This window comes from Bradyrhizobium sp. UFLA01-814 (assembly GCF_046718885.1).
GTDB lineage: Bacteria > Pseudomonadota > Alphaproteobacteria > Rhizobiales > Xanthobacteraceae > Bradyrhizobium > Bradyrhizobium elkanii.
This window is the reverse complement of the sequence record NZ_JAQOSR010000055.1, coordinates 1-47,362: the sequence shown is the minus strand read 5'-3', so window position 1 is coordinate 47,362 and position 47,362 is coordinate 1. Positions and strand designations below refer to the sequence as shown.

At 64.9% G+C, this 47,362-nt stretch carries 41 protein-coding genes; 28 read left to right on the top strand and 13 right to left on the bottom strand.

Translation table 11 applies throughout. From position 1 onward, the window contains the following. Nucleotides 1-660 precede the first annotated feature (660 nt). The 3 genes from PMN64_RS18605 (at nt 661) to PMN64_RS18595 (ending at nt 5,036) form a co-directional block, all read left to right on the top strand. A complete protein-coding gene (locus PMN64_RS18605) occupies nt 661-2,982 on the top strand; it encodes a molybdopterin guanine dinucleotide-containing S/N-oxide reductase (protein ID WP_411781685.1) in 2,322 nt (773 codons plus the stop codon). A gap of 107 nt (nt 2,983-3,089) precedes the next feature. Beyond that, nucleotides 3,090-4,133 (top strand): alpha/beta fold hydrolase, encoded by a 1,044-nt coding sequence (locus PMN64_RS18600; protein ID WP_411781684.1) that lies wholly within the window; start codon nt 3,090-3,092, stop codon nt 4,131-4,133. A 27-nt stretch (nt 4,134-4,160) separates the two neighbouring features. Then, nucleotides 4,161-5,036, top strand: coding sequence for a PhzF family phenazine biosynthesis protein (locus PMN64_RS18595; RefSeq protein WP_411781683.1), 876 nt, complete (start codon nt 4,161-4,163; stop codon nt 5,034-5,036). Between the two features lie 47 nt (nt 5,037-5,083). Here the strand turns inward: PMN64_RS18595 and PMN64_RS18590 are convergent, their stop codons facing one another. Further along, on the bottom strand, nt 5,084-5,590 hold the full coding sequence (locus PMN64_RS18590) for a winged helix-turn-helix transcriptional regulator (RefSeq protein WP_411781682.1): 507 nt from the start codon (nt 5,588-5,590) through the stop codon (nt 5,084-5,086). Between the two features lie 207 nt (nt 5,591-5,797). On the opposite strand from PMN64_RS18590, the gene PMN64_RS18585 reads away from it, so the two are divergent. The 12 genes from PMN64_RS18585 to PMN64_RS18530 are packed head-to-tail and all read left to right on the top strand — an operon-like array spanning nt 5,798 to nt 18,227. Then, nucleotides 5,798-6,436 carry a 2-hydroxychromene-2-carboxylate isomerase gene (locus PMN64_RS18585; RefSeq protein ID WP_411781681.1) on the top strand — a complete coding sequence of 213 codons (639 nt, stop codon included), beginning with the start codon at nt 5,798-5,800 and terminating at the stop codon, nt 6,434-6,436. Nucleotides 6,437-6,495: 59 nt separating this feature from the next. Beyond that, nucleotides 6,496-8,040, top strand: a complete 1,545-nt coding sequence (locus PMN64_RS18580; RefSeq protein ID WP_411781680.1) for a class I adenylate-forming enzyme family protein — start codon at nt 6,496-6,498, stop codon at nt 8,038-8,040. Nucleotides 8,041-8,091: 51 nt separating this feature from the next. Further along, nucleotides 8,092-8,829 carry an SDR family oxidoreductase gene (locus tag PMN64_RS18575; RefSeq protein ID WP_411781679.1) on the top strand — a complete coding sequence of 246 codons (738 nt, stop codon included), beginning with the start codon at nt 8,092-8,094 and terminating at the stop codon, nt 8,827-8,829. Nucleotides 8,830-8,841: 12 nt separating this feature from the next. Beyond that, nucleotides 8,842-10,023, top strand: a complete 1,182-nt coding sequence (locus PMN64_RS18570) for an acyl-CoA dehydrogenase family protein (RefSeq protein ID WP_411781678.1) — start codon at nt 8,842-8,844, stop codon at nt 10,021-10,023. A 20-nt stretch (nt 10,024-10,043) separates the two neighbouring features. Beyond that, nucleotides 10,044-11,174, top strand: a complete 1,131-nt coding sequence (locus PMN64_RS18565) for an acyl-CoA dehydrogenase family protein (RefSeq protein WP_411781677.1) — start codon at nt 10,044-10,046, stop codon at nt 11,172-11,174. 15 nt (nt 11,175-11,189) lie between these two features. Then, on the top strand, nt 11,190-12,377 hold the full coding sequence (locus PMN64_RS18560; RefSeq protein WP_411781676.1) for an acetyl-CoA C-acyltransferase: 1,188 nt from the start codon (nt 11,190-11,192) through the stop codon (nt 12,375-12,377). A gap of 21 nt (nt 12,378-12,398) precedes the next feature. Next, nucleotides 12,399-13,409 carry an NAD(P)H-dependent flavin oxidoreductase gene (locus tag PMN64_RS18555; protein ID WP_411781675.1) on the top strand — a complete coding sequence of 337 codons (1,011 nt, stop codon included), beginning with the start codon at nt 12,399-12,401 and terminating at the stop codon, nt 13,407-13,409. A gap of 12 nt (nt 13,410-13,421) precedes the next feature. Next, on the top strand, nt 13,422-14,195 hold the full coding sequence (locus PMN64_RS18550) for an enoyl-CoA hydratase-related protein (RefSeq protein WP_411781674.1): 774 nt from the start codon (nt 13,422-13,424) through the stop codon (nt 14,193-14,195). Nucleotides 14,196-14,235: 40 nt separating this feature from the next. Beyond that, nucleotides 14,236-15,396 (top strand): iron-containing alcohol dehydrogenase, encoded by a 1,161-nt coding sequence (locus tag PMN64_RS18545; RefSeq protein ID WP_411781673.1) that lies wholly within the window; start codon nt 14,236-14,238, stop codon nt 15,394-15,396. Nucleotides 15,397-15,421: 25 nt separating this feature from the next. Beyond that, a complete protein-coding gene (locus PMN64_RS18540) occupies nt 15,422-16,228 on the top strand; it encodes a glutathione S-transferase (protein ID WP_411781672.1) in 807 nt (268 codons plus the stop codon). A gap of 39 nt (nt 16,229-16,267) precedes the next feature. Continuing rightward, nucleotides 16,268-16,969, top strand: a complete 702-nt coding sequence (locus PMN64_RS18535; protein ID WP_028343312.1) for an SDR family NAD(P)-dependent oxidoreductase — start codon at nt 16,268-16,270, stop codon at nt 16,967-16,969. A gap of 55 nt (nt 16,970-17,024) precedes the next feature. Then, nucleotides 17,025-18,227, top strand: a complete 1,203-nt coding sequence (locus PMN64_RS18530; protein ID WP_411781671.1) for an ABC transporter substrate-binding protein — start codon at nt 17,025-17,027, stop codon at nt 18,225-18,227. An 18-nt stretch (nt 18,228-18,245) separates the two neighbouring features. Here the strand turns inward: PMN64_RS18530 and PMN64_RS18525 are convergent, their stop codons facing one another. Continuing rightward, the gene (locus PMN64_RS18525; RefSeq protein ID WP_411781670.1) at nt 18,246-19,802 is read right to left on the bottom strand and encodes a hypothetical protein; all 1,557 of its coding nucleotides are present in this window, start codon (nt 19,800-19,802) and stop codon (nt 18,246-18,248) included. 15 nt (nt 19,803-19,817) lie between these two features. Continuing rightward, nucleotides 19,818-21,008, bottom strand: a complete 1,191-nt coding sequence (locus tag PMN64_RS18520) for a glycosyltransferase family 4 protein (RefSeq protein ID WP_411781688.1) — start codon at nt 21,006-21,008, stop codon at nt 19,818-19,820. Between the two features lie 279 nt (nt 21,009-21,287). Here PMN64_RS18520 and PMN64_RS18515 point away from each other — a divergent pair, with 279 nt between their 5' ends. Next, nucleotides 21,288-23,396 carry a GumC family protein gene (locus tag PMN64_RS18515; protein WP_411781669.1) on the top strand — a complete coding sequence of 703 codons (2,109 nt, stop codon included), beginning with the start codon at nt 21,288-21,290 and terminating at the stop codon, nt 23,394-23,396. A gap of 107 nt (nt 23,397-23,503) precedes the next feature. On the opposite strand, the gene PMN64_RS18510 is transcribed toward PMN64_RS18515, so the two are convergent. Beyond that, nucleotides 23,504-24,829, bottom strand: a complete 1,326-nt coding sequence (locus PMN64_RS18510) for a lipopolysaccharide biosynthesis protein (RefSeq protein ID WP_411781687.1) — start codon at nt 24,827-24,829, stop codon at nt 23,504-23,506. 618 nt (nt 24,830-25,447) lie between these two features. Between PMN64_RS18510 and PMN64_RS18505 the strand changes: the two genes are divergently transcribed. After that, a complete protein-coding gene (locus tag PMN64_RS18505) occupies nt 25,448-26,668 on the top strand; it encodes an FAD-dependent oxidoreductase (RefSeq protein ID WP_411781668.1) in 1,221 nt (406 codons plus the stop codon). Between the two features lie 74 nt (nt 26,669-26,742). Here PMN64_RS18505 and PMN64_RS18500 read toward each other — a convergent pair whose 3' ends face one another. Beyond that, complete coding sequence (locus PMN64_RS18500; RefSeq protein WP_411781667.1) at nt 26,743-27,873, bottom strand: GNAT family N-acetyltransferase; 1,131 nt, start codon at nt 27,871-27,873, stop codon at nt 26,743-26,745. Between the two features lie 463 nt (nt 27,874-28,336). On the opposite strand from PMN64_RS18500, the gene PMN64_RS18495 reads away from it, so the two are divergent. The 3 genes from PMN64_RS18495 to PMN64_RS18485 all read left to right on the top strand — a co-directional run bounded on the left by PMN64_RS18495 (nt 28,337) and on the right by PMN64_RS18485 (nt 31,578). After that, on the top strand, nt 28,337-29,200 hold the full coding sequence (locus PMN64_RS18495; protein WP_411781686.1) for a WecB/TagA/CpsF family glycosyltransferase: 864 nt from the start codon (nt 28,337-28,339) through the stop codon (nt 29,198-29,200). 66 nt (nt 29,201-29,266) lie between these two features. After that, nucleotides 29,267-30,556: an O-antigen ligase family protein gene (locus PMN64_RS18490; RefSeq protein ID WP_411781666.1), complete on the top strand. Its 1,290-nt coding sequence runs from the start codon at nt 29,267-29,269 to the stop codon at nt 30,554-30,556. Then, nucleotides 30,553-31,578 (top strand): glycoside hydrolase family 5 protein, encoded by a 1,026-nt coding sequence (locus PMN64_RS18485; RefSeq protein WP_411781665.1) that lies wholly within the window; start codon nt 30,553-30,555, stop codon nt 31,576-31,578. The genes PMN64_RS18490 and PMN64_RS18485 overlap by 4 nt, the downstream gene beginning before the upstream one ends. Before the next feature lie 27 nt (nt 31,579-31,605). Here the strand turns inward: PMN64_RS18485 and PMN64_RS18480 are convergent, their stop codons facing one another. Next, nucleotides 31,606-32,817 carry an amidohydrolase family protein gene (locus PMN64_RS18480; protein ID WP_411781664.1) on the bottom strand — a complete coding sequence of 404 codons (1,212 nt, stop codon included), beginning with the start codon at nt 32,815-32,817 and terminating at the stop codon, nt 31,606-31,608. Nucleotides 32,818-32,935: 118 nt separating this feature from the next. Between PMN64_RS18480 and PMN64_RS18475 the strand changes: the two genes are divergently transcribed. After that, nucleotides 32,936-34,225, top strand: a complete 1,290-nt coding sequence (locus PMN64_RS18475) for an MFS transporter (RefSeq protein ID WP_411781663.1) — start codon at nt 32,936-32,938, stop codon at nt 34,223-34,225. Nucleotides 34,226-34,240: 15 nt separating this feature from the next. Here the strand turns inward: PMN64_RS18475 and PMN64_RS18470 are convergent, their stop codons facing one another. From PMN64_RS18470 to clpB, 5 genes are all read right to left on the bottom strand, one after another. Further along, nucleotides 34,241-34,432, bottom strand: a complete 192-nt coding sequence (locus tag PMN64_RS18470) for a hypothetical protein (RefSeq protein ID WP_028334885.1) — start codon at nt 34,430-34,432, stop codon at nt 34,241-34,243. An 85-nt stretch (nt 34,433-34,517) separates the two neighbouring features. Further along, entirely contained in the window at nt 34,518-35,333 is an 816-nt protein-coding gene (locus tag PMN64_RS18465; RefSeq protein WP_411781662.1) for a family 1 encapsulin nanocompartment shell protein, read from the bottom strand. Continuing rightward, nucleotides 35,326-36,387, bottom strand: coding sequence for a Dyp-type peroxidase (locus tag PMN64_RS18460; RefSeq protein ID WP_411781661.1), 1,062 nt, complete (start codon nt 36,385-36,387; stop codon nt 35,326-35,328). Before PMN64_RS18460 ends, PMN64_RS18465 begins: the two co-directional genes overlap by 8 nt. 148 nt (nt 36,388-36,535) lie before the next feature. Further along, on the bottom strand, nt 36,536-36,790 hold the full coding sequence (locus tag PMN64_RS18455; protein ID WP_028343298.1) for a DUF2171 domain-containing protein: 255 nt from the start codon (nt 36,788-36,790) through the stop codon (nt 36,536-36,538). A gap of 101 nt (nt 36,791-36,891) precedes the next feature. Beyond that, nucleotides 36,892-39,504 (bottom strand): ATP-dependent chaperone ClpB, encoded by a 2,613-nt coding sequence (clpB, locus tag PMN64_RS18450; RefSeq protein ID WP_411781660.1) that lies wholly within the window; start codon nt 39,502-39,504, stop codon nt 36,892-36,894. A gap of 669 nt (nt 39,505-40,173) precedes the next feature. On the opposite strand from clpB, the gene PMN64_RS18445 reads away from it, so the two are divergent. The 5 genes from PMN64_RS18445 to PMN64_RS18425 all read left to right on the top strand — a co-directional run bounded on the left by PMN64_RS18445 (nt 40,174) and on the right by PMN64_RS18425 (nt 43,424). After that, nucleotides 40,174-41,580, top strand: a complete 1,407-nt coding sequence (locus tag PMN64_RS18445) for a hypothetical protein (protein WP_411781659.1) — start codon at nt 40,174-40,176, stop codon at nt 41,578-41,580. 85 nt (nt 41,581-41,665) lie between these two features. Continuing rightward, entirely contained in the window at nt 41,666-41,848 is a 183-nt protein-coding gene (locus tag PMN64_RS18440; protein ID WP_028343296.1) for a hypothetical protein, read from the top strand. Nucleotides 41,849-41,973: 125 nt separating this feature from the next. After that, nucleotides 41,974-42,876, top strand: a complete 903-nt coding sequence (locus PMN64_RS18435; RefSeq protein WP_411781658.1) for a DnaJ C-terminal domain-containing protein — start codon at nt 41,974-41,976, stop codon at nt 42,874-42,876. After that, nucleotides 42,873-43,148, top strand: a complete 276-nt coding sequence (locus PMN64_RS18430) for a chaperone modulator CbpM (RefSeq protein WP_411781657.1) — start codon at nt 42,873-42,875, stop codon at nt 43,146-43,148. The genes PMN64_RS18435 and PMN64_RS18430 overlap by 4 nt, the downstream gene beginning before the upstream one ends. Before the next feature lie 51 nt (nt 43,149-43,199). Continuing rightward, the gene (locus tag PMN64_RS18425; RefSeq protein ID WP_016843345.1) at nt 43,200-43,424 is read left to right on the top strand and encodes a hypothetical protein; all 225 of its coding nucleotides are present in this window, start codon (nt 43,200-43,202) and stop codon (nt 43,422-43,424) included. 88 nt (nt 43,425-43,512) lie between these two features. On the opposite strand, the gene PMN64_RS18420 is transcribed toward PMN64_RS18425, so the two are convergent. Continuing rightward, nucleotides 43,513-43,746: a hypothetical protein gene (locus tag PMN64_RS18420; RefSeq protein ID WP_304496818.1), complete on the bottom strand. Its 234-nt coding sequence runs from the start codon at nt 43,744-43,746 to the stop codon at nt 43,513-43,515. 61 nt (nt 43,747-43,807) lie between these two features. Next, nucleotides 43,808-45,529 (bottom strand): YbaL family putative K(+) efflux transporter, encoded by a 1,722-nt coding sequence (gene ybaL / locus PMN64_RS18415; protein ID WP_411781656.1) that lies wholly within the window; start codon nt 45,527-45,529, stop codon nt 43,808-43,810. Between the two features lie 113 nt (nt 45,530-45,642). Between ybaL and PMN64_RS18410 the strand changes: the two genes are divergently transcribed. Together PMN64_RS18410 and PMN64_RS18405 are read left to right on the top strand one after the other, a co-directional pair. Next, nucleotides 45,643-46,308 carry an HAD family hydrolase gene (locus PMN64_RS18410; protein WP_411781655.1) on the top strand — a complete coding sequence of 222 codons (666 nt, stop codon included), beginning with the start codon at nt 45,643-45,645 and terminating at the stop codon, nt 46,306-46,308. Nucleotides 46,309-46,317: 9 nt separating this feature from the next. Continuing rightward, nucleotides 46,318-47,271, top strand: coding sequence for a sugar-binding transcriptional regulator (locus PMN64_RS18405; protein ID WP_411781654.1), 954 nt, complete (start codon nt 46,318-46,320; stop codon nt 47,269-47,271). The last annotated feature ends 91 nt before the right edge of the window (nt 47,272-47,362 follow it).

The following is a 47,362-nucleotide window of genomic DNA, read 5'->3' as shown; positions in this document are numbered from 1 at the left end:
GCGGGCATCGTCGGCACGGTGATGTCGGGTGCAGTATCCATGTCGGGTATTCCCTGGAACGCGCGCGGCACGTGCGCAGGCGATCGCTCGCTGCGGCAGCCGGGGCGATGTCAATTGTGGGGAGGGGTTTCGGTCGCAAGTGCATCCGTCGCGCCCGCTGTTGCGGGCGAGGGAGCTTGCACGATTTCGGAATATTGGAAGTGTGCCGCTGATTTGCCCGACGTGTCAAGTGGCCTTGTCGGGCGCCGGGCAGCCGCCGGCTCCTTTGCATGGGGTTGTTTTCGATATTTTGGCGGCGCGGGCCTGCGGCGAGTAGGGCGATCGCATATGGCAGGGCAAAGCTTGGCGCTGCTATTTCCACATCGTCATGGCCGGGCTCGTCCCGGCCATCCACGTCTTTTCCACGCGGAAACCAAGACGTGGATGCCCGGCACAAGGCCGGGCATGACGAGTTTGTGGAGGGATCGAGCGCATATGCGACAGCCCTGCCTGCGGCGGGGAGTTCCGCCGCCATCAGGCGCAGTCATGCCGGCAAGGCACGGTGCGATCCGTGTTAGCGGGTACCGTGCGCCGATTGGATCATTATACTGGCCGGAACGTTGCGACAGGCGTGGCGCGGCGCCGGCCTGGGATGAACCGGCCTGGGATGAAGGAGCATCGATGAGCGAGACCATTGGCCACCCCGATCCCGGCCTTGATCTATCCGACGGATTCAAGCCGCACACCTCGCATTGGGGCGTGTTCTCGGCCCGGCTCGGCAAGGCGGGTCTCGAAGTCAGGCCTTACGCCGCTGATCCCGATCCGAACGGCATCATCAACAACTTCCCCGGCGCGCTGCGCCACCAGGCGCGCATCGCGCAGCCCGCGATCCGCCGCGGCTGGCTCGAGCGCGGGCCCGGCCCGGACGATCGCCGCGGCCGCGACGACTTCGTCTCGGTCAGCTGGGAGCAGGCGCTCGACCTGCTCGGCGGCGAGCTGACGCGGATCCGCGACACGATCGGCCCCGGCGCGGTGTTCGGCGGCTCCTACGGCTGGTCCAGCGCGGGCCGCTTCCATCACGCGCAGAGCCAGGTGCACCGCTTCCTCAACATCGCGATGGGCGGCTATGTCCGCTCGGTGAACACCTATTCCTCGGGCGCGTCCTCAGTGCTGCTGCCGCAGATTCTGACCGGCTACGAGGACATCACCAAGCGCAACGTCACCTGGGAGCAGATCGCAGCCGAAACCGACATCGTGCTGGCGTTCGGCGGCATGGCGCTGAAGAATTCGATGGTGGCCGGCGGCTCGATCAGCAAGCATGTCGAGCGCGGCGCGATGGAAGCCGCGCACCGGCGCGGCTGCCAGTTCATCCTGGTCAGTCCGCTGCGCGACGATCTCCCGGTCGAGGCCGGCGCCGAATGGATGACGGCCACACCCGGCACCGACACCGCGCTGATGCTCGGCATCGTCCACACTTTGGTCAGCGAAGGCCTGCACGATCAGGCCTTCCTCGATCGCTACACCGAGGGCTGGCCGGTGTTTTTGCGCTATCTCACCGGTGAGAGCGACGGTGTGCCCAAGAGCGCCGAATGGGCCACAGCGATCTGCGGCATCGACGCCGGCACGATCAAGGCGCTCGCGCGGCGGCTCGCCGGGCGTCGTGCGCTGATCACCGTGTCGCATTCGCTGCAGCGCGCCGAGCATGGCGAGCAGCCGGTGTGGATGGGCATGGTGCTGGCGGCGGCGCTCGGGCAGATCGGGCTGCCCGGCGGCGGCTACGCCTATTCGCTCGGCGCGATCGGCTATTACGGCCGGCGCGTCAACGCGGTGCCCGGACCGACGCTCGGGCAGGGCCGCAACGGCGTCGCCGACTTCATTCCGGTGGCGCGCATCGCCGACATGCTGCTCAATCCCGGCACCAGCTATCGCTACAATGGCGAGACGCGGACCTATCCGGATATCCGCCTCGTCTACTGGGCCGGCGGCAATCCGTTCCACCATCACCAGGACCTCAACCGCCTGCGCAAGGCGTTTGCGCGGCTCGACACGCTGGTGGTGCACGAACTCGCCTGGACCGCCACCGCCCGCCACGCCGACATCGTGCTGCCTTCGACGATGACGCTGGAGCGCGAGGACATCGGCTATTCCAGCAACGATCCCTTGATGGTCGCCATGCACCGGATCGCCGAGCCGTTCGGCCTTGCGCGCGACGACTACGAGATCTTCGCCGATCTCGCCGAGCGGTTAGGGGCCCGCGAGCCCTTCACCGAGGGGCGCACGTCGCGGCAATGGCTGGAACATCTCTATGAACCAACGCGGAAGGCGCTCGCCGCGCGCGGGCTCGAGGCGCCAAGCTTCGAGGAGTTCTGGGAACGCGGCAGCCTGGTCGTGCCGCAGCATCTCGACGACGGCGGCTCGCTGCGTCGTTTTCGCGAGGACCCGGTCGCGCGGCCGTTGCCGACGCCGAGCGGCCGCATCGAGATCTTCTCGCAGAAGATCGCAGGTCACGGCGATGCGGATTGTCCGGGCCATCCGGTCTGGCTCGAGAAGACCGACACGCCGACATCAGGCGCGCCGTGCTTCCTCGTCGCCAACCAGCCGGTGACGCGTTTGCACAGCCAGCTCGACTTCGGCGGTCACTCGCTTGACGCCAAGCATCGCGGCCGCGAGGTCGCGCGCATGAACCCGCGCGACGCGACCGCGCGCGGCATCGCCGACGGCGACATCATCCGCATCTTCAACGCACGCGGCGCCTGCCTTGCCGCGGTGCATGTCACCGACGGGATCGCGCCCGGCGTGGTTCAGCTGCCGACCGGCGCCTGGTACGACCCGATGGACCCCGAGGAGGATGCGCCGCTCTGCGTGCACGGCAATCCGAACGTGCTGACGCGCGACATCGGCACGTCATCCTTCGCGCAGGGCTGCACCGGCCAGCTGACGAGCGTCGAGGTCGAGCGTTTCAACGGCAATCTGCCGCCGATCCGGGCGTTCGATCCGGCGTAGAGGGGGACCGCAGCCGATCACGAACAAATCATCAGTGGGTGCTGGATGGCGTTCAGCCGTTCGGCTACGGCATCACGAGATCGACCCTGATTTTCGGACCTGTCCAGATGCACCTGAAAACCCTGTTTCACCTTGCCGTCGCTGCGACCGTCGCGCTCGGATCGTCCAACGCGTTGGCGCAATCGGCCGCCGAGCCGGCCTATGGACCGGAACTGCAGGGCTTCGACTATCCCTATCCGCTCGAGCATTATCGCTTCAGCTCGCAGGGGCAGGAGCTCGACATGGCCTATCTCGACGTCAAGCCGGCGACGCCGAACGGCCAGACCGCGGTGCTGCTGCACGGCAAGAATTTCTGTGCCGCGACCTGGGACGGCACCATCAAGGCGCTCAGCGGCGCCGGCTATCGCGTGATCGCGATCGACCAGATCGGCTTCTGCAAATCCAGCAAGCCGGAACGCTATCAGTTCACCTTCCAGCAGCTCGCCGGCAACAGCCGCGCGCTGCTCGCCTCGCTCGGGATCGCGCATTCGATCATGGTCGGCCATTCGACCGGCGGCATGCTGGCGATGCGCTATACCCTGATGTATCCGGAGGCGACCGACCAGCTGGTGCTGGTCGATCCGATCGGCCTCGAAGACTGGAAGGCCAAGGGCGTGCCGTGGCTCAGCCTCGACGGCTGGATGCAGCGCGAGACGCGCGTCACCGCGGACAGCATCCGCGCCTATGAGCGCGCCACCTATTACGCCGATACCTGGGATGCGTCCTACGAGACCTGGGTGCAGATGCTGGCCGGCATGTATCGCGGTCCGGGCCGCGCCGCCGTGGCGTCGAGCTCGGCGCGGCTCTACGACATGATCGCGACCCAGCCGGTGTTCTACGAATTCGAGCAGATCAAGCCGCCGACGCTGCTCTTTGTCGGCGACAAGGACACCACCGCGATCGGCAAGGACACCGCGCCGCCGGAGATCCGCAAGACGCTCGGCAATTATCCGGTGCTGGGCAAGGAGGCCGCGAAGCGCATTCCGCATGCGCAGCTGATCGAATTCCCCGACCTCGGCCATTCGCCGCAGATCCAGGCCCCGGCGCGCTTCCACGAGGCGCTGCTCGGCTGGCTGCAGCATCCGGAGACCGGCGCGACGCTGGTCAAGTAGCAGACGGCGAGACAGGCGAGCGACATCATGGCGACAGCGGAACTGGTCAGCGTGTTCACGGTCGATGGGCAGGGAGGCAATCCCTGTCCGATCGTGGTGGATGCAAGCGGCATGAGCGCCGCCGAGATGCAGGATGTTGCGCGCCGCCACGGTCACGAGTCCGGTTTCGTGCTGCCGGCGCAGAGCGACGACTTCGACGCCACGTTCCGCTTCTTCGTTCCGAATCACGAAATGGAAATGTGCGGCCACGCGACCATCGGCGCGCTCTGGCTGCTTGCGCGCCAGGGAAAGCTGCCCGGCGACACCATCCGGATCTCGACGCGCAGCGGTCCGGTCACCGGCTTCATCAGCCGTGATCGTCACGGCGAGCCCAACGTCGAGATCACCCAGCCGGCCGGGAAGACCGTTCCGCTCACCACGGGGCAACGCGATGACGTGCTCTGGGCGCTCGCGGTCGGGCCGCAAGCGATCGATGCGACAACACCGTGCAATGCCGTCACATCGCGGATCAAGACCCTGATCCCGATGCGCTCCCCCGAAGCGCTGAATGCGCTCGATCCCGCGATAGAGGACGTCGAGGCGGTCTGCGGCCGGATCGGATCGACCGGGCTTTATCCATTCGCCGTGATCGACCGAAAGGCTCGCCTGTTCGAGGCGCGGCAATTCCCGCGCTCATCCGGCTATCGGGAGGATGCCGCAACCGGCATTGCGGCCGCGGCGCTGGCGTTCGGCCTGCTCGACTATGGCTTGGTCGCTCCTGATGACGACGAGATCCGAATCCTGCAGGGCAGGACGATGGGGCGGCTGTCCGAGATCCGCGTCCGCATCGGCTTCGCCGGCGGCCGTCCTGTCGGCTGCCTGCTTGGCGGCAATGTCGCGCTGATGGCTGCGCCGTCACACTGAGCAGCCGCCAGCGCAAGGCGAGCCGGCTTCGTAAACAGTATCCAGGTCTAATCAGCGGCGCGCCTGGCCCGGTCCTGCGCCTTGGCGTGCACCGGTGATGATTTCCGCGCACCCGGGCCCGGATGCACGTGGACCGCCTTCGCGCTCAGCGGCTCGCCGCATTCCGAACAGACCATGACGGGATCGAACATCTTCTTGCAGGTCTTGTGTTCGTGCAGCATCGGCCGGCCGCGCGAATCGACCATGTGGACGTTGCCCCAGTGCACGATCGACATGATGATCGGATAGAGGTCGAGCCCCTTCTGCGTCAGGATGTATTCGTAACGCTTCGGCGCCTCCTGATAGGGAATCTTGCGCAGCACGCCGAACCGCACCAGCTTCTTCAGCCGGTCGGCAAGCAGATGCCGGGTGATCCCGAGCGACGCCTGGAAGTCATCGAACCTGCGGATGCGCAGGAAACATTCGCGCAGGACCAACAGGCTCCAGCGGTCGCCGATCACAGCCACCGTGCGGGCCACCGAGCACGGCTCCTCCTCGAGGGCATCCCATTTCATCAGCATCTCCTGCGGCCGGCGACAATATCGCTCAGTAAAATTCTAAAACAGAACTAACGTCATTTCAATAGGATGCCCTAGCTTGGGGCCGTAGCGCGGTCATTGGATGACAAATATCATATTGACAGTTCTAAAATAGAACTTAAGGTCCCGGCTCGATCAACGCGGCGGCTGACGGCCGCTGGCAATCGAAGGGAAGGGCGTTCCATGGCTGCTCCGCTCAAGGTCGAATTCCATTTCGATTTTGGAAGTCCGAATGCCTATCTGGCGGAACTGGCGCTGCCCGACATCGAGAAGCGCACCGGCGTGAAATTCGATTACATCCCGGTGCTGCTCGGCGGCGTCTACAAGGCGACCGGCAACATGTCGCCCGGCGAGTCGCTGCGCGGCATCAAGAACAAGCCGGAATATAACGCGCTCGAGACCGAGCGCTTCCTGCGCCGCTACAACATCACGACATTCAAGACGAACCCGTTCTTCCCGGTCAACACGCTGATGCTGATGCGCGGCGTCGTCGCTGCCGATTTCGAAGGGCAGTTCGAGCCGTACTTTCGCGCCGCCTATCACCACATGTGGTCCGAGCCCAAGAAGATGGACGATCCGCAGGTGTTTCGCGAAGCGTTCCTGTCTTCCGGCCTCGATATCGATCGCATCATCGCCCGCGCCCAGCAGGACGAGGTGAAGAAGAAGCTGATCGACAACACCAGCAACGCGGTGGCGCGCGGCTCGTTCGGCTCGCCGACCTTCTTTGTCGGCGACGAGATCTTCTTCGGCAAGGACAAGCTGCGCGAGGTCGAGGACGAGATTGTCGCGCAGCTGGCCGCGGGGCGGCGCAAGACCGCCTGAGCGGGAAAATTCCTCAAGACAACAAATCAGGCCCAAAGGGCTGTCACAGGGAGGTTTCAGTGCAGGCGTCGACCCAGTTTGAAGGAAGTGTGGAAGGCTTGCCGAACCGCATCCACGAGGTGATCGATCACCACGTCGGGGCGACGCCGGATCATCCGGCGCTGATCGACGACAAGATGCGGCTGACCTATCGCGAGCTCGACCGAACGGTCGGTCGCGTCGCCGAGGCGCTGCGGGCACTCGGCATCCGCGCCGGCGACCGCATGATGATCGTGAGCGAGAACTCGATTCCGCTCGCCTGCCTGCTGCTGGCGGCGAGCCGGCTCGATGTCTGGTCCATCGTGGTCAATCCGCGGCTGTCGCCGCGTGAGCTCGACCAGATCAGGGATCACAGCGGCGCCCGCCGCGTGCTGTTGACCGCCGAGGTCTCGCAGGAGGCGGCCACGCATGCCGCACGCTACGAGGCTGCCGTGCAGGATGTCGGCCCGCTCCGCGGCATCGCCGTCACCGGCCTGAACCTGGCAACGGTGGCGGAGCCGGTCGAGGCCGACGGCGCAAACCAGGTGGCGGTTCTCATCTACACCTCCGGTACCACGGGCACGCCGAAGGGCGTGATGCTGACCCATCGCAATCTGTTGTTCAGCGCCCGGGCGACGGCAAGCTTCCGGAAGATGGCGGCCGATGACGTGCAATATTGCGTGCTGCCGATCTCGCATATCGTCGGCATCTCGTTGCTGACCATGACCTTGATGATCGGTGCCACCGTGCGTCTGGTGGCGAAATACGATCCGGCCGCGCTGGTCAAGGCGATGACTGAAGAGGGCATCACGATCCTGAACGGCGTGCCCGCGACCTATCAGCGTCTGCTCGAATACCGGCGCAATGCCGGCCTGCCGAAGCTCGATCGCGGCCGGTTGCGGGTGATCTCGGTGGCCGGCGCGCCGCTCGACCTCGATCTCAAATCGCGGGTTGAGCAGGAGCTCGGGCTGCCGCTGCTCAACGGCTATGGCATCACCGAATGCTCGCCGGGTATCTCCGGCGTCCGGCCCGACAATCCGCGGGCCGACCATGCGGTCGGCACCGTCATGCCCGGCCTCGAGGCCAAGCTGGTCGGCCGCGACCTCAAGCCGGTTGCGGCAGGCGAAGTCGGCGAGCTGCATGTTCGCGGCCCCAACGTGATGCGCGGCTATTACCGCGCGCCCGACCTGACCGCCAAGGCGATCGATCCCGACGGCTGGTTCAACACCGGGGATCTGGCCCGCTTCGAGAATGATGCGCTCTACATTGTCGGGCGAACCAAGGAGATGATCATCCGCTCCGGGTTCAACGTCTATCCGGCCGAGATCGAGGCGGTGCTGAGCACGCACGACGCCGTGGTGCAGTGCGCCGTGGTCGGCCGGCCGGTCGAGGGCAATGAGGAGGTGGTCGCCTTTGTGCAGCTGATCAAGGGCTCGACCGCCACCGTACAGGACCTGATGGCGCATATTGCCCCGCAACTCACCTCGTACAAGCGTCCGTCGGAGATTATCCTGATGGACGCGCTGCCCGCGACATCGACGGGCAAGCTGCTGAAGCACAAGCTGGCGGAGTCGCTGCGCAGCTGAGGCTGAGCCGCCGCCGCGAGCCAGTTCACTCAAACAAGACCGGAGTACACCATGCAGAAGCGAAACAGGACGGTGGCCGTCATTGGTGCCGGTGATTTCATCGGCGGCGAGATCGCCAAGAAGTTCGCCTCCGAAGGCTTTACGATCTTCGCCGGCCGCCGCAACGGCGACAAGCTGGCGCCGCTGGTCAAGGAGATCGAGGCCGCCGGCGGCGAGATCCACGCGCGCTCGCTCGATGCGCGCAACGAGGAGGAGATCACGGCCTTCCTCAATGACGCCGACAAGCATGCGCCGCTCGAGGTCTGCATCTTCAACATCGGCGCCAATGTCAATTTCCCGATCCTCGAGACCACCGAGCGCGTGTTCCGCAAGGTCTGGGAGATGGCTTGCTACTCCGGCTTCCTGGCTGGACGCGAGGCGGCGCGGCTGATGACGGCGCGTGGCGAGGGCAACATCTTCTTCACCGGCGCCACCGCGTCACTCCGCGGCGGCAGCGGCTATGCCGCCTTTGCCAGCGCCAAGTTCGGTTTGCGCGCCGTGGCGCAGGCGATGGCCCGCGAGCTGGGGCCGAAGAACATCCATGTCGCGCATCTGATCATCGATTCCGGCGTCGATACCGAATGGGTCCGGCAGCGCCGCATCGAGGCGCTCGGCCCGAACGCGCTCGACAATCCCGATCTCTTGATGCCGCCGGCATCGGTCGCGGGTGCCTACTGGCAGCTCTATCAGCAGCCGAAGAGCGCCTGGACCTTTGAACTGGAAATCCGGCCCTTCGGCGAGAAGTGGTAGGGAGCACTGCAGATGGAGCTCGCGCTATCCCCTGAAGATGCGGCGTTCCGCGACGAGGTTCGCGCCTTCATCAAGGACAATTATCCAGCGGAGATGCGCGTCGCCAATCCGGAGACCGATCTCTCCAAGGAGCAGATGCTGCTGTGGCATCGCATCCTGCACGACAAGGGCTGGATCGCGCCGCTCTGGCCCAGGGAATATGGCGGGCCCGGCTGGTCGATCACCCGCCGCTTCATCTTCGAGCAGGAGACGACGCGCGCCGGCACCATGCCGCCGCTGGCATTCAGCGTCACCATGGTCGGCCCGGTCATCTACACCTTCGGCAACGACGCGCAGAAAAGGAAATTCCTGCCGCGAATCCTGTCCGGCGAGGACTGGTGGTGCCAGGGCTATTCGGAGCCGGGCTCCGGCTCCGACCTCGCCACTGTGCGCACCAAGGCGGTGCGTGACGGCGACCATTACATCGTCAACGGCCACAAGACCTGGACCACGCTGGCGCAGCACGCCGACTGGATCTTCTGCCTGGTTCGTACCGATCCCACGGCCAAGCCGCAATCCGGCATCTCGTTCCTGCTGATCGACATGAAGTCGCCGGGCGTCACGGTGCGCCCGATCATCACCATTGACGGCTCGCACGAGGTCAACGACGTCTTCCTGGAGAACGTCCGCGTCCCCGCCGAGAACCTGATCGGCGAAGAGAACAAAGGCTGGACCTACGCCAAATTCCTGCTCGGCAATGAGCGCACGAGCATGGCCGGCATCGGCCGTTCGACGCGCTATATCGAGCGGCTGAAGAAGATCGTGAAGGCCGAGATCCCGGAAGACGATCCGGCGCATCTGGAGTTCATCAGGGACATCGCCCGCGTCGAGCTCGACGTGCTGGCGCTGGAGGCGACCGAGCTTCGCGTCGTCGCCCAGATGGCGCGCGGCATCGACCCGGGACCGGCGGCCTCGCTGTTCAAGATCCGCGGCACCGAGATCTTCCAGGACATCACCGAGCTGACCCATCGGGCGATCGGCAATTACGGGCTTGCGATCCGCGAGCATCCGGTCAGCGCCAACCACTTCATGCCGGGCCCCGACTACGGCCACACGGCGTCTGAGAAATATCTGAACTCGCGCAAGCTCTCGATCTACGGCGGGTCTAACGAGATCCAGCGCAACATCATCGCCAAGGCGGTGCTTGGACTCTAGCCACAAGCAACGAGGATCGGATGGATATCCAGTTCACGGAAGAGCAGGAATTGTTGCGGTCCAGCGTCCAGCGGCTGCTGCGCGACCAGTATGATTTCGACGCCCGCCGCAAGATCGTCGCGAGCGAGGAGGGTTTTGGCCGCAAGCAATGGGCTGAATTCGCCGAGCTCGGCCTGCTCGCCGCGCCGTTCTCGGAAGCGGTCGGAGGGCTCGGCGGCGGGCCGTTGTCGACCATGATCATCATGCAGGAGTTCGGCCGCCATCTTGTCGTGGAGCCCTTCGTCGAGACGGTCGTCGTTGCGGGTGGCTTGATCGAACAGGCGGGTTCCGACGCGCAGAGGCAGGCGTTCATCGCTGACATCATCGCTGGCACGAAACTTTGGGCGCTGGGCTGGACCGAGAAGGGCTCGCGCTTCGATCTCGCCACCGTCACCACCACGGCGCGCCGCGACGGCAACGATTACGTGCTCACTGGCGAGAAGACGGCGGTGATCGCCGCGCCGTGGGCGGATTATCTCATCGTCTCCGCGCGCACCTCGGGCCATCGCCACGATCGCGGCGGCGTCAGCCTGTTCGTGGTCGATCGCCGGGCGGCCAATCTCGACCTGCAAAGCTTCAAGACGATCGATGGCCGCAGGGCGGCCGAGATCAGCCTGCGCGGCGTGCGGGCGGAATTGCTGGGCAACGAAGGCGAGGGCGTCGCCGCGCTGGAAGCCTGCCGCAACCGCGCCATCGGCGCGCTCTGCGCCGAGGCGGTCGGCGCGATCGGCGAACTGAACGCTGCGACCCTGGACTATTCCAAGATGCGAAAGCAGTTCGGCGTCACGATCGGCAGCTTCCAAGTGCTGCAGCACCGGATGGTCGACATGTTCATCGCGCATCAGGAGGCGTTGTCGCTGATGCAGCATCTCAGCCTCAGTCTCAATGACGATGAGGCCGGCGTGTCTCGGCTCGCCTCGGGTGCCAAGTCGAAGATCGGCTATGCCGGCAAGTTCGTCGCCGATCAGGCGGTGCAGCTGCACGGCGGCATGGGCATGACTGACGAGCTCAATGTCGGCCACTACTTCAAGCGGATTTCCTCCATCAACATCCAGTTCGGCGATCCCGCCTATCACGTGCTGCGCTATGCGCAGCTCGACGCGGTCGCCTAAGCCAGAGAGGCAAGCATGTCACAGGATGCAGTCATTGTTTCCACCGCGCGCACCGGCGTCGGCAAGGCCTATCGCGGCGCGCTGAACAACACCGATGGCCCGACCCTGGCCGGTCATGTGATGGCCCAAGCCGTGAAACGCGCCGGCATCGCGCCCGGCGAGGTCGAGGACGTGGTGATGGGCTGCGCGATGCAGCAGGGCACCATGGTGATGAACGTCGCGCGCAGGGGTGCCATCCGCGCCGGGCTGCCGGTGACAGTCGCCGGCACCACCATCGACCGGCAATGCGCCTCCGGCCTGCAGGCGATCGCGGTCGCCGCCCGCTCTGTCATGCTCGACGGCGTCGAGATCGCGATCGGCGGCGGCATCGAGTCGATCAGCCTGGTGCAGAACGAGCACATGAACAGGTTCCACGCCGTCGACGACGAGCTGATGGCGATGAAGCCCGAGATGTACATGTCGATGCTGGAGACCGCCGAGGTCGTCGCCGAGCGCTACGGGATCGGCCGCGACAAGCAGGACGAATACAGCCTTGAATGCCAGCGCCGCGTCGGCGCCGCGCTGCAGGGCGGCCGCTTCAACGACGAGATCGTGCCGATCACGACCAAAATGGCCGTGGTCAACAAGGACACCAGGGAAGTCAGCTACCAGCAGGTGACGCTGGCGAAGGATGAGGGCCCGAGGCCGGATACCACGGCGGACGGGCTCGCCAAGATCAAGCCGGTGTTCGAGGGCAAGACCATCAGCGCCGGCAACGCCAGCCAGCTCTCGGACGGCGCCTCGGCTTGCGTGATCATGAGCGACAAGGTTGCCGCGCAGAAGGGCCTGAAACCGCTCGGCATCTTCCGCGGCTTCGTCGCCGCCGGCGTCGAGCCGGACGAGATGGGCGTCGGCCCGGTTGCCGCGATCCCGCGGCTCCTCAAGCGGCACAATTTGAAGATCGACGACATCGATCTGTGGGAGCTAAACGAGGCCTATGCGGTGCAGGTGATCTATTGCCGCGACAAGCTCGGCATCGATCCGGACAAGCTGAACGTCAATGGCGGCTCGATCGCGATCGGCCATCCCTACGGCATGACCGGGGCGCGGCTCACCGGCCACCTCTTGATCGAGGGCCGGCGGCGCAAGGCGAAATACGGCGTGGTGACCATGTGCATCGGCGGCGGCATGGGCGCGGCGGGCCTGTTTGAAATCGTCCACTGAGCGGAAACGCGGGAGAGACTTGTGAAGACAGCAATCACTGAACTGTTCGGCATCCAGCATCCGATCATCCAGGGCGGCATGCACTATGTCGGCTTCGCCGAGATGGCTGCGGCGGTGTCCAACGCCGGGGGCCTTGGAATCATCACCGGCCTGACCCAGAGGACGCCGGAGCTGCTGGCCAAGGAGATCGCGCGCTGCCGCGACATGACCGACAAGCCGATCGGCGTGAACCTGACCTTCCTGCCGAGCTTCACCGCGCCGCCCTATCCGGAATACATCGCAGCGATCCGCGAGGGCGGCGTCAAGGCGGTGGAGACCGCCGGCCGCAGCCCGGAGCAGTACATGCCGGCCTTGAAGGCGGCCGGCATCAAGGTGATCCACAAATGCACCTCGGTGCGGCATTCGCTGAAGGCCGAGAAGATCGGCTGCGACGCCGTCAGCGTCGACGGTTTCGAGTGCGGCGGCCATCCCGGCGAGGATGACATCCCGAACATGATCCTGCTGCCGCGTGCAGCGGACGAATTGAAGATCCCGTTCGTCGCCTCGGGCGGCATGGCGGACGCGCGCAGCCTTGTCGCCGCGCTGTCGATGGGCGCTGCCGGCATGAACATGGGCACGCGCTTCATCGCGACCAAGGAAGCACCGGTGCATCCCAACGTGAAGCAGGCGCTGCTCGACTCCGACGAGCTCGATACGCGCCTCGTCATGCGCGCGCTGCGCAACACCGAGCGGGTGCTGAAGAACAAGGGCGTCGATGAGCTGCTCGAGATCGAGCGCGAGAAGGGCGCCAGGCTGAAGATCGAGGATATCCACGAGCAGGTCGCCGGCGTCTATCCGAAGGTGATGATCGACGGCGAGATGGATGCCGGCGCCTGGAGCTGCGGCATGGTGGTCGGCCTGATCAATGACATCCCGACCGTCAAGGAGCTGATCGACCGCATCATGGCTGAGGCCGAAGCGATCATCCGGCAGCGGTTGACCGGCTTCCTCGACGGCAAATTCGAAACCACGCCGGCCCGCGCGGTCGCCTGACGGGAGAGTGCCATGACCGAGCATGTCAAGGTTGAGATCGCCGCCGGCGTCATGACGCTGACCTTGCAGCGGCCCGAGAAGAAGAACGCGCTGACCGGCGCCATGTATGACGCCATGTCGCACGCGCTGAAGCAGGCCGAGGCGGATCCAGCCGTCCGCGTCATCCTGTTCCAGGGCGACGGCGACAGCTTCACCGCGGGCAACGACCTCGCTGACTTCGCGAGCCAGGCACGCGGCGAGAGCGCGGTCGATAGCCCCGCGCATCGCTTCATCGAGACCATCAGCAAGGTCGGCAAGCCGCTGGTCGCGGCGGTGCAGGGCAATGCGGTCGGTGTCGGCACCACCATGCTGCTGCATTGCGACCTCGTCTATCTCGCCGAGAACGCGCGGCTGATCACGCCCTTCGTCAACCTCGCGCTGGTGCCGGAGGCGGCGTCGAGCTGGCTGCTTCCCTTAAGGATCGGGCATGCGCGCGCCTATGCGATGTTTGCGCTCGGCGAACCGATGGACGCGCAGGGCGCGCTGGCATCCGGCCTCGCCAATGCCGTGGTGCCGCAGGCCGATCTGCGCAAGAGGGCGCATGACGCGGCGGTCGCGCTGACCAGGCGGCCGGCAGGGTCGCTCAGCATGACCAAGAAGCTGATGCGCGAGCAGCAGAAGATCGCGGCGCAGATCGCCGAGGAAGGCGTGCTGTTCAAGGAGCGGCTGACGACGCCCGAGGCGCGCGAGGCCTTCGCCGCCTTCGCGGAACGGCGGCAGCCTGATTTCACCAAGCTGTCGGCCTGACCGACAGCGGAACTCACGGACACATCGAGGGAGTGAAAGCATGCGCGTCACCGGCAGCCATCAATACCCGACCATGGAAACCGTGATCTACGGCAAGCCGGCAGCCGAAGCGCTGCGCGAGGAGGCCGAGCGGCTGGGCGCGAAGCGCGTCTATCTGATCGCCAGCCGGACGTTGAACACCACGACCGACGAGATCGAGAAAATCCGCCAAGCCCTCGGCGACCGCCATGCCGCGACCTTCGACGGCGTGCCGCAGCACACGACGAGGGATGTCGTGACGCAGATCGCGCGGCAGGCCAGCGAGGCCAAGGCGGACCTCGTGGTCGCGATCGGCGGCGGCTCGGTGGTCGATGCGGCGAAGATCGTGCTGATGTGCATCGAGCACGCGATCTTCAAGCCGGATGGCCTCGACGGCTTCGAGACCACGCCGGACCGCCGCTTCGGGCCATTCCGGTCGCCGAAGGTCCGGATGATCGCGATCCCCAGCACGCTGTCCGGCGGCGAATACAATTCCGGCGCGCTGGTCACCGATACCGGCCGCAAGCTGAAGCAGATCTTCAACCATCCGATGATGATGCCGCGCAGCATCATCCTCGATCCCGCGATCACGAAATATACGCCCGAGAAGCTCTGGCTCGGTTCCGGCACGCGGGCGATGGATCACGGCATCGAGGCGATCTGCTCCAGCCGCCCCAATGTGCTGGTCGATGCGGTGTGCCAGCAGGGACTGCGCTATCTGCATGACGGCCTGCTGCGCACCAAGGCCCACCCCGACGACGCGGCGGCGCGGCTGAGCTGCCAGCTCGGCTCCTGGCTGTCGGCGTTCGGATTGCAGTCGCGGGTGCCGATGGGCGCCAGTCACGCTATCGGCCACGTGCTCGGCGGCACCTGCGATGTGCCGCATTATTTCTGCACGGCGGTGATGATGCCGAGCGTGCTCCGCTATAACCGCCCGGCGACGGAAGCCGCACAGCAATCGATTGCCGCCGCGCTCGGCGCGCCGGGGCGTGACGCCGGCGAAGCCTTCGCGGCGTTCATCGCGGAACTCGGCCTGCCGCGCCGGCTTGCCGATGTCGGCGTCGGCGAAGATCGGTTTGAGCTGATCGGCCGGAACGCCATGCTGTCGATCTTCACGCGGGCCAACCCGCAGCCGATCCGCGAACCCGCCGACGTCGTCAAGATCCTGAAGCTGGCCGCCTGAGGCATTAGCACCGGAGCAGTCCACCATGGCCGCCTTGCGCATCTTCTCCTATCTGCCGAACCCGCGCGTCTGGAAGGCAACCATCGCGGCGCGGTTCTGCGGTGTCGATGTCGAGGTCAGGGGCGCCTCGGGCAAGGAGTTGCGCGACTGGTTGTGGGACTATGATGCCCGTCCGCTGGCGGAGCATGAGCGCGCCTCGCTGTCGTCGCTGGCACGGACCGGGCGGGTCGGACTGACCGGCGCGCAGCTCTTCAAGACCGACGCGTTCATGGCGGCACAGCCGTTCGGCAATGTGCCGGCGGCGTTCGGCGCCGACGGCAAGGTCGGGATCTTCGAATCGAACAGCATCATGCGCGCGGTGGCGCGGCTCGGCGAGGCAGCGTTCCCGCTCTATGGACGCGACGCCTATGAGGCGTCCAGGATCGACAGCTTTCTCGACGTCAGCCTGGTGTTTGCGCGGGACTCGCAAATCTATCTGCTGGCGCTGTCGGGCGGCACCGTCGATGCGGCCATTCATGCGCGGGCCAAGGATGCGTTCGCGATCTTTGCGTCCGGGATCGAGCAGGCGCTGTCGCCACGGCGGGAGGTGCTGGTCGGGGACGGCATCTCGATTGCCGACATCTGCTTTGCCGCCGAACTCGCATTGTTCATGAACGAACACGCGCGGGCCGAGCAGCTGCGCAAGCAGAGATTGGCGAAAATCCTGCACCCGGGTGTGCAGGATGAGTATCCGCTGATGTTTGCCCACTTTGACCGCCTGATCGCGCATGAGCATATCGGGCCGGACCTCAAGCCTTACGTCGAGAAGCTGCTGTCGAAGGCGGCCGCCTGACCATGAAGGCCATAGGCCGCAACGCGGAGGGTTGATCGCATGACCGCACCTGTCTGTCTGATATCCGGCGTTGGGCCGGGCACCGGTTCGGCGCTCGCCCGGAGATTCACCGAGGGCGGCTACCGCGTCGCGCTGCTCGCCAGGAACGAGGCGCGTCTCGCCGCGCTCGAGCAGCAGCTGCCGGGCGCAAAGGCCTATCGATGCGATGTGTCCGATCCCGCGCAGGTCGAGGCGGTGGCCTCCGCGGTGGAGCACGATCTCGGCAATCCCGCCGTGGTCATTCACAACGCCGTCGGCGGGGCGTTCGGCACCTTCCGCGAGATCGATCCGGAGGTTCTCAATCGCAACTTCCAGGTCAACACGATGGGACTGTTGTACCTGGCACGGCGGTTCGCGCCGGCGATGATCGGTGCGGGCAAGGGCGCCATCGTCGCGACCGGCAACACCTCGGCCCTGCGCGGCAAGGCCGGCTTCGCGGGGTTCGCGCCGACCAAGGCAGCGCAGCGGATTCTCGCCGAGGCGATGGCCCGCGATCTCGGGCCGCAAGGCGTGCACGTCGCCTATCTCGTGATCGATGCCGTGATCGATCTGGAGTGGACGCGGAAGCGCTGGCCGGATCGGCCGGACGACTTCTTCATCAAGCCGAAAGCGATCGCCGACGAGGTCTGGCACGTCGCCCATCAGGATCGCAGCGCGTGGTCGTTCAACGTCGAGATCAGGCCGTTCGGCGAAGCCTGGTAGCGCCGCGCGGCGGTTGCAGGAATTGGTCAATTCATAAAAGCTCAGGAGGAATTTCATGCTGTTGAAGACGTTTGCCGTGTCCGTTGCGATGCTCGCGGCGCTTGCCGCAGCTCCAGTCCGCGCCGAAACGCCGGGGGTGTCGGAGTCGGAAATCAAGGTCGGAGCGACGTTCCCGTTCAGCGGCCCGGCGTCGCCGCTCAGCAACACCGGCAGGGGCCTGATCGCCTACGTCCATTCCGTCAATGACCGCGGCGGCGTCAACGGCCGCAAGATCAACCTCATCACCTATGACGATGCCTACACGCCGCCCAAGGCCGTGGAGCAGACCCGCAAGCTGATCGAGAGCGACGAGGTGGCGTTCCTGTTCAGTCCGCTCGGCACGCCCGGCATCGGCGCGACCATCAAATACGTCACCGCCAAGAAGGTGCCGCATCTGTTCGTCGTCAGCGGCGCGACCAAGTTTGCGAACTTCACCGAGTTTCCGCTGACCACCACGGGGCTGCCGAGCTACAACACCGAAGGAAAGATCTACGCAAAATACATCACGCAGACGGCGCCCGATGCGAAGATCGCAATCCTCTACCAGAACGATGATCTCGGACGCGATTTCGTGGCCGCGTTCAAGGAGGTGCTGAAGGCCGATTTCGACAAGAAGGTGGTGACGTCGCCCTATGAGGTCACCGAGCCGACGATCGAATCCCGCGTGGTGACGCTGAAGGCGTCGGGTGCGCAGGCGTTCCTGATCGCCGGCACGCCGAAATTCGCGGCCCAGGCGATCAAGAAGGCGAACGAGATCGGCTGGTCGCCGCTGACCATCGTCAACTACGTGTCGAGCTCTGTTTCCGCGACCATCGTGCCGGCGGGAGCGGACAAGGCGGTGGGCGTTGTCGTGGCGACCGTCACCAAGGATCCGAACGACAAGAAGTGGGCCGACGATCCCGGCATGAAATGGTATCGCGCCCATTTCGAGAAGTATCTTCCCGGCGCCGACATCGGCGACAACAATTATCTGTTCGGCACCCAGCAGGGCCAGATCCTGGAACAGGTGCTGAAGCAGTGCGGCGACGACCTGTCGCGCGAGAACATCGTCAAGCAGGCGCGCAACATCAGGGGGCTCGTGCTGCCGACCCTGATGCCGGGCATCACGATCAACACAGGTCCGGACAACAGCATGGCCTATACGCAGCTTCAGCTGCAACGCTGGACCGGAAGCTCGTGGGAGCAGTTCGGCGGCGTGCTGAGTGCCGCCCCGAACTGAACCGGGCCAACCGAGGTGCTAGTGGAGCCGACGTGCGATCGGCTTCGCCAGCGTGTTTTGCCACTCCCGCTGCGCCGGCCGGTCGCTTGACCGCAGGCTGTTCAGCAAGGCGGTGGTCTTCGGCTGGACCCGCGAGCCGTCGATCACCTCGAGCTGGCCGCAGCGGTTGAGCGTGTGCAGCTTGCGTCCGGTCCACAGCGGCCCGGGTTTGAGCAGATGGCGCACGGCCTGCCGGTAGGTCGTCGGTGACAGTTCGAGCACTTCCGCAAGCCCGAGCGCCGCGCCGTATCCGTTGGTGCAGTCCTGCACCGGCCGCCACAGCTTGCCGTTGACGGTCACGAAATTGCCGGCCGGCCGGGTCGTCGCGCGATCCATCAGGATCGGATTGCTTGCATGCGGCCGCCAGGGGCCGAACAACTGCTCGGCGTAATAGATCGCCAGCGTGTCGGAATATCCGCCGGTGCCGTCGCGCCAGGCTCCGAACATGTAGTAGAGGCCGTCATGCTGCGTGATGGTCGCGTCGGCGAGTTCGAGCCCGGACAGCAGCGTGCCCTGCCGTTCCCACTTGTCGGGAAAGCGGACGCATTTGTAGATCGGCACATCCCGATGCGCGGTGCTTTCCGGGATCATCCACAGTTCGCCGTTGTTCTCGATCAGGAACGGGTAGGACAGGTGCCACGGCTCTTCGAGCACCGGCAGCACCGTGCCGACCGGACCGCTGCCGTCGAATTCGATCGCGGAGATGATGCCCTTGCCGGTCCGGTGGTCGAGGTCCTCGAAGAACACGACCGTCCTGCCCTGCCACTTCGACGGGACGGGATCGGCATAGAAGTGATTGCCGGGATCGCCGAGCACGTTCCAGGCAGGTCCCGACAGGTCACCGGTCCGCCAGACATCCGCGGTCTCGGCGTAGCGCCAACCGACATGCCAATGCGGCGCGTAGCAGCAGAGACGGTAGATTTCCTTCGCGATCGAGGTCGCGACGCCGCGCACGACAAAGGGCGCGGGATTTCGCGGCGCGCTGCCGGCCGCCGGCGCAGCCAATTGCGGGACCAGCCGCGGAGCCCCCGACAGGATCGGCGGCAGCATGGACAAGGTCCGCGCCATGACCGTTTCGAGCCCGCCGCTCAGGCCGGCGGCGATTTCCGCCGAGGGGTGGCCGCGGTCCATCACCGTGCCGTCGAGCTCGTTGACGATTTCAATCACCGGCAGGTCGCCGGCGAGAATGGCGGCCAGTGCGGCGGCTTCTCCGGCCTGTCCGTTGAAGCGTGGACGGAGATAGAGCCCGGCGGAGCAGTTCGGGTCCCGCTCGGCCGTGGTGAAGTCGACCACCACATCGGGGCTGCCCATGCGCGGCCGTTCCGCAATCGTCTTCAGCCTGTCGGCATCGCCGGCCTTGCCCTTGCGCAGCACGATGCGTTCGAGTTCGAACAGCATGTCGAGGCCGGCGGGCCTCGGCCCCGGCGTCGTAGTCCAGGCGATTTGAACGGGAATATCCTGATCGCTGACGCGCAGCGTCTCGCGACGCATCCAGAGCCGCGCCTGCGCGCGATCGCAGCGAAACTCGATAATCATGTCCAGCCCGATTTCCTAGTGCGCGTCCACTCCCACGGCATTGCCGAGAATGCGGACGTATTCCTCTATCATGGCATCCAACGAATAACGCGACTTCAGGCCCACGGCACTTTGCCGCAGCTGGTCGCTCAACAAACGATCGGTCAGGACTTTCGACACGGCGGCCGAAAATTCGGCCTCGTTCGCAGCGTCAACGAACACCGCGGCAGGCTGTCCCTGATAGGACAGCACCTCGCGCAGCACGGGAAGATCGTTGACGACGCAGGGAATGCCGGCGCTCGCGGCTTCGACCGCGGCGAGGCCGAAGGTTTCGGCCTGCGTCGGAAATACGAAGACGTCGAGGCACGCCAGAAAATCGGCCATCTGGCGCGGCGGAATCTCGCCGATGAAGTGCAGCCGGTCCGTGACATCAAGCTCGCTCGCCAGGGCTCGCAGCCGTTCCTCATCCGCGCCTTGTCCGGCGAGGGCAAGGTGCCAGGACTGGCCGGAGGCCAGCAGGCGAATTGCCGCATCGAGCCGCTTGTGCGGATGCAGCCGTGCCGCGCAGCCGAGCAGCGTGCGATCCGGCGGCAGCTTGAACTGCTGCCGCGCGACGTCCTTAGGCAGGCTGTGCGACTTGTCGTCGAAGCCATGCGGGACGTGCTGCATGCGCGAGCGATAGGGCGCGGGATAGCGCGCGTATTCACGCTCCATGTCGCGCGAATTCAGCGTGATGCACTGGAAGAAGCCGGTCGAGCCCATGATGATGTCGGCGGCGCGCACCGGCATGCTCATCGACATCGCCGAGGACACCTGATTGGCGATGACAGGAGCGCGGCTGACGAGGCGCGACACGCCTCCGCCGATCACATTGCCGAAGTGCTGGAAGGTCAGCACGACATCGGGCCTGAGGGTCCTGAGATGACCGGCGAGCGTCCACAGCATCCGCAGCAGCGCCAGCGGATTTCCCGGGCGGCTGGGCGCGCAATAGAATGTGTTGGGCGGCTCGTCGAACGAATCTGATTTGCGGAAGAAGAACAGGTTGGCGACGTCATAGCCGCGCGCGGTGAGGCCTGCGCCGACCAGCCGCGATATCTCCTGCGCGCCGGCGTTCTCGGCCTGGGTCTGTACCAGGACGACACGCAGCTTCGGCTTGCTCTCGTTCGATTGATTGCGTGATGCGGTCGATGCCTCGCGCAATTCTGTGCTTGGCCTGTAATGGAGCACGGCTTCCTCACCCGTCGAAGGAGTGGAGACGGCTCCCTCGCTCTTGCGCGCGTGCTTATCACGCGAAGCGCGCTCGTACACCGAGTAGCGCGTGTTGAGGTTACTGCTCATTTAGTGCGGTCAGACATCGCCAGCAATCGAGAGCCATTGTCTCACACAAAGGGTACAGCCGGCTCGTTAACTAATTGGTTACGGCCGCATCAGCAGGGGGTAACCGCGGATTAACCATAGATATTTACGTTGGAGCGGTACTGTCAGTTGAATTCGAGTCACAGCCTCATGAAGTTCGGTAACCGCGTAGGCTCGAGCCGTTCCGAAGCCACGGAACCCACCGCGTCGTGGGAAACCGCCGGCGTGCCGGCCAGCCGATCCTCAGCGGAAACCACCAAGGGCGTGCTTAGCATTCCCGGCGTGGTGGCATTTTTCCGCGAGAACGGTCAACGCATTCTGATGCTCGCCGCGGTGATCTTCGCGGTCGGCGTCATTCTGTTGATGTTGATTCCGGGGCGCTATGCCGCGACCGCGCTCGTCGTGGTCGACCCGCGCGAGCAGCGCGTGACCACCGATCAGGACGTCCTGCCGGGGATCGGTCAGGACGCTGCAGCACTGCAGAGCTATGTCGAGATCGCCAAATCCGACGGATTTCTCGGGCCGCTGATCGAGCAGCTCAAGGTCGCCGAGGACAGCGACATCTCCGGCGGCAGGACCGACCCCACGCGCCTGCTCGACCGGTTTCGCAACCGGCTCGATATCTCCCGGCGCGGATTGACCTATGTCATCGCCATCAAGTTCACGTCCAACAACCCGCAGCGTGCGGCGTATTACGCCAATGCGGTGGCTGAGGCGTTCGTCGCCAGCCAGCGTGGTACGCGCAGCGTGGCGACCGACGAAGCCGCCGACTGGCTGAAGAGCCGGCTCAAGACATTGAACGACCGCTTGCGGTCTTCGGAAGATGCCGTTGCGAAGTTCAAGCTCGAGCACCGGATCGTCAACGCCGGCAAGGAATCGACGACGCAGCAATTGCGCGTCACCGATCTGACCCAGCAGGTCGCCGCCGCGCGCGCCCGCACCGAGGAGGCCAAGGTCCGCTATGAGCAACTGCAGCGCGACCTGAAGGCCAATGTCGACGGGCCCGTCAAGCAGGACCTGCTGAGTGCGCTGCGCGCCCAGCGCTCCGCGCTCAACGACCAGATCGCACAGAAGCGCGGGGTGCTGGGCGACCGTCATCCAGACCTCGTGATGGCTCTCAGCCAGCTCAGCGATCTCAACCGGCAGATTGAGATCGAGCGGAAGAAGAACATCGACACCGCGAAATCGGAATATGAAGCGCAGCGCGATCAGCAGAAGGCGCTCGAGGATCAGCAGAAGGCGGTCGAACAGCAGATCCTGGTGGACGGTCAGGCGCTCGTCAAGCTGCAGGAATTGCAGCGCGACGCCGATGCCAACAAGAATATCTACGAGCAATTCCTCTCGCGCTACAAGACCACCGACGAGCAGCGGCTGCTGCAGAGCTCGCAGACCAAGGTCGCATCGCCTGCGACGCCGCCGGTGCGCTCGACGCTGCCGCCGCTTCCGCTGTTGCTCGTCGCGCTCGCGATCGTCTCGCTGCTGACGTCGACCGCGATCGTCGCCGTTCCCGGTCTGAATCTGAAGCAGCTCCCGATCAAGGCCATTCCGCCGCTTCGTCGGGCCGAGGCGCCCGCACCGCCGGCGCCCGCCGCGCCGCAACCCGCGCTGCCGCCGGGATTGCCGGTGCTGGCCCGCATTCCCAACATACCGTCGCCGGACGCCGTCAGGAGCGTCTGGCAGACCCCAATCGCGACGACGGCCGAGCCCGAACTCAGTCCGCATCTTCAGCTGCTGATCGAGAACATCGAGCAGCTGCCGGGAGACCACGGCAAGGTGGCGCTCCTGCTGTCGGTTGAGGGCGGTGCCGGCGGCAGCACCGTCGCACGGTCGCTGAACCGATCCGCCGTCAAAAGCGGCATGCTCAGCGTCCTGATCGAGACGGAATCCAGGCGCGCCGAGGCCGCGCCGCCGCAAGGATCGGGCATCATCAAGGCCGATCTGCCGTCCGTCGTCGAGCTGCTGGGCGCCAGCAGCAAGGCGCCGCCCTATCCGCCGGACGATATTCGCGCCGATTTCGGCCTGATCATCGTCGACGCGTCGTCGCTTGCTCTGCAGCCGGCCGCGGTGGCGCTGGCTGCCCATGCCGACCTCGTGATCCTCGTGGTTCGTGAAGGGGTCGCCAACTCGGCTGCGATCGGCAAGGCGCGGGCCGATCTATCCGGGTATGGTTCGGTCCCGACCGTGCTGGTCGTCAATCGCGTGGCGGTCAATGCCGCCGTTCGCAATCCCCAGGACGAAGCGCTGGGCCTGGCGAGCTGAAGGCGGTTCGGCTGAAGCTAGAGCCTTTTCCGTTCCCAGAGTATCGGAACGCGGCTCTGGGTTCTTGTTCTGACGCGAGCCGGTAGCCACTTCGCTCGAAAAACGCTCTAGTCGTTGCTGTCCGCAACGCGGACCGCGTAGGCGTCACCTTTCGACGGCCACAGATGCGACAGCACCAGAATGGATGGATCGACGCCGGTCCGCCGCCGGCACAGCACGTTGAGCGCGATGGTGGCGACGACCAGCGAAGCCGTCGCCGAGATCGCGGCGCCGAGTACGCCGAGCCAGGGGATCAGCACGACAAATCCCAGCAGCCGCAACGCCACATTGGCTGCAACAACGGGAACGTAATCGCGCTCATGGCCTGTCAGCTGCAGAACAGCAGCAGAGGGCCCGCCCGCCGCCTGGAACGCCGTTCCGATCGCGAGCACGATCAACACCCACTGTTGTGCCGCAAAGTGCGGTCCGAACAGGCCAAGCAGATGGGGGGCGCCCACCCAGACAATGACGAGGCCGCTGAGCACGCAGAGCGCGGTCACCTCGGCCATCAGCTTCAGCGTATGTTCGAGCTCGTCGTGATTTTTGCTGAAGTACAGCGAGGGGAGCCGGCGCGCGCCGAAGGTGTAGAGCGCAGCCGACAGCATGGCGAAGATGTTGGCCAGCCGCGAGGCGGCGAAATAGACCCCGGCGGTGGCCGGATCCAGCATCCAGTAGACCAGGATGACGTCGAAATACTGGTTTGCCGCTTCGAGAATGGAGGCGAGCCAGAACCGGAATGCGCTCTTGTTCCAGCGCGAGGTCTCGAAGCGCGCCGTGACCGACCGCAGGTTCGGCAGCACCCGCACGATCGATACGATCTGCACGACGAGCCCGAGGGCCATCGCAGCCGACATCGCGCTGAACAGCTCGGCGGGGGTAAGCTGCCGGTGGCCGAACAGCACTGCGATCAGGAACAGGACGACGGCGACGCGCCAGAAGAACTCCCGATTGCCTTCGCCCATCAGGATGCTGACCAGGGATCGCGCGATCTGGCTGCCGAGCATGAGCCCTGCATTGACCGCGGTGAACGCCGAGACCGACAGGATCAAGAGCCACCACTCGCCGCGAATGCCTGCCACCGCGGCGATCGCGGCGATCGAAATCAGCATCCCGATCGCTGAGTTCTTCAGGCTCGTCACCAGCACACCCTTGGTGAAGGCGGTCTGGCCGCGCACCTCATACTCATTGAGAAACCGAACCAGGAGCAGCTCCTGGCCGACCAGGCCCACGACCGAGGCGATCTGGGCGACGGAGAGCAGGGTTGCGAAGTGTCCAAACGCGTCGGGCGTCATCGCCCGCGCGGCCAGCGAGAACAACGCGAATGCGAGCCCGCCGCTGCCAACCTTGAGCAGGATGGTCCCGGCAACGCCGCGCGTGACGTCGCGCCGTAACAATTGGAACACGGAGGCAATCACCAGAGACGTCTCAATATCCAGTCGGGGCTGTTGACCGTAGCAATCGGTGAAGCCTGGAGTGTTAATGTTCTCTTGCTAAGATTCCGTTCCTTTCGAATGGCTTCCGGGCCCAACGCAGTTGTGAACGGGGCCAGGTCGCGTTGCTCCATTCTGGAACGGCGCCGTCTGCCCTGTCTCCAAACGGCGCAGGTCGGATTTGCCTCCGGCGCCCGGTCCAGTGGCGCGGACCTTGCCGCATGAGACTGGGCTTGCGCGTCAACGCCATCTGTCGCAGCTCGATGGCCTGGCAATTGCCTAGCCATCCCGCTGCGGAGCCTGCAAAGGTTCGGTTTCATGGCCGACCGTCGTGCAAGCCATGTGCCGAGAGACGCTGATCGTGGTCCGGACGTTTTCATTAACCTCGATTCTGAAACTCGCCGTGCCCGATCGGCAAGGCGGCACCGCAGGCAAGGAAATTGCAGTTCTGCGGCCAACTAGAGCTTCTCCCGTTCCGATGGAATCGGAACGGGGCTCTAGATTCTTGTTTTGACGCGTTTTCTTCACGCGAACCGGTATCCACTTCGCTCGAAAACGCCCTAGCCGTCGGAGCGGACAAACATGATTGCCGAGAAAAGTGCGACCAAGCCGATCGTGGCCTGCGAGGCCGAAGTCATCGAAGCGGACGTCGCAATTGTCGGAGCCGGTTTCGCAGGCTCGCTTGCAAGGGCTGTGCTCGCCCGGGCCGGGTACCGGGTTATCCTGATCGACAAGCGTTCGATCCCGCCGGATGAATTCCGGGTCGAGAAGATCGCCGGACGGCAGATCGATATCCTGCGCCGCCTCGGCTTCATCGACGACGTCGAGGCCATCGCCGCGCCTTATGACCGGGTGCTCAACATCAGGAGCGGCAAGCTGGTCGATATCGGCGTCGGCCGCTCCTACGGGATTTCCTATGCCAACCTCGTCAACATGGCACGCGGCCTGACGCCCGATGCGTCGAGCTTCCTGCTCGACCAGGTGACCAATGTCAGCTGCAGCGAGGAACGTCAGCAGTTGACGCTGGCCTCCGGAATACGCGTCGTCTCGCGTCTGGTCATTCTGGCGACCGGCATGACGAACATGCTCGGCCACAGTCTCGGAATGCGCCGGCAGATGCTTGCTGCGCGCCACTCGGTCTCGTTCGGCTTCACGATCGCACGGCCGGACAACGCGCCGTTCGATTTCGATGCGCTGACCTGCTACGGCGAGGAGGCGGCTGACGGTGTCGACTATCTCAGCCTGTTTCCGATGTCGGGCGGCATGCGGGCGAACCTGTTCATGTTCCGCGATCCGACCGATCCGATCATGCGCGAGCTGCGCCGCGACACCAAGCGAACGCTGCTTCGCCTGATGCCGGGATTGCAGCCCTATCTCGGTGATTTCGAGGTGGTCGGCCAGGTGCAGAACTGGGTCATGGATCTGACTGTGACCGAGGGCCATCTGCAGCCGGGCGTCGTGTTGATCGGCGATGCGTTTCAGACCAATTGTCCCGCAGCCGGAACCGGCGTGGGCCGACTGCTGGTGGATGTCGAACGTCTTTGCACGGACTATGTGCCGCGCTGGCTGGAGACCGCAGGCATGGGCGTGGACAAGATTGCGCAGTTCTATTCCGATCGGGACAAGCTCGCCGCCGATCAGCACTCGCTGCACCTGGCGAACTTCCGCCAGGCCTTGACGTTGAACACCGGTGTGCGCTGGAACTTGCGGCGGAAGCTGCACTTCCTGCGCCGCATGATCACCCACCGGGTGGACCGGATTCATCCGGGATGGGTGATGCGCGTCCGCAGCGCGCTCCGCTAGGCGAGTCGTCGCGCCGAGATCATGTTCACAATGTGCTGCAGCGCGATGATGATCCGAGCCGATCTCATCGCGCTTTAGCGCGTGCCGGTCGAGGTGCGGACCGGCCTGAGGTCAGTCACACGCTTGGCGGCCTGCTTGATCCAGGGTGCCTGCTTCAAGGCAAACAGCGCGAGCGAGCCGGCCGCACTGCCGGCCTGCGTCACGGCCGACATCGGCGTCGGCTGACCGCCGAACTGCATCTTGTAGGGCTCGTCACCGATGGTGAAATCGAGCACGCGGTCGCCGCGCTCGACGCAATCCCTGGCGACGCCCTCGAACGTCAGCGCGCCGATCGATTGGCTCTTGTATCCCTCGATGTCGAACGCCGTCATGACGACGAGGATGCTGCCGCGGTGGACCAGCCCAAGCGCGGTGGCGATGACGCTGCCGTCCATCTTCATGGCGTAGAGCCGGGCAAAGGAGCCCATGCCGCGAAGCGCCACGCTCGAGTAGAAATCGAAATACTCCGGTCGCTGCAACAGGTCGCCATCACCCTGTTCGTGAAACCGCGGTCCGCGAAACTTTCTCATCGTCTCCATGGCTTCGCCGATGGAAGCGCTGTCGTCGCAGCATGAGAAGGTGAGTGTGCCCTTCTTGTGGATCTGGCGCCGTTTCTTTGCCAGCTCCTTCTGATACGACTTTCCCATTGCATTGATCTGCCATTGCTCGAACGGCGCGACCAGGACCGTCGCGTAAGCGTTGGTATCCATCAGGCTGCGGTGGGGCGCGCCGAGCAGATTCTCGATCGGCATCCTCGCATCGAGCAGCTTGGGTATACGCAGCAGGTCGAACGGCCGCAGCAGCTGTCGAAGCCTTTCGCAGGCACGCTGGTCTTGCAGCAGGTCGGAGAAGGTCGCGATGCTGCAGACCGGCGACAAATAGTCGGACACGCGGAGATCGGCGAATTCGATGGTGCGCATCGGGCCGCGTCGCACGCGCAGCATCGGCAGCACGGCCGCAAGCGACTTGTTCGCACGATGGCGGACGATGACGACCAGCGGCTTGGCCGACGCGGCGGGAGCGAGCTTGCGGTAAAGGCTGTCCAGCCATAGCGGATGTTGGAAGGCGGTCGCGTCCGAGCCTTTAAATAACTTCACGTACTCTTCAGACAGGAAGTCGAATGCGTCGTCGATGCTGACATCGAACGCGTCATCATTCTTGTTCATGTGAGACCAAACAAAACGACAGTTTCAAAGCGCCGATTGAATCCGGCACGCACCCTTATAGCAAAGGTCGATCGGCTCGGGCAGCGGCAGAATACGATTTGTATTAATGCAATGCCTCGACCTTTGCACATTGTTGCTGGGGCGAGCCATTGCCGTCATCGCATCGGCTGCGATTGGCCGTCAACTCAACGTGGCCGCGTCCGAGGGATCAGCATCGTTAACAATCCCTTAAGGATCAGCTCAATCGCGCCGTGGTGAGATAATCGCACACGGTCTGGACCGGATATTGCAGTTAAGGGCTCGCAAGTCCTGGAGTCCCGCCGAAATGCTGAGTCACAGCCAAAAAACCCGCGCTTCCTACGCAATTTCGTTCCCGCAGGCCGACCGCAAGCCGCCTCGGCGTCTCAATTCGGACATGGCTGCGCCACCTGTCCGGATTTGCGACATATCGCGGGCCGAGCAGATGTCCTCGGCGTCGGCGCAGATCGGATCATTGCCACACGGCGCGCGGGAGCGGCGCATCAATCCTGTCGGCAGGGCTGCGACTGCCGGTGTTCCCCGGGCCACCATCGGTGGACTGCGGCTCGCCGTGCTCGATCGCGAGCAGACCGCCGAGTTCATGGTCGAGGCGGTGCATCCGAGCCGGCGCGCCAATCGTCCGCTGTATCTGACCTCCGCCAACGGCGAGGTGCTGTCGCGCTGCTCGACCGAGCCGATGACGGACCGGCTGTTCCGTACCGCCGATCTGATCAACGCCGACGGCCAACCGCTGGTCATGGTGTCCAAGCTTCGGTCGCCGAATCCGCTTCCCGAGCGCGTCGCGACCACGGATCTGTTTCACGACGTCGCACGCAAGGCGGAAGAGCTCGGGCTGACCTTCTATCTGTTCGGCGCCAACGAAGCCGAGAACAAGGCTGCCATTGCCAATGTCCGCCGGGCCTATCCGGCACTCAAGATCGTCGGCCATTCGCACGGCTATCTGCGCGGCGACGCACTGCGGGCCAAGGTCGACGAGATCAATGCCCTGGCGCCGGATTTTCTCTGGGTAGCGCTCGGCGTGCCCTATGAGCAGGCTTTCGTCGACGAATTCATGCCTCGGCTCGGCAATGTCGGCGTCATCAAGACCTCGGGCGGGCTGTTCAACTTCCTGTCCGGCTCGCGGCCGCGTGCGCCGAGATGGATGCAGATCGTCGGTCTCGAGTGGGCCTGGCGCCTATGGCTGGAGCCGCGGCGGCTGTTCTGGCGCTACCTGACGACCAATCCGCACGCGCTCTATCTGCTGTTCAACCGCACTCGATCCCCGTCAGCGAAGGACCGACGCCTCTAACGAGTGCAATGTGCCGCTCCGATCCACCGGAGCAGCAGGCTCATTCCTTGAGCGGAGTACAACCGAATGGACGGACGTGCGATCGACGGATCGATCTGGCAGGCACCCGGTGTCGGGGCGGAAACTTTCGCCAGGACCGTCGTCGGTTGGTCGATCACCATCAATGTGATCATGTCGATGGGGACCTTCCACGCCGCGTTGCTTCCGACTGAATTGACCTTGGTGCAGCAGGCCGTCGCCCTGCTGATGTGGGGCGTCCTGATCTACGCAAGCCTGTTCATCCGTCCCTGCCTGCGGCTGGCCCTCAATCTCGACACGCTCGTGATCGTCGCGTTCTATGCGTTCGCCACTGTCTCCGTGTTGTGGACCAACCTCGGCGTGGCGGCCCTGATGAAGGCCGCGGCGCTCGCGATCACGACGCTTGGCGCGTTCTGCATGATCACCCGCCTCGATATCGACGACATCGTGACATCGGCCACCCGCGGCCTGTTTGTGTTGATCGCGGCCTCTGCGCTTTGTGCGGTCGTCCTCCCGGACATCGGGGTCGATCAGACCTGGATGCACAAGGGACAGTGGCAGGGCGTCTTCGAGTCGAAGCAAACCCTGGGCTTCGCCGGCGCCTATCTCATGTTCTTCGCCTGTTATCGAAAGATAGCGGGACAGGGATGGCTGCCGTTCCTCGTGACGTTCGTGCTCGCCTCGACCTGCGTCATGCTCACGGAGTCGCGCGGCGCCGGCGCCTTGTCGCTGGTTGCCTGCGCGCTGCTGCTCACCTCCCTGTGGTCGGTCCGCTGCATGCAGGTCTACGCGATGCTGCCATGTGCCATGTGCGTCGCGGCCGTGCTGTTGATCCTGTACTTCTATACGACCGGCTACGACTCGATCCATGTCTTCGACACGACGATCGATTTCACCGAGCGAACCTTCATCTGGCAGTACGCCATCAGCCATTTCGATGACGCGCCGCTGTTTGGATTCGGTATCAACGGATTCTGGACCAATCCGGCGATCTACGACTATTTCAACCAGAACCACGGCTGGGTGCTCGACAATTATCACAACGGCTATATCGCCATTCTCGTCGAGACCGGATTCCTCGGCTATTTCCTGTTCGCGGCGAGCGTCTTCCTGTTTTCCTACAAGGTGCTCTGCCTGATCGCAGGGCGGGCGATTGACCGCCTGCACTGCGCGTTGATCATCGGGTTCGTCTTCCTCAACTGCCAGACCAATTTCACCGAGACGGTCTTCCTTCGCTCGACGATGTTCACGTCGGTGCTGCTGATCGCCTTCTTCCTCGCCATTTGCCGGCCGGTGCCGTCGTCGCGCGTAGAGCCGCGCGAGTTGGAGCAGCCATGACCGCGTTCCGATTGCTTCTGCAAAGAGCCTTCGTCATGCTGGCGGCGGCGGCGCTTGCTGTCCCGCTGATCGCGCCGGTGAACGCTGCGGGGCAGGGGGCATCGCCGGACGCCGCGGCATTAGGGCGCGGCATCAATATTCTCGGCTATGACGGCATCTGGGAAGGCTACCAGAACGCGCCGTTCCGCCTGGAAAACCTCGCCGCGATTCGCAAGGCCGGCTTTTCCCATGTCCGGATCAACTTCTTCGGCTTCAGGCATATGGATTCCGGCAACATCCTCGATGATGCCGTCCTGCGGCGTCTCGATGCCGTGATCGAGCAGGTGCTGGCGAATAGGCTCGTTCCGATCCTCGATGAGCACGACACCGATCTCTGCCAACGCGACGTGGCGGAATGCGGCGCGAAGCTCAAGGCATTCTGGCGCCAGATCGCCTCGCGCTATGCGGGGAAATACCCGGCGCTGGTGTTCGAGATCCTGAACGAGCCCGGCGGCAACATGACCTCGGCCGAGTGGAACGCGTTGCTCGGCGATTGTCTTGCCATCATCCGGGATACCAACCCGAAGCGCAATGTCGTGGTCGCGATCCTGAACACCGAGGAGCTGCCGATCGATCACCTGGTGCTACCGGCCGGCGACCGAAACCTGATCGTCACGTTCCATTATTACCTGCCGCTGCAATTCACCCATCAGGGCGCGCCGTGGTCGCCGACCTTCTCGAAGATCGGTCCGTTGCGCTGGGGCTCTGCGGAAGACGAAGCCAGGGCCTCGGCCGATTTCGACAAGATCCGCTCCTGGTCCGCGAAGGAGAAGCGCCCGATCTATCTTGGCGAGTTCGGTGTCTATGAACGTGCTCCCGCGGAGAGCCGCGCGACGTATCTGTCGTTCATGGCGCGACGCGCGGAACGCAATGGCTGGGCGTGGGCTTACTGGCAGTTCGACCACGATTTCGCGGCATTCGACGGCGCCCGGCAACGCTGGAAGGCAGACGTCCTCCGCGCGATCATCCCTCCGGTCCGCTAAGCCGTTCGATTGCACGCCGCGTCCGGTTCAGGATCGGCCGGCGGCCTTGGTGACGCGATTGTCTCGCGCGGTGAGTACGCCGCCCTTGTAGACGGAACGCCCGGACGGCCGCGCGACCACGGCTTCCTGGATATGCAAGGCGTTCAGGGTCACGAAATCGGCCTTGGCCCCCACATGAAGGCCGTAGTCCTCGAGCCTGAGCGCCTTGGCGCCGGCCGCGGTGATCATGTCGAACGCGATCGCGAGCTCCTCATCGGTGTAGAAACCCGAGCGGTATCCGATCATCATCGCGCGGCCCAGCATGTCGCCGTCGCCATAGGGCCACCAGGAGTCGCGGATGTTGTCGTTGCCGCTGAACACGGTGACGCCGGCTTTCCGCAACAAGGCGACGGGCGGGAACGGCCGGCTGCCCGGCGCATTCGTCATGATCGCCACGCCCGAGCGCGCCAGACTGTCGGCGGTCTTCTTCAGCGCGTCGGCAGGAATGTCGCCGAGCCCGTAAGCGTGGCTGACGGTGACGCGGCCCTCCATGCCGAGCGCACGGGTGCGCGCCGCGATCTGCTCGACCTCGAAGGCGCCAAGCATGCCGCCGTCATGAAGATGGATATCGACATCGACGCCGTGCTTTTGCGCTACGCCGAACACGACGTCGAGATGGCCCTCGACATCCCGGTCGAAGCTTGCCGGATCCAGCCCGCCGACGGCATTGGCGCCGAGCTTGATGGCCTCGTCGAGCAGTTGCGGCGTGCCGGGGCTGGTGAGGATGCCGTTCTGGGGAAACGCCACGAGCTGGATATCGATCAAATCCCTGTATTCCTCGCGAACCCCGAGGATGGTCTCCAGCGACTTCAGCCCCACCGAACCGTCGACCATGACGTGACTGCGCATCTGCGTCGTGCCGTGCCCGATGCAGAGGTCGAGCTGGTTCCGTGCGCGCACGTCCATCGGCGCGGCCGCGGCAAGGTTCTCGGCCTGAAACGCCACCCGCTCATGGACGTCGAATCCGTCGGTGCAGGGACGGTGCGGCCGCCAGGTATCGCCGTAAAAACTGGTGTCGAGATGGATGTGGCCTTCGACGAAGCCGGGCACGACCAGCGCATTGCCGAGATCGACGATCTCGATCCCGTTGGGCCGTTCGCCTTTCGCCTCAATCGCAACGATGCGGCCGCCACGGACCAGCAGATCGCGGCTGGTGCCGTCACCGAGCCTGGCATTGATGAAGAGTTTGTCGGCTGGCATCGGATCTGTTCCTCTTGTCGCTTGTGTCACATGCAGATCGCGCGGCTCTCCATGCCTTGCCTAACATGGTCGGAGGAATAATACTCCGCTCGCACAAGCAGACAAGGAACCGAGAGCGTTGCCGGAGATTGCGAGCAGGGAACAGTTCGATGTCAAGCGCGCAGCGTTTGCCGCGACCATCGGCAACATGCTGGAGTTCTACGACTTCATCACCTACAGCTTCTTTGCGACCGAGATCGGGCGCACCTTCTTCCCCGCGCACAGCGAATACGGCAGCCTCATGCTGTCGCTTGCGACCTTCGGCGCCGGTTTCCTGACGCGGCCGATCGGCGGCGTCGTGCTTGGCATCTTCTCCGACCGGGTCGGGCGGCGGCCGGCGATGCTGCTGAGTTTCGCGCTGATGGGCGGCGCGATCCTGACCATCGCGCTGACGCCTTCCTATGCCGCGATCGGCATTGTGGCGCCGATCATCGTGATCCTGGCGCGGATGGTGCAGGGGTTCGCGCTCGGCGGCGAGGTCGGGCCGACCACGGCCTATCTGATCGAGATCGCTGCACCGAGGAACCGCGGCCTCGTGGTCGCCTGGCAGCCGGCCAGCCAGGAGATCGCGGCGACGGTGGGCGCGCTTGTCGGTGTCATCCTGAGCAGCGCGATGGCGCCCGACATGCTGCAGGCCTATGGATGGCGCATCGCGTTCCTGCTCGGGGCCGCTTGTCTGCCGTTCGGCATCTGGATGCGCCGCACGCTGCCGGAAACGGTCTCGCATGGGGAGCACGTCGCCGGGCAGGTCGAACGCGCGAGCCATGTGGCGCTGGCGCGCCGGCATCTTCGCGTCATCGTGCTGGCGGTGATGATCCTGGCCAGCGGCACGATCTCGACCTATGTGACGCAATACATGACGACCTACGCCAAGAACACGCTGCATGTGTCGCCGTCGCTGGCGTTTACGGTCTCGCTGGTCAGCAACGGACTGCAGATCATCGGCGCGGTGCTGGGCGGCTGGCTTGCCGACCGGCTCGGACGCAAGCCGATCATGATCTGGCCGCAGCTGGTCGTGCTGGTGCTGACCTATCCGGCCTTCCTGTGGATCGTCCAGGACCCCGGTGCGTGGTCGCTGCTGTTCGGCTTCGGCATCCTGTCGTTCATCGGATCGCTGCCGTTCACGGCGTTCTATGCCGCCTTCACCGAAGCGCTGCCGCAGAGCATTCGCGGCGGCGTGTTCGCCACGATCTACGCGGTCGCCATCGCGACGTTCGGCGGCACCGCGCAACTTGTGGTCACGTGGCTGCTGCACGTGTCAGGGGATCCGCTGGCGCCGTCCTGGTATCTCCTGCTCGCGGCGGCGGTCGGCATCGTGGCGATGAGCCTGATGCCCGAGACCGCCCCGGTGAAGACTGGTGAGAAATAACGCCGGCAGACGCGTTTAATCCATGTCGCGAAAGGCGTGGCCGTTGGCCTCGATTTCCTTCACGAGCTGCGGCGGCAGATTGGCCTGAGCCGAGGTGCCGTCGAACACCCAGTCCTTGGCATCGGCAAGATCGGGAAGACCCGCACCCTTGCGGACATAAAGACCGACCGATGTCTTCTTCGGATTGATGTAGAGATCGTAGTCCATTGCGCGCCTCCTCTCCGTTGAAGTTCAACGGAAGCTCCGGCCACGGATTGGCCGAAGCCTCCTGGAAGAGTGAACGCCGATAGGGCTAAGCGGGTTTCTTCGCCTCCGGCGCAAACACCACTGACGCCTCGCTCGTCAGCATCAGGAAAGTGATGGTCTCCTGGAAATACAGCTGAACCGATTTCGCCGAGTGGCTGAGATAGCCGATCGAAAGGTCCTGGCCGATCGAGAGCTGGAAATCGCCGCCGCGGGTGGTCAGCAGGACGCCGCCCTCGATCGCGGGCGCCCAGATGATCTTGCCGTCGATCAGGCGCTGGATGTGCTGCAGCACCGGATAGCCGTCGTCGGTGGCGCCGCCGATCGCGGTATAGGGCTCGGTGCCGAGCAGCAGCGTATAGGGACCGTTCACACCGGCAAGCCGCAACTGGCTGACCGCCTGCGCGACCACGGCGGGATAGTTCTTGACGCTCGACGGCAGCGTCAGCACCGGGTTGCTGGTGCCCTGACGGATGCCCCGAATGCCGGCGGCCGCGTAGCCGTCGAACACCGCGCGATCCTCGGCGAAGGCAATCTTGCGCGCGGCATCCTTGAGCGGATCCCAGTCGGAATCGTTCGCGCCGCGCTCGACATCGTCGATCGCCTGGCGCGAGAGCTCGAACGGCACGCGCAGCTCGACCAGCGCCTGGACGTCGCGTTGCGTCGCCTCGACCCCGTCGCCCGGCGCCGCAATCTTCTTGAGATGACCGGTGCCGACCGCGGAGAAATCCGTTCCCTTCGGACCGTCGACGTCGACGACACGGCGCGCCGCCAGATGGCGCTTCAACGTGCGCGAGGCCTCCTCTTCGATCTGGGCCCATGCCGCGTCCGAGATAGGGGCGAGTCCCCGATGAAGATTATTCATGTCCAGCCTCTCCTTTCAGCGAGCCGATCCCGAGCGAGCCGTCGGACGGCGGTATTCCTGGTGCAGGTGTGTCGTCGGTCCCGGCGTCATCCAGAGACGGCTCGGCGGGCGAGGGTGCCGGCGCCTCGCTCGCGACGTCCTCCAGGAAGGTCGCCGACGGGACGAAGAACAGCGTGCCGGTCACGGCGCGGCTGAAGTCGAGCAAACGGTCGTAATTGCCCGGCGGCTTGCCGACGAACATGTTCTCCAGCATCTGCTCGATCCGGTGCGGCGACTTGGCATAGCCGATGAAATAAGTCCCGAACTCGCCCTTGCTGATATTGCCGAACGGCATGTTGTCGCGGACGATATCGAGCTCCTCGCCATTCTCGACGATCGTGGTCAGCGCGTTGTGCGCGTAGCTCGGCTTCACCGCATCGTCGAGCTCGATGTCGGACAGTTTGGTTCGGCCGATGATCTTTTCCTGCATCTCGACCGGCAGCTCGTTCCACTTCGTCAGGTCGTGCAGGTATTTTTGCACGATCACATAGCTGCCGCCGGCAAACGCCGCGTCCTCGTCGCCGATAATGGTGGCGTCGGTGGCCGCCTGGTCTTCGGGATTCTCGGTGCCGTCGACGAAGCCGAGCAGGTCGCGTTCGTCGAAATATTTGAAGCCGTGCACCTCGTCGGAGGTCGCAACCGCATCGCCGAGCCGCGTCATGATCTGGGTCGCGAGCTCGAAGCACAGGTCTATCGGCACGGCGCGGATGTGAAACAGCAGGTCGCCCGGCGTTGCGACGGCGTGGTGGACGCCATTGATCTCGCGGAACGGATGCAGACCTTTCGGCTTCGGCGCACCGAACAGCCGGTCCCATGCGTCGGAGCCGATGCCCATGACGCATGACAGCCGGCCCTCGAGGTCGCGGAAGCCCACGGCACGCAGCAGCGCGCCCAGGTCGGCGCATAGCGACCGCACCACCGCATCATATTCCGGATTGGGCTTGAGCGTGACCGCAAGGAAGATGGCCGCGCGCGTCAGCTTCGCAGCGACCGGTTGCGGAACGGCTGATGGCACGCAGGTCTCCTTGACTAAAACGGCACTTCCACGAGGACAAAAGGCAGGCGCTGGACGCCGGATCGGCGTCCAGACAGGGGCAGAGGAGCATGCCGGTGGAGCCTTTACAAGGGCTCGAATGGCTCACGCGCTTGCAGAGGTGCCTGCCTCAATCGACCGGCTTGCCGGACTTCTCTTCCTCGAGGGTCACCGCAATCGCGGCGTTGGCGGAGAGCCGAACCTTGGAGCCTTCGACACCCGCCACGAAGCCGAGCTCGATGAAGTGGTGATGGCCCTTGTGGAAGCCGTCGCTGTCGCTTTTCTTGAGCTTGATGCGGTTGCCCTCGACGTGATCGACGGTGCCGACATGCACGCCATCGGCGCCGATGACCTCCATGTTGTCCTTGATCTGGTGCTGCGTCATGGCGCTCTCCCTGGTTGCAGGTCAGCTTGTATGGTCGGCTTGCATATGATGCCGGCAGACGACGCGCCGATGACAGCGCGTCGTGGGCAATCCGGCCTGTCTCACACCGGTTCGAATTCGTCCGCCGCCGCGTTCTCCGGCTTCTTGCCGTTGAAGGTGAGGCCGGCCTTGGTGGCCGAGAGCTTTACCTCCGAGCCGTCGCGCACGTCGCCGGAAAGGATCATCTCCGCCAGCGGATCCTGTACGCTGCGCTGGATCACCCGCTTCAGCGGGCGGGCGCCGTAAGCCGGATCCCAGCCTTTCTCCGCCAGCCAGTCGCGCGCCTTCGGATCGAGCTCCAGCTCGATCTTGCGATCCTCCAGCAACCGGCGCAGCCGCGAGAACTGGATCTCGACGATGCGGCCCATGTCGCTCTTCTGCAGCCGGTGGAATAGAATGATCTCGTCGATCCGGTTGAGGAATTCCGGGCGGAAGTGCGCCCGTACCATGTTCATCACCTGCTCGCGCACCGCGCTCGTGCTCTGGCCTTCCGGCTGGTTGACCAGGTATTCGGCGCCGATGTTCGAGGTCATGATGATCAGCGTGTTGCGGAAATCGACGGTGCGGCCCTGGCCGTCGGTCAGGCGGCCGTCGTCGAGCACCTGCAACAGCACGTTGAAGACGTCGGGATGCGCCTTCTCGATCTCGTCGAACAGCACGACCTGATAAGGCCGCCGCCGCACCGCTTCGGTCAGGGCGCCGCCCTCGTCATAGCCGACATAGCCGGGAGGGGCGCCGATCAGCCGCGAGACCGAGTGCTTCTCCATGTATTCGGACATGTCGAGGCGGATCATCGCGGTCTCGTCATCGAACAGATATTCGGCAAGCGCTTTCGCAAGCTCGGTCTTGCCGACGCCGGTTGGACCTAAGAACATGAACGAGCCGATCGGCCGGTTCGGATCCTGCAGGCCGGCGCGGGCGCGGCGCACCGCGGTCGACACCGCGCGGACCGCCTCGGCCTGGCCGACGACGCGCTTGCCCAGCATCTCCTCCATGCGCAGCAGCTTGTCCTTCTCGCCCTCCAGCATCTTGTCGACCGGCACGCCGGTCCAGCGCGACACTACTTGCGCGATATTGTCGGCGGTCACGGTTTCACTGGCGGACGACGTCTCGCTGGCCTCGACCGCCGCAAGATTCTTCTCGAGTTCGGGAATGCGGCCATAGGCCAGTTCACCTGCCTTCTGGAATTCACCCTTGCGCTGCGCATTGGCAAGCTCGGTGCGCAACTGTTCGAGCTCGCCCTTCATCTTCTGCGCGTCGGAGAGCTTGCTCTTTTCCGACCGCCATTTCGACGTCATGTCCGCCGACTTCTTTTCCAGATCGACAAGATCCTTCTCGAGCGTCTGCAGGCGGCTCTTGGAGCCGAGATCGGTCTCCTTCTTCAGCGCTTCCTGCTCGATCTTGAGCCGGATGATCTCGCGGTCGAGCGAATCGAGTTCTTCCGGCTTGGAGTCGACCTGCATCTTCAGCCGCGCCGCCGCCTCGTCCATCAGGTCGATCGCCTTGTCGGGGAGGAAGCGGTCGGTGATGTAGCGGTTCGACAGCGTCGCGGCGGCGACCAGCGCCGAATCCGCGATGCGCACGCCGTGATGCTGCTCATACTTGTCCTTGAGGCCGCGCAGGATCGAGATGGTGTCCTCGACCGTCGGCTCGGAGACGAACACCGGCTGGAAACGTCGCGCCAGCGCCGCGTCCTTCTCGACATGCTTGCGGTATTCGTCGAGCGTGGTGGCGCCGATGCAATGCAGCTCGCCGCGGGCGAGCGCGGGCTTCAGGAGGTTGGATGCGTCCATCGCGCCGTCGCCCTTGCCGGCGCCGATCAGCGTGTGCATCTCGTCGATGAACAGGATGATGCCGCCCTCGGCCGAGGTCACCTCCTGCAGCACCGCCTTGAGCCGCTCCTCGAACTCGCCGCGATATTTTGCGCCGGCGATCAGCGCGCCGAGATCGAGCGCGAGCAGCGCCTTGTCCTGCAGGCTTTCCGGCACGTCGCCATTGACGATGCGCAGCGCGAGGCCTTCGACGATCGCGGTCTTGCCGACACCGGGCTCGCCGATCAGCACAGGATTGTTCTTGGTCCGCCGCGACAGCACCTGGATGGTGCGGCGAATCTCCTCGTCGCGGCCGATCACCGGGTCGAGCTTGCCGTCGCGCGCGGCCTGGGTCAGGTCGCGGGCATATTTCTTCAGTGCGTCATAGGCGTTCTCGGCCGACGCGCTGTCGGCGGTGCGGCCCTTGCGCAGCGCGTTGATGGCCGCATTCAGGTTCTGCGGATTGACGCCGCCCTTGGCGAGCAGCTTGCCGGCCTCGCTGTCCTTGTCGGCTGCGAGCGCCTGCAGCAGGCGTTCGACCGAGACAAAGCTGTCGCCGGCCTTGTCGGCGGCCTGTTCGGCCGCCGCGAAGGCGCGCGCGGTCTCCGGCGCCAGATAGATCTGTCCCGAGCCGGCGCCGCTCACCTTCGGTACCTTCGCCAGCGCGTCTTCGGTCGCCTTGAGGATGGCGCGCGAGTTGCCGCCAGCACGGTCGATCAGGCCGGCCGCGAGGCCCTCATTGTCGTCGAGCAGCACCTTCAGGATGTGAAGCGTCGAGAACTGCTGATGCCCCTCGCGCATCGCAAGCGATTGCGCCGACTGAATGAAGCCGCGAACGCGATCAGTATATTTTTCTATGTTCATCGTGGCACCTCAGGGCAACGCAGGCTCGTCGAGATCAAGTCAGCCACGCAGTCCCGCCGGCGACAGATGGCGGAACGATGACATCCATCATGCAACAGCCCCGTGCAATTGCGCCGACGGAAAAGCCGCGGGCCAAAGGCCGTCGCATCTCGCATCGTGTGGTCCTTTCAGGGGAGTGTCAATCGCGGAGCGCGCCCGCCGGGATGCTGCGGTTAAGCCGTTGCGAGGGCTGATGTTCGTCTTTGGCACTCATCCGGGAGCACTGCTACGGCCGCGCCGGCAAGCCGGGTGCACGCATCGCGCTGATTGCGGTTCGATGGTTCGCTGTGCTCGCGAAGCGAGCGCTGGATGAGCATGGAACGCTGTGATCGTACGAAGGCCCAAGTCATGTTCGGGACACGCTGTCGGAATCGATCACGTCGCGTTTCGCGTAGCTCGCTCGATGATGCAGAGAAGCAACGCGCGATGTTCCACTGAATCTCGCAACGTTGCATCACGGCGCACTCTGAACCGACCGTGAATAGCCGCGTGTGCGCGTTTCCGTTTGCGTCGATGCGTTTCAGGCTGGTGTAAGGTCAAGGCGCTAGCGATGAAGTGTGTCGGTGCATTGCCGATGCACGGAACTTTTGTTCCGTCTCACGTTGAACGTGCTCATCGAAGAGGCTCCCAATGAGAACTCGTCTCTATTCGACCGTGTCGTGTGCAGCGCTTGCCACGGCGCTGTTCTATGCGACTGCGGTGCCCGCAATCGCGCAGGATGCGGCATGCGCGCCGGTCTCTGCCGTCGAGACCGCGCCGCCGCCGTTGCCCACTTACGATCAGCCGCCGGTGCCTGGTCCCGGCTACATGTGGTCGCCGGGCAATTGGTCGTGGGACGAGGATCGCGGCGATTACTACTGGGTGCCGGGCACCTGGGTGCAGCCGCCGAGGGTCGGACTGCTGTGGACGCCCGGCTACTGGGGCGCGTTCGGCGGCGGCTTCATTTTCCATCAGGGCTATTGGGGTGATCGCGTCGGCTTCTACGGCGGCGTCAATTACGGCTTCGGCTACGGCGGTTCAGGCTATGAAGGCGGCCGTTGGGATCACGGCAACTTCTTTTACAATCGCACCGTGAACAATCTGCAGGGCGCGCGGATCACCAACGTCTACGAGAAGAACGTCACGATCAATCAGACCACCGTCAACAACGTCAGCTACAATGGCGGCCGCGGCGGCATTGAGGTGCGGCCGACGCCGGCCGATCGCGCGATCGCCAAGGAGCAGCACTTCGCGGCGACGCCGTTGCAACGCAAGCAGGTCGAGACCGCAAGCCAGGATCCGAGCCTGTTCAAGCGGACCAACAATGGCGTGCCCGCCGTCGCCGCAACGGCGCGTCCCGGCGAATTGAAGGGACCGGGCGTGGTTCGCGCGCGCGCGGCCGGCGAGGCGGTGCCTGCCAACGCTGCGCGGCCGGCGGCGGGGGAGCCGGGGCATCCGGGAGCTGCAGCCGCGCCCGCAACAGCACCGGCTGCTTCCCACGCGCTCCCGGTCCCGGGGAAGGAGCTTCCGGCGGCGCATCCGCCCGCCGAGGCGAACAAGCCCGCGGCCGAGGAGAAGCGCGCGGCACCTGCTCCCGAGACGAAGGCTGAGCCGCATCCTGCTGCACCGGCGCCTGCCGGATCCCACGCGCTTCCGGTTCCCGAGAAGGGCGTTGCGGCGCATCCGCCCGCCGAAGTGAACAGGCCTGCGGTCGAAGAGAAGCGCGCAGCGCCTGCCGCCGAGCCGAAGCTTGAGCCGCATCCTGCAGAAGCGGCGCGGCCTGCCGTGCAGGAGAAGCGGCCCGAAGAGGTGCGCAAGGAAGAGCCGCGTCCCGAGCCTGCCGCGAAGCCCGTCGCGCGGCCTGAGCCGGCGATGCCCGAAGCACGATCGGAGCCCACGGCAAGGCCGGAGGTGCGCCCGGAGACGATGGCGCGTCCTGAGCCGCATCCGCAGGCTGGCCATCCCCAGCCGGCCGCACGGCCACAGCCGCACGCCGCTCCGCATGCTGCGCCCGCGGCAGGTCATCCCGCGGAGGAGAAGCGGCAGGAGCAACACTAAGGCACGTCCGCGCTCCGCTGGCTCGTTCCGGCGGAGCGCGGTATTGTCCCGCCTGTGCGCAAGCGATCATCACTGGAGGTTGGTCATGGCACAGAGTCACGGTGGCGATGGGCAGCTCGACGATGGCAAGCCGCGCCTGAGCGAGGACGATATGCAGCGCGCCCTGCTCGGTCCGCGGGGCGTGCCCGGCAAGGCGGATACCGCCAAGATGACGCCGCAGCAGCAAAAGAACATGCCGAACTATCTGGACCCCGGACATACATCCTAGCTCGTCATGTGACGTGAGCGCGTGCTGCGTCGGCCGCTTCCGGGCGGCGCGCCTGCGCACTTGCAAATCGCCTGCTTTTGCGCCCTCATGATTGCAGGTGCACTCACGGTGTTGCGGAGCAGGTTGTGAGAAATCCGTACGAGATTCTTGGCGTTGCCCCGACGGCGTCTGCGGCCGATATCCAGAAGGCCTATCGAAAGCTGGCGAAGAAGCTGCACCCGGATCTCAATCCGGGTGACAAGGCGGCCGAAGACAAATTCAAGGAAGTCGCTGCTGCGAACGATCTGCTCTCGGATGCCGAGAAGCGCAAGCGCTTCGACGCCGGCGAGATCGATGCTGATGGCGCCGAGCGGCCGCAGCATCGCTACTACCGGGATTTCGCTACCGCGGATGCGGGGCATCCCTATGCCGACAGTTCCGGCTATGCCGATTACATGGACCAGGACGACGCCTTCGCCGAGTTGCTCCGGCGCAGCGAGCAGGCGCGCGCCAACCGGCGCGGCCGCGATTTGCATTACGCTCTCGCGATCGACTTCGCGGAATCGATCACCGGCGCGAGCAAGCGGCTGACGCTTCCCGACGGCGGTATGCTCGAGGTGACGATCCCGCCGGGGCTCGTCGATGGCCAGATCATTCGTCTGCGCGGCAAGGGCATGCCCGGCAGCGGCAAGGGCGGTCCAGGCGATGCGCTGATCGAGGTGGAGGTTCGCCCCGACCCGCGCTTCACCCGCGAGGGTGACGACATTACGCTGGAACTGCCGATCTCGCTGTCCGAGGCGGTGCTCGGCGGAAAAGTCCGCGTTCCGACGCCGACCGGTGCCGTGACCATGACGGTTCCGAAGGGATCGAACACCGGCACGACCATGCGGTTGCGCGGCAAGGGCGCGCCCCACGTCGGTGGAGGCCATGGCGACGAGCTCGTCAAGCTCAAGGTGGTCCTGCCCAAGGGACCCGATCCCGAGCTCGAGGCGTTTGTATCGAACTGGGATCGAAAGGCATTCGATCCGCGCGAGGATGGTGCATCATGAACAAGCAGCAGTTCCTCACCAGTGCAGGTCTGGAGGTGCAGACGCTGGAGTTCTGGATCGAGCAGCAATGGCTCGTGCCGGACGAGACCGCCGGCGAGGTCAGCTTCTCCGACACCGACGTGGCGCGAGCGCATCTGATCCATGACCTGAAGGGCGACTTCGGCGTCAACGACGAGGGCATCGACGTCATCCTCCATCTGGTCGATCAGCTGCACGGCCTGCGCCGCGCGTTCGAGCAATTGCACAAGGATATCGCGTCACCACCGCGCTAGGCGCCTCACTTACGACGAACCTCAGCCTTGAGATCAGCCTGGGAGACGATCATGACGGACAAGCCGACGCCGCTGGCGCATGGCGAGATCGATGTTCTTATCCTGCAGGCACTGGTGCGCAAGCTGATCGCGAAAGGCGTGCTGACGCCGGACGACGTCCGCTCGATGCTGTTCGAGGCCGCCAAGAATCTTGACCTGGTCGGCAGCGAGCTGACGACGGAAGCCGCCAACATCATCGTGCAGGAAGATCTGGCGCCGGCATTTCTTGGCGGCTAGAGCATGATCCGGAAAAGTGGAGGCCGGTTTTCTCTCGCGACAAACGCGAAGCGTGTGCGCGGAGATCATGCTCGAATAAAAAGAGCCATCAGGTCTGGCCGCTGCGGGTGGAGACCAGCCGGATCCGGGTGACCTGACCGGCATTGCCGGCGAGATAGGCTTGCGCGTCACGCACCAGCCGCTCCACGGCGTCCACGTCATAGCTCGGATGACGGGTGTTCAGATGCAGGTCGGTCTCGACCTGCATGACGTTTGTCGTGTCCGCGGCGCCGATCTCGACCGAGAACGACACCAGCGAAACGTGCGGGCTCTTGAAGGCCATGTTTTGATCTCCCTCATCGCGTGACGCGCGGCGTGCATCGGTGCGGCGGGCGTAATCTATCTCAAGCAGCCGAATCCTGCTCGGCGGTTCGCATAGCAGCCGGACGTGCCCTGTCGAGCTCCTCGATCATGCCGCGGGCGATCTCGCGCTCGCCCATGATCACGATGTCGGCGCCAAGTCCTTTCAGATGATCTACCTCGGCGTCGGAATGCGCACGGGCGATGATCTGGATGCCGGCATTCGCGGCGCGCGCCTGCTCGACGATCTGGCCGGCCTCGAAGGCTTCGGGAATCGCGATGACCAGCGATCGCGCGGCGGCCGGATTGGTCGCGCGCAGCACGCTGGCACGCGCGGCGTTGCCCATCAGGGCTTCGATGCCCCGCTCCTTGAGCTTGGCGACCATGTCGTCGGACGCCTCGACCGCGAGGAACGGCGCGCTGCGTTGATGCAGCGCATCGCCGACGATGCTGCCGACCCGGCCGTAGCCGACCAGGATGGTGTGATCCTGCAATTCGGTGACCGGGATTGGTTCAGAAGCTGCGGCGGTTGGCGAGGAGGTCTGCGGCTTCTCGAGCCGCGACGTCAGCCAGTCGACCACCGCGAACACCAGCGGGTTGAGCATGATCGAGACGATCGCGCCCGCCAGGATCAGGTCGCGGCCGGCCTTCGGCAGCAGATTGAGCGCAACGCCGAGTTCGGCCAGGATGAAGGAGAATTCGCCGATCTGGGCGAGGCTCGCCGAGATCATCAGGGCAGTCGCCATCGGGTGACGGAACAGGACGACGATCAGAAGCGCGGCGATCGACTTGCCGACCACGATGACGAACAAAGTCGCTGCGAACGGCCAGGGCTCGCGGACCACGCTGAATGGATCGAACAGCATGCCGACGGAGACGAAGAACAGCACCGCGAAGGCATCGCGCAGCGGCAGTGTTTCCTGGGCCGCGCGCTGGCTGAGCGGCGATTCCCGCAGCATCATTCCGGCGAAGAACGCGCCGAGCGCCAGCGAGACACCGAACAGCTTGGTGGCGCCGAATGCGATGCAGAGCGCGATCGCGAGCACGGTCAGCCGGAACAGCTCGCGCGAGCCGGTATGCGCGATGTAGTGCAGGACCCACGGGATCAGCCGGCGTCCGACCACCAGCATCAGCGCGATGAACACGGCGATCTTGATCAGCGTCAACACCAATACGCCGGTCAGCCCGAGACCGAAACGGGCGGCGAGCGGGTCGGAGGTGAGCGCCGCGCCATCGCCGCCCTGCAAGCTGGCCACCGCCGGGAACAGCACCAGCGCCAGCACCATGGCGAGGTCTTCGACGATCAGCCAGCCGACCGCGATCTTGCCGCGTTCGGTGTCCATCAGGCGGCGCTCCTGCAACGCGCGCAACAGCACGACGGTACTTGCGACCGACAGCGCGAGGCCGAACACCAGGCCCGCGCCGACGGTCCAGCCCATCAACAGCGCGAGGCCGAGGCCCATCAATGTCGCGACCGCAATCTGCGCAATCGCGCCGGGCACCGCGATCGCGCGCACCGACAACAGATCGTTCAGCGAGAAATGCAGGCCGACGCCGAACATCAGGAGAATGATACCGAGCTCGGCGAGCTCGGTTGCCAGCGCCTGATCGGCGACGAAGCCGGGCGTGAACGGACCGACGGCCACGCCTGCGAGCAGATAACCGACCAGTGGCGGAACCCGAAAGCGCTGGGCGATGGTTCCGAAGACGAAAGCTAATCCGAGACCCGCGACGATGGTCGCGATCAGAGGTGTGTCATGCGGCATTTCGCCTTGTCGCACAGCATCCCTGGCGGTGCACCGCGACCATTTGAGGCGCGGCATTCCGCGCGAAGCTGTGATCTATTGCTCATAGCGTGAGCATATGATCTCATGTCGGGATGGATCCGCGGCTTCCCGAGACCGATCTCGTCATCTTCGACTGCGACGGCGTGCTCGTCGACAGCGAGGAATTGAGCTGCCGCTGTCTTGCCGAGGCGATGGTGCAGGCCGGCATCGGGATGACCACTGAACGGGCGCTCGAACTCTTCCTCGGCCGCAGCACCGCGGCCCTGGTCGACTACTGCCGGGGCGTCGGAAAGCCGTTGCCCGCGACCTTTCTGCCCGACCTGGCGCTGCAGGTCCGTGAGACCTTCCGCTCCGGGCTGAAGCCGATCGCCGGCATCGCGGCGGTGCTCAAGGAATTGCGGCTGCCATATTGCGTCGCCTCGTCGAGCGATCTCGAGCGGGTGAAGTTTTCGCTGGAGCTGACCGGCCTCGCCGCCAGCTTCGGACCGCGGCTCTACACCGCGCAGATGGTCAAGCACGGCAAGCCGGCCCCGGACCTGTTCTTGCATGCGGCAAGCGCGATGGGCGCTACGTCGCGCCGCACGCTCGTGATCGAGGACAGCGTCAGCGGGGTGATGGCGGCGAAGGCGGCGGGCATGAAAGTGTGGGGATTTGTCGGTGGCGCCCACTATCGGTTGGCGGATGGCAGTGCTCTGCTGCGGCAGGCCGGGGCGGATCGAATCTTCGCCGCGATGACGGATTTCTGGATGGAAGGCTGACGCAAGACGATGGCTGCGCCCGACAACGAAAAGTCTCGCCTCGACGATGCGGCGCGCGCCGGCTGGCTGTATTTCATCGCGGGCCATACCCAGGATGAGATTGCGAAAATGCTGCAGGTGTCGCGCGCCTCGGCGCAGCGCCTGGTGTCGCTGTGCCTCGCGGAGCGGCTAATCACGTTTCGCCTCGAACACCCCATCGCGGCCTGCATGGAGCTGGCGTCGCGACTGAAAGAGCGGTTCGATCTGGTCCATTGCGACGTCGTACCGACCGATCCGGCGGCGCCGCTGTCGAATGCAGGGATCGCCGAGCGCAGCGCCAATCTGCTGGAGATGACGCTGCGCTCGGAGACGCCCGTCATCGTCGCGCTCGGCACCGGCCGCGCGGTACGCGCCGCGGTCGAGCGGGTCTCGCCGATCGAGCGGCCCGATCACCAGATCGTCTCGCTGGTCGGCAACATCTCCGCCGACGGCTCGGCGAGCTTCTACGACACGGTGGGACGGCTCGCCGACCGCACCGGTGCGCGCCATTACCCGATGCCGCTGCCGTTCCTGATGTCGAGCGAGGACGAGCGCAACCGCATGGTGCGCATCGACCCGATCGCGCGGGTGAGGGCGGTCGCCGCCAAGGCCGATCTGCGGCTGATCGGCATCGGCCAGATGGACCAGAAGGCCCAGGTCCATGTCGACGGCTTCGTCACCCGCGAGGAACTGCTCGAGATGATGCGGCTCGGCGCGATCGGCGAGGTGACGGGCTGGGCCTATGACGCCAGGGGCCGCCTGATCAAGGGCGGCACCAACAAGCGGCTGACGAGCATCCCGCCGCAGATCCCCGCGGAAGCGACCACGATCGCCGCGGCCGTCGGCGCCGCCAAGGTGCCGTCGATCAAGGCCGCATTGGCGGGCCGGGTGATCAACGGCCTCATCACGGATGAGGCCACCGCGCGCGCGGTGCTGGATCGGTAGGCGTCGCGAGTCGGCTGCGCTCCCTCTCCCGCTTGCGGGGGAGGGCTGGGGCTGTCTCTTATACACATCTGACGCTGCCGACGACCATGGT

What these genes read in the sequence shown, in the direction of transcription:
- PMN64_RS18575 (WP_411781679.1), top strand. Translation starts at nt 8,092, where the DNA reads ATGCAGAAGCGAAACAGGACGGTGGCCGTCATTGGTGCCGGTGATTTC.
- PMN64_RS18455 (WP_028343298.1), bottom strand. Translation starts at nt 36,790, where the DNA reads ATGACGCAGCACCAGATCAAGGACAACATGGAGGTCATCGGCGCCGAT.
- PMN64_RS18515 (WP_411781669.1), top strand. Translation starts at nt 21,288, where the DNA reads ATGAAGTTCGGTAACCGCGTAGGCTCGAGCCGTTCCGAAGCCACGGAA.
- PMN64_RS18585 (WP_411781681.1), top strand. Translation starts at nt 5,798, where the DNA reads ATGGCTGCTCCGCTCAAGGTCGAATTCCATTTCGATTTTGGAAGTCCG.
- PMN64_RS18425 (WP_016843345.1), top strand. Translation starts at nt 43,200, where the DNA reads ATGACGGACAAGCCGACGCCGCTGGCGCATGGCGAGATCGATGTTCTT.
- PMN64_RS18485 (WP_411781665.1), top strand. Translation starts at nt 30,553, where the DNA reads ATGACCGCGTTCCGATTGCTTCTGCAAAGAGCCTTCGTCATGCTGGCG.
- PMN64_RS18405 (WP_411781654.1), top strand. Translation starts at nt 46,318, where the DNA reads ATGGCTGCGCCCGACAACGAAAAGTCTCGCCTCGACGATGCGGCGCGC.
- clpB (WP_411781660.1), bottom strand. Translation starts at nt 39,504, where the DNA reads ATGAACATAGAAAAATATACTGATCGCGTTCGCGGCTTCATTCAGTCG.
- PMN64_RS18445 (WP_411781659.1), top strand. Translation starts at nt 40,174, where the DNA reads ATGAGAACTCGTCTCTATTCGACCGTGTCGTGTGCAGCGCTTGCCACG.
- PMN64_RS18595 (WP_411781683.1), top strand. Translation starts at nt 4,161, where the DNA reads ATGGCGACAGCGGAACTGGTCAGCGTGTTCACGGTCGATGGGCAGGGA.
- PMN64_RS18605 (WP_411781685.1), top strand. Translation starts at nt 661, where the DNA reads ATGAGCGAGACCATTGGCCACCCCGATCCCGGCCTTGATCTATCCGAC.
- PMN64_RS18495 (WP_411781686.1), top strand. Translation starts at nt 28,337, where the DNA reads ATGTCCTCGGCGTCGGCGCAGATCGGATCATTGCCACACGGCGCGCGG.
- PMN64_RS18600 (WP_411781684.1), top strand. Translation starts at nt 3,090, where the DNA reads ATGCACCTGAAAACCCTGTTTCACCTTGCCGTCGCTGCGACCGTCGCG.
- PMN64_RS18535 (WP_028343312.1), top strand. Translation starts at nt 16,268, where the DNA reads ATGACCGCACCTGTCTGTCTGATATCCGGCGTTGGGCCGGGCACCGGT.
- PMN64_RS18420 (WP_304496818.1), bottom strand. Translation starts at nt 43,746, where the DNA reads ATGGCCTTCAAGAGCCCGCACGTTTCGCTGGTGTCGTTCTCGGTCGAG.
- PMN64_RS18540 (WP_411781672.1), top strand. Translation starts at nt 15,422, where the DNA reads ATGGCCGCCTTGCGCATCTTCTCCTATCTGCCGAACCCGCGCGTCTGG.
- PMN64_RS18530 (WP_411781671.1), top strand. Translation starts at nt 17,025, where the DNA reads ATGCTGTTGAAGACGTTTGCCGTGTCCGTTGCGATGCTCGCGGCGCTT.
- PMN64_RS18560 (WP_411781676.1), top strand. Translation starts at nt 11,190, where the DNA reads ATGTCACAGGATGCAGTCATTGTTTCCACCGCGCGCACCGGCGTCGGC.
- PMN64_RS18430 (WP_411781657.1), top strand. Translation starts at nt 42,873, where the DNA reads ATGAACAAGCAGCAGTTCCTCACCAGTGCAGGTCTGGAGGTGCAGACG.
- PMN64_RS18440 (WP_028343296.1), top strand. Translation starts at nt 41,666, where the DNA reads ATGGCACAGAGTCACGGTGGCGATGGGCAGCTCGACGATGGCAAGCCG.
- PMN64_RS18410 (WP_411781655.1), top strand. Translation starts at nt 45,643, where the DNA reads ATGGATCCGCGGCTTCCCGAGACCGATCTCGTCATCTTCGACTGCGAC.
- PMN64_RS18505 (WP_411781668.1), top strand. Translation starts at nt 25,448, where the DNA reads ATGATTGCCGAGAAAAGTGCGACCAAGCCGATCGTGGCCTGCGAGGCC.
- PMN64_RS18545 (WP_411781673.1), top strand. Translation starts at nt 14,236, where the DNA reads ATGCGCGTCACCGGCAGCCATCAATACCCGACCATGGAAACCGTGATC.
- PMN64_RS18525 (WP_411781670.1), bottom strand. Translation starts at nt 19,802, where the DNA reads ATGATTATCGAGTTTCGCTGCGATCGCGCGCAGGCGCGGCTCTGGATG.
- PMN64_RS18490 (WP_411781666.1), top strand. Translation starts at nt 29,267, where the DNA reads ATGGACGGACGTGCGATCGACGGATCGATCTGGCAGGCACCCGGTGTC.
- PMN64_RS18565 (WP_411781677.1), top strand. Translation starts at nt 10,044, where the DNA reads ATGGATATCCAGTTCACGGAAGAGCAGGAATTGTTGCGGTCCAGCGTC.
- PMN64_RS18550 (WP_411781674.1), top strand. Translation starts at nt 13,422, where the DNA reads ATGACCGAGCATGTCAAGGTTGAGATCGCCGCCGGCGTCATGACGCTG.
- PMN64_RS18590 (WP_411781682.1), bottom strand. Translation starts at nt 5,590, where the DNA reads ATGAAATGGGATGCCCTCGAGGAGGAGCCGTGCTCGGTGGCCCGCACG.
- ybaL (WP_411781656.1), bottom strand. Translation starts at nt 45,529, where the DNA reads ATGCCGCATGACACACCTCTGATCGCGACCATCGTCGCGGGTCTCGGA.
- PMN64_RS18470 (WP_028334885.1), bottom strand. Translation starts at nt 34,432, where the DNA reads ATGGACTACGATCTCTACATCAATCCGAAGAAGACATCGGTCGGTCTT.
- PMN64_RS18465 (WP_411781662.1), bottom strand. Translation starts at nt 35,333, where the DNA reads ATGAATAATCTTCATCGGGGACTCGCCCCTATCTCGGACGCGGCATGG.
- PMN64_RS18500 (WP_411781667.1), bottom strand. Translation starts at nt 27,873, where the DNA reads ATGAACAAGAATGATGACGCGTTCGATGTCAGCATCGACGACGCATTC.
- PMN64_RS18480 (WP_411781664.1), bottom strand. Translation starts at nt 32,817, where the DNA reads ATGCCAGCCGACAAACTCTTCATCAATGCCAGGCTCGGTGACGGCACC.
- PMN64_RS18570 (WP_411781678.1), top strand. Translation starts at nt 8,842, where the DNA reads ATGGAGCTCGCGCTATCCCCTGAAGATGCGGCGTTCCGCGACGAGGTT.